At 41.7% G+C, this 48,225-nt stretch carries 45 protein-coding genes and 1 tRNA gene; 20 read left to right on the plus strand and 26 right to left on the minus strand.

The window, feature by feature from the left end; translation table 11 throughout:
- Positions 1-275: 275 nt before the first annotated feature.
- The 11 genes from PseudUWO311_RS21340 to PseudUWO311_RS21390 form a co-directional block, all read right to left on the minus strand.
- Positions 276-629 (minus strand): hypothetical protein, encoded by a 354-nt coding sequence (locus tag PseudUWO311_RS21340; protein ID WP_142657252.1) that lies wholly within the window; start codon positions 627-629, stop codon positions 276-278.
- Positions 630-1,037: 408 nt separating this feature from the next.
- Positions 1,038-2,585: a GMC oxidoreductase gene (locus tag PseudUWO311_RS21345; RefSeq protein WP_142657253.1), complete on the minus strand. Its 1,548-nt coding sequence runs from the start codon at positions 2,583-2,585 to the stop codon at positions 1,038-1,040.
- A gap of 30 nt (positions 2,586-2,615) precedes the next feature.
- On the minus strand, positions 2,616-3,605 hold the full coding sequence (locus tag PseudUWO311_RS21350; protein ID WP_142657254.1) for an adenylate/guanylate cyclase domain-containing protein: 990 nt from the start codon (positions 3,603-3,605) through the stop codon (positions 2,616-2,618).
- Positions 3,606-3,624: 19 nt separating this feature from the next.
- Entirely contained in the window at positions 3,625-4,455 is an 831-nt protein-coding gene (locus tag PseudUWO311_RS21355) for a hypothetical protein (RefSeq protein WP_142657255.1), read from the minus strand.
- A 35-nt stretch (positions 4,456-4,490) separates the two neighbouring features.
- Positions 4,491-5,573: a VOC family protein gene (locus PseudUWO311_RS21360; protein WP_142657256.1), complete on the minus strand. Its 1,083-nt coding sequence runs from the start codon at positions 5,571-5,573 to the stop codon at positions 4,491-4,493.
- Between the two features lies 1 nt (position 5,574).
- Positions 5,575-7,170, minus strand: a complete 1,596-nt coding sequence (locus PseudUWO311_RS21365; protein ID WP_142657257.1) for a GMC family oxidoreductase — start codon at positions 7,168-7,170, stop codon at positions 5,575-5,577.
- A 10-nt stretch (positions 7,171-7,180) separates the two neighbouring features.
- Complete coding sequence (locus tag PseudUWO311_RS21370) at positions 7,181-7,987, minus strand: glucose 1-dehydrogenase (protein ID WP_142657258.1); 807 nt, start codon at positions 7,985-7,987, stop codon at positions 7,181-7,183.
- Between the two features lie 185 nt (positions 7,988-8,172).
- A complete protein-coding gene (locus tag PseudUWO311_RS21375; RefSeq protein ID WP_223807679.1) occupies positions 8,173-8,586 on the minus strand; it encodes a putative toxin-antitoxin system toxin component, PIN family in 414 nt (137 codons plus the stop codon).
- Between the two features lies 1 nt (position 8,587).
- A complete protein-coding gene (locus tag PseudUWO311_RS21380) occupies positions 8,588-8,812 on the minus strand; it encodes a hypothetical protein (RefSeq protein ID WP_142657260.1) in 225 nt (74 codons plus the stop codon).
- Between the two features lie 393 nt (positions 8,813-9,205).
- Positions 9,206-9,748, minus strand: coding sequence for a hypothetical protein (locus PseudUWO311_RS21385; RefSeq protein ID WP_142657261.1), 543 nt, complete (start codon positions 9,746-9,748; stop codon positions 9,206-9,208).
- A 195-nt stretch (positions 9,749-9,943) separates the two neighbouring features.
- Entirely contained in the window at positions 9,944-10,666 is a 723-nt protein-coding gene (locus tag PseudUWO311_RS21390) for a hypothetical protein (protein ID WP_142657262.1), read from the minus strand.
- Between the two features lie 306 nt (positions 10,667-10,972).
- Between PseudUWO311_RS21390 and PseudUWO311_RS21395 the strand changes: the two genes are divergently transcribed.
- Positions 10,973-12,001 carry a DMT family transporter gene (locus tag PseudUWO311_RS21395; protein ID WP_142657263.1) on the plus strand — a complete coding sequence of 343 codons (1,029 nt, stop codon included), beginning with the start codon at positions 10,973-10,975 and terminating at the stop codon, positions 11,999-12,001.
- A 10-nt stretch (positions 12,002-12,011) separates the two neighbouring features.
- Here PseudUWO311_RS21395 and PseudUWO311_RS21400 read toward each other — a convergent pair whose 3' ends face one another.
- The 6 genes from PseudUWO311_RS21400 to PseudUWO311_RS21425 all read right to left on the minus strand — a co-directional run bounded on the left by PseudUWO311_RS21400 (position 12,012) and on the right by PseudUWO311_RS21425 (position 17,469).
- Positions 12,012-12,794, minus strand: a complete 783-nt coding sequence (locus PseudUWO311_RS21400) for an MIP/aquaporin family protein (protein ID WP_142657264.1) — start codon at positions 12,792-12,794, stop codon at positions 12,012-12,014.
- A gap of 103 nt (positions 12,795-12,897) precedes the next feature.
- Positions 12,898-14,241 carry a 2Fe-2S iron-sulfur cluster-binding protein gene (locus PseudUWO311_RS21405; RefSeq protein ID WP_142657293.1) on the minus strand — a complete coding sequence of 448 codons (1,344 nt, stop codon included), beginning with the start codon at positions 14,239-14,241 and terminating at the stop codon, positions 12,898-12,900.
- An 87-nt stretch (positions 14,242-14,328) separates the two neighbouring features.
- The gene (locus tag PseudUWO311_RS21410; RefSeq protein WP_142657265.1) at positions 14,329-15,042 is read right to left on the minus strand and encodes a DUF4079 domain-containing protein; all 714 of its coding nucleotides are present in this window, start codon (positions 15,040-15,042) and stop codon (positions 14,329-14,331) included.
- A 109-nt stretch (positions 15,043-15,151) separates the two neighbouring features.
- Positions 15,152-15,553 (minus strand): hypothetical protein, encoded by a 402-nt coding sequence (locus PseudUWO311_RS21415; protein ID WP_142657266.1) that lies wholly within the window; start codon positions 15,551-15,553, stop codon positions 15,152-15,154.
- A 327-nt stretch (positions 15,554-15,880) separates the two neighbouring features.
- Positions 15,881-16,561, minus strand: a complete 681-nt coding sequence (locus tag PseudUWO311_RS21420; protein ID WP_142657267.1) for a response regulator transcription factor — start codon at positions 16,559-16,561, stop codon at positions 15,881-15,883.
- Positions 16,562-16,716: 155 nt separating this feature from the next.
- Positions 16,717-17,469: a sensor histidine kinase gene (locus PseudUWO311_RS21425; RefSeq protein WP_142657268.1), complete on the minus strand. Its 753-nt coding sequence runs from the start codon at positions 17,467-17,469 to the stop codon at positions 16,717-16,719.
- A gap of 344 nt (positions 17,470-17,813) precedes the next feature.
- Between PseudUWO311_RS21425 and PseudUWO311_RS21430 the strand changes: the two genes are divergently transcribed.
- The 6 genes from PseudUWO311_RS21430 (at position 17,814) to PseudUWO311_RS21455 (ending at position 25,786) form a co-directional block, all read left to right on the plus strand.
- Positions 17,814-19,526: an ATP-binding protein gene (locus PseudUWO311_RS21430; protein ID WP_142657269.1), complete on the plus strand. Its 1,713-nt coding sequence runs from the start codon at positions 17,814-17,816 to the stop codon at positions 19,524-19,526.
- A 131-nt stretch (positions 19,527-19,657) separates the two neighbouring features.
- Entirely contained in the window at positions 19,658-20,350 is a 693-nt protein-coding gene (gene msrA / locus PseudUWO311_RS21435) for a peptide-methionine (S)-S-oxide reductase MsrA (RefSeq protein WP_142657270.1), read from the plus strand.
- A gap of 302 nt (positions 20,351-20,652) precedes the next feature.
- A complete protein-coding gene (locus PseudUWO311_RS21440) occupies positions 20,653-22,011 on the plus strand; it encodes an 8-oxoguanine deaminase (RefSeq protein ID WP_142657271.1) in 1,359 nt (452 codons plus the stop codon).
- A gap of 124 nt (positions 22,012-22,135) precedes the next feature.
- Positions 22,136-22,208, plus strand: a tRNA-Val gene (locus PseudUWO311_RS21445).
- A 340-nt stretch (positions 22,209-22,548) separates the two neighbouring features.
- Positions 22,549-22,776 carry a hypothetical protein gene (locus PseudUWO311_RS21450; RefSeq protein ID WP_142657272.1) on the plus strand — a complete coding sequence of 76 codons (228 nt, stop codon included), beginning with the start codon at positions 22,549-22,551 and terminating at the stop codon, positions 22,774-22,776.
- A 403-nt stretch (positions 22,777-23,179) separates the two neighbouring features.
- Positions 23,180-25,786: an EAL domain-containing protein gene (locus PseudUWO311_RS21455; RefSeq protein ID WP_142657273.1), complete on the plus strand. Its 2,607-nt coding sequence runs from the start codon at positions 23,180-23,182 to the stop codon at positions 25,784-25,786.
- A 51-nt stretch (positions 25,787-25,837) separates the two neighbouring features.
- On the opposite strand, the gene PseudUWO311_RS21460 is transcribed toward PseudUWO311_RS21455, so the two are convergent.
- Positions 25,838-26,794, minus strand: coding sequence for an ABC transporter ATP-binding protein (locus tag PseudUWO311_RS21460; protein WP_142657274.1), 957 nt, complete (start codon positions 26,792-26,794; stop codon positions 25,838-25,840).
- A 172-nt stretch (positions 26,795-26,966) separates the two neighbouring features.
- On the opposite strand from PseudUWO311_RS21460, the gene PseudUWO311_RS21465 reads away from it, so the two are divergent.
- The 4 genes from PseudUWO311_RS21465 (at position 26,967) to PseudUWO311_RS24210 (ending at position 30,515) form a co-directional block, all read left to right on the plus strand.
- Entirely contained in the window at positions 26,967-27,794 is an 828-nt protein-coding gene (locus tag PseudUWO311_RS21465; RefSeq protein WP_142657275.1) for a pentapeptide repeat-containing protein, read from the plus strand.
- A gap of 83 nt (positions 27,795-27,877) precedes the next feature.
- Positions 27,878-28,276 (plus strand): low molecular weight phosphatase family protein, encoded by a 399-nt coding sequence (locus PseudUWO311_RS21470; protein ID WP_142657276.1) that lies wholly within the window; start codon positions 27,878-27,880, stop codon positions 28,274-28,276.
- A gap of 197 nt (positions 28,277-28,473) precedes the next feature.
- Positions 28,474-30,267, plus strand: a complete 1,794-nt coding sequence (aspS, locus tag PseudUWO311_RS21475; RefSeq protein WP_142657294.1) for an aspartate--tRNA ligase — start codon at positions 28,474-28,476, stop codon at positions 30,265-30,267.
- 8 nt (positions 30,268-30,275) lie between these two features.
- Positions 30,276-30,515: a hypothetical protein gene (locus tag PseudUWO311_RS24210; RefSeq protein ID WP_190303604.1), complete on the plus strand. Its 240-nt coding sequence runs from the start codon at positions 30,276-30,278 to the stop codon at positions 30,513-30,515.
- Here the strand turns inward: PseudUWO311_RS24210 and PseudUWO311_RS21485 are convergent.
- Positions 30,496-31,248 carry a GvpL/GvpF family gas vesicle protein gene (locus tag PseudUWO311_RS21485; RefSeq protein ID WP_142657277.1) on the minus strand — a complete coding sequence of 251 codons (753 nt, stop codon included), beginning with the start codon at positions 31,246-31,248 and terminating at the stop codon, positions 30,496-30,498. The genes PseudUWO311_RS24210 and PseudUWO311_RS21485 overlap by 20 nt on opposite strands.
- Positions 31,249-31,303: 55 nt before the next feature.
- Positions 31,304-32,254, minus strand: a complete 951-nt coding sequence (locus PseudUWO311_RS21490) for a metallophosphoesterase (RefSeq protein WP_142657278.1) — start codon at positions 32,252-32,254, stop codon at positions 31,304-31,306.
- A 358-nt stretch (positions 32,255-32,612) separates the two neighbouring features.
- On the opposite strand from PseudUWO311_RS21490, the gene rlmN reads away from it, so the two are divergent.
- Positions 32,613-33,683, plus strand: a complete 1,071-nt coding sequence (rlmN, locus tag PseudUWO311_RS21495; RefSeq protein WP_142657279.1) for a 23S rRNA (adenine(2503)-C(2))-methyltransferase RlmN — start codon at positions 32,613-32,615, stop codon at positions 33,681-33,683.
- A 124-nt stretch (positions 33,684-33,807) separates the two neighbouring features.
- Here rlmN and thiL read toward each other — a convergent pair whose 3' ends face one another.
- Both thiL and argC read right to left on the minus strand, forming a co-directional pair.
- A complete protein-coding gene (gene thiL, locus PseudUWO311_RS21500; protein WP_142657280.1) occupies positions 33,808-34,821 on the minus strand; it encodes a thiamine-phosphate kinase in 1,014 nt (337 codons plus the stop codon).
- Positions 34,822-34,868: 47 nt separating this feature from the next.
- Entirely contained in the window at positions 34,869-35,927 is a 1,059-nt protein-coding gene (gene argC / locus PseudUWO311_RS21505; RefSeq protein WP_142657281.1) for an N-acetyl-gamma-glutamyl-phosphate reductase, read from the minus strand.
- Positions 35,928-36,699: 772 nt separating this feature from the next.
- Between argC and PseudUWO311_RS21510 the strand changes: the two genes are divergently transcribed.
- From PseudUWO311_RS21510 to PseudUWO311_RS21520, 3 genes are all read left to right on the plus strand, one after another.
- On the plus strand, positions 36,700-37,092 hold the full coding sequence (locus PseudUWO311_RS21510) for an AbrB family transcriptional regulator (RefSeq protein WP_142657282.1): 393 nt from the start codon (positions 36,700-36,702) through the stop codon (positions 37,090-37,092).
- Positions 37,093-37,316: 224 nt separating this feature from the next.
- The gene (locus PseudUWO311_RS21515) at positions 37,317-38,111 is read left to right on the plus strand and encodes a TatD family hydrolase (protein WP_142657283.1); all 795 of its coding nucleotides are present in this window, start codon (positions 37,317-37,319) and stop codon (positions 38,109-38,111) included.
- An 84-nt stretch (positions 38,112-38,195) separates the two neighbouring features.
- A complete protein-coding gene (locus PseudUWO311_RS21520; RefSeq protein WP_142657284.1) occupies positions 38,196-39,341 on the plus strand; it encodes a cysteine desulfurase family protein in 1,146 nt (381 codons plus the stop codon).
- A gap of 101 nt (positions 39,342-39,442) precedes the next feature.
- On the opposite strand, the gene PseudUWO311_RS21525 is transcribed toward PseudUWO311_RS21520, so the two are convergent.
- Positions 39,443-39,832, minus strand: a complete 390-nt coding sequence (locus PseudUWO311_RS21525) for a universal stress protein (protein ID WP_142657285.1) — start codon at positions 39,830-39,832, stop codon at positions 39,443-39,445.
- A 275-nt stretch (positions 39,833-40,107) separates the two neighbouring features.
- Here PseudUWO311_RS21525 and pnp point away from each other — a divergent pair, with 275 nt between their 5' ends.
- The 4 genes from pnp (at position 40,108) to ppsA (ending at position 46,564) form a co-directional block, all read left to right on the plus strand.
- Positions 40,108-42,255 (plus strand): polyribonucleotide nucleotidyltransferase, encoded by a 2,148-nt coding sequence (pnp, locus tag PseudUWO311_RS21530; protein WP_142657286.1) that lies wholly within the window; start codon positions 40,108-40,110, stop codon positions 42,253-42,255.
- An 85-nt stretch (positions 42,256-42,340) separates the two neighbouring features.
- A complete protein-coding gene (locus tag PseudUWO311_RS21535) occupies positions 42,341-43,414 on the plus strand; it encodes a nuclease-related domain-containing protein (RefSeq protein ID WP_142657287.1) in 1,074 nt (357 codons plus the stop codon).
- A 61-nt stretch (positions 43,415-43,475) separates the two neighbouring features.
- The gene (locus PseudUWO311_RS21540) at positions 43,476-43,838 is read left to right on the plus strand and encodes a putative quinol monooxygenase (RefSeq protein ID WP_142657288.1); all 363 of its coding nucleotides are present in this window, start codon (positions 43,476-43,478) and stop codon (positions 43,836-43,838) included.
- Positions 43,839-44,131: 293 nt separating this feature from the next.
- Positions 44,132-46,564 (plus strand): phosphoenolpyruvate synthase, encoded by a 2,433-nt coding sequence (ppsA, locus tag PseudUWO311_RS21545; RefSeq protein ID WP_142657289.1) that lies wholly within the window; start codon positions 44,132-44,134, stop codon positions 46,562-46,564.
- Positions 46,565-46,707: 143 nt separating this feature from the next.
- Here ppsA and rpsN read toward each other — a convergent pair whose 3' ends face one another.
- The 3 genes from rpsN to PseudUWO311_RS21560 all read right to left on the minus strand — a co-directional run bounded on the left by rpsN (position 46,708) and on the right by PseudUWO311_RS21560 (position 47,632).
- Positions 46,708-47,013, minus strand: a complete 306-nt coding sequence (gene rpsN / locus PseudUWO311_RS21550) for a 30S ribosomal protein S14 (protein WP_103666575.1) — start codon at positions 47,011-47,013, stop codon at positions 46,708-46,710.
- 170 nt (positions 47,014-47,183) lie between these two features.
- Complete coding sequence (locus PseudUWO311_RS21555) at positions 47,184-47,414, minus strand: type II toxin-antitoxin system HicB family antitoxin (RefSeq protein ID WP_142657290.1); 231 nt, start codon at positions 47,412-47,414, stop codon at positions 47,184-47,186.
- 5 nt (positions 47,415-47,419) lie between these two features.
- Positions 47,420-47,632 (minus strand): type II toxin-antitoxin system HicA family toxin, encoded by a 213-nt coding sequence (locus PseudUWO311_RS21560; protein ID WP_142657291.1) that lies wholly within the window; start codon positions 47,630-47,632, stop codon positions 47,420-47,422.
- A 145-nt stretch (positions 47,633-47,777) separates the two neighbouring features.
- Between PseudUWO311_RS21560 and PseudUWO311_RS21565 the strand changes: the two genes are divergently transcribed.
- The gene (locus tag PseudUWO311_RS21565; RefSeq protein WP_142657292.1) at positions 47,778-48,128 is read left to right on the plus strand and encodes a 5-methylcytosine restriction system specificity protein McrC; all 351 of its coding nucleotides are present in this window, start codon (positions 47,778-47,780) and stop codon (positions 48,126-48,128) included.
- Positions 48,129-48,225 lie beyond the last annotated feature (97 nt).

Here is a 48,225-nt window from a genome sequence, read left to right on the forward strand (position 1 = left end):
TGGTTTCTACTAATCTAGCTTGCTCTGGATTCATCATATTTCTTTATAGGAGTATTTCTACTTTTACTAATCAACAGGACTTGCGTAAAATCGCGTGGGCTTCCTATTCTACCAAAGCACAAAATGGAGTAGCCATTTTGTGCTTTTAAAACCCTTGCTGGGTTTGTTTTTAATCCACAAAAGTGTCGTCACACTTTTGTGGATTGGGATTCTACAATAGAGGCAATTCATGAATTGCCTCTACATCTAATTCGATTTGTAAATCTTAATTAAGCTTAACGAGCTGAGAGAGTAAGTGTATATAGCTGGTTCTTAACTGCGGCGATATAGGAATCATTCGTCAAGAACGCAGCAGGTAAGCGCTTATCGTTGACTGCAGCTTTTACAAGTTGAGAAGCGGTGATCGTACCATCATTAAAACCTTTCATCAGACCTTCGGAATCAGGAATACCTTGGCTTGTAAAATAACCTTGATGCGCTAGGTAAGCGAGATTGAAGGGTGTCAAGGTGATTCTCATTTTTACTTCTACGGAAGGCATTTGCATAGCATCTTGAGCCTTGGCAGCAGGAACTGTAGCAGTTGCAGAGACTAAGAGAGCAGGCAAGAAAGCTAGAAGTAATTTTTTCATGGGTTTATCTCTCGATATAGAATTTATTGTTTTAGAGAACTAATTAATGAACTAGTTCTTTTTGACTTGATCTAAGTATTAACCCTTAGCCTGAAGTCACCCTGATGTGAAAATGAGAGAATGATTAATTATGCCTGAGAAGATATAATTGTTTAATAAAGAACCAGTTTTTTGGATAGTCCTGCAAAGGAAAGGATTTATAAAGGTAATACCAATTCACGAAAGTGTGGCTACACTTCTGTGAATTAAAGACCAAACCCTGTGAGGGTTTTAAAAGCACAAAATGGCATAGCTATTTTGTGCTTTGGCATAAGGATGTGCGGCGCGAAGCGATGAAAATCCTTATGACTACAGTTTTTTGTGGCGTGGCTTCGCCACGCCACAAAAAACTGGTTCTTTATTTTGCTGCTAGTCCCTAATACGCTCAAGCAGATGATCGCCAACTCGTAAAGCATTGGCAATAATCGTTAATGTGGGATTGACAGCGGCACTAGAAGGGAAAAAAGAACTATCAACAACATAGAGATTATCAACATCATGGGCGCGGCAATTAACATCTAAAACCGAATCTTGTGGGTCTTCACCAAAACGGCAAGTTCCATTTTGATGTGCTACCGCCGCGATCGCTAATTTTTTCCGAAAATATAGAGAGAGAGGCAAAATGCGATCGCCACAGTTAATTGATTTCAATACTTGCGTCCAGCGATCCATTAAGCGATCAAAAGCAATCGTGTTATTTTCGGTGTAACTGATATGTACCGTGCCATTTTTGACGGTGACGCGATTGTTGCGATCGGGTAAGTCCTCGGCAGTGACAAACCAATCAACTGAGTGCTGAGCCACCTGATCTAGAGCTATCCCTGGAGCAAAAGCTGGAGCATCAAGGGCAATCATGTCTTTATTCACTTTGCCTAATAATTGGATCAGTCCCATCGGGTAGTTAAAGCCCTCTTCACCCCAATAGTAGTCGAGGACAGCGAGAGTCTTTTGGAACTCGCTATGATTCGGTTTAGGCGTAATTCCAACGATCGCACCATGTTGATGTTTCATAAAGTTTCGCCCCACTTGGTCAGAGCTATTAGCCAAGCCATTGGGATGCTTATCATTAGCAGATTTCAACAACAAGACAGCAGAATTAATCGCTCCACAGGCTACCACCACAATATCGCCAGAGAAATTAAGAATTTGATCATCCAATTTCACTTCAACGCTGGTAATTTCTCTGCCAGATGGACTTGTATGCAGGCGCAGTACCTCCGCCTCGGTGAGCAAGGTGATGTTATCTTTAGCGATCGCAGGACGTACACAATTTATATCAGAGTCTCCTTTGCCATTGACTAAGCATGGGAATCCATCACAGGTGTTACAGCGAATGCAAGCTCCTAAGCGACGATTGACTTCATTGAGCTTGATTGCCAAAGGCAGGTTAATCGGATTTAAGCCTTGTTTTACTAAATCATCATGAATTTCTTGGATGCGCGGCTCATGGGAAACAGGGGGGAATGGGAATGGCGAGTGAGTTGGCGGTTCGGTGGGGTCTTGACCGCGTTGTCCATGTACATCATAGAGTTTTTCTGCTTCGGTGTAGTAGGGTTCAAAGTCTTGGTATTTCAACATCCATGCTGGTGAAATACCGCCATGATGTTCTACGAGATCGAAGTCCCTTTCCCGCAAACGGAATAAGGCTCCTCCATAGACTTTAGTGTTACCACCGACCCAGTAGCCAGTACCTGGATGAATCTTACTGCCATCGCGATCGTCAATCCATGTCTCAGCAGTGTGATAGCGGTCTTTTTTATAGACTTCTACCGTATCCCAATTCTGTTTCTCTTGAGGCAAAAATGCACCTCTTTCTAAGATCAAGATCTTCTTTCCACTAGAAGCAAGGCGATAAGCTAAGGTTCCACCACCTGCACCAGTTCCGATAATAATGACATCATAATGTTCAGTAGGCATAGATTTTCCTATAGATTTGAGAAAGAAGGTTTACTTAGACAAGAATTTTTGGAGAAAAGACATGAACCTTTTAGGTACAGGGGCAGTCGAGTCCTCTACCTTGGCGACCTTAGGTGGACTTCCCTGCATCCCAGTAATTTCATAGACCTTAAACTCGATTTTGCCTAGGTTGAGATTACCGTTGCGATTGATAATCGCTTTGTCTTTGATTTGGTTGTAGACTGATTCTGAAACCAACAAATCACTCCCAACCTCTTTATTCGCTGCTTCAATTCGACCGACAGAATTCACAATATCGCCCAAAGGGGTAAGAACATTGGGCTTGCTAGGATCTATCGGAATTAGGACGGCAGCACCATAGTGAATGCCGATGCTCACATTTAGTGGGTTATAAGATAATTTTTTTAAGAAAACATTCAATTCAGCTATAGTCTTAAGCAATTCCAATCCTGCCCACACTGCTCTTTCTGCGGCTAAACTACTGTTTTTCTCAAACCCAAATACTGCCATAACTCTTACGCCCATAACGTTGGGGATCGTGCCGCCATATTGACCCACCACCTTCTGGACTCGATGGAAATAGCGACTCATTATATAGACAATATCGTAGTGGAAGTTTACCTCATCAAAGTTATTTGCTCCGCGAATTGTGGCAACTAGCAAAGCGACATTGCGATCGCTATTCACAGTACCAGTGGCAAGCTGACCTTCAAGAATGTCAATATCCTCATTGTCAATTACCATGCGGCGGATCGAAACATCGCCTGTAACCTTAGTTTGGCAAGCAAGACGGACATGTACCGGGAAATCCAGCTTTTTTGCTAAAGCTCTTTCAGCGCTAGTTGGAGGACTACAATTTTGCACTCCATCTAAAATCATGATTCGACAAGTAGAACAATAGGCATTCCCACCGCATACATGGGTATGCTCGATTCCATTTGCTAACAAAGCCTCTAAAACCGTATCGGATTTGTTGATTTCTATGGAACGCTTATCAGGGAGACAACTAATTTTTGACATAAGTTTAACCTCATTCAATCTAATTCAATAGTTCTTTGCAAAAAGCGATCGCAGATTTTAAAAAGGCGTTAACTTGATCAACACTTGCCTTAGGATCACCAAATTGAGAAGCAGTAAGCACTGCCCCAACCCAATGTTCTGTATGCCAAAACCCATCGCCATATAGCGTAGGTAAATTACTACGATCTTCGGGGTAAGGATAGGGAGTTACATACCAGTAAGGCTCGTTATAGCCGTCATCACCTGGAGATAGTCCGACACCTACGGATTTCTCTTGTCCATTTATTTCATCTGGGATGGAAATTAACATTGCAATATCGAAATGATGTGGCCAGATGCGAACATTAGATGCCATAGATTCTTGCTGGACTATATCTTGGAGAAGTTGATCTGAGATCGCATAATATTCTGCTAAATCTGAAGTTAAATGCTTGAGTTGGAAAGTTTTCCCACGGGCAAGTTCACTTTCAGGGAAGTCGTTAGGTGGATAGGAAATTGGGGTGATTAGATCTCCCTCACCGCCCAATCCATTAACGATCGCCTTCATCCAGACAAATGCTTCAGCTAATGTACGATCGCCTAAGGAAAACGAAGAAATAATTTGATCGCGATCGGTTAAAAAATTTAGAGTTAATGTGATCGGTTCGAGAGCAAGTCGATACGACTTAATAGAATTAATTTCGCGGGTTATGAATCCTAGCTGATCGTCCCAGAATAATCCTTTATTACCCGAATCTGCTAGAGCATTTGAGATAGCTGCTAAAGGCTGGATGGCATAATGAAGCTGGATTCTCACTTCAGCAAGTTGCTGTAGATCTAATGTAAACGATGGCTTGTCAGGAATATTCATGATTATAGGGCTAAAGATTTTGATTTGACGTTCGCTTATTTTTCGATAATCCGCAGGGCATGACCGTCGGGATCTCTGACTAAAAATCCACTCTTAAACCCAAAAGAACGGGAAGGGATTTCAATTACATCGGGCGAGATGAAAATTGTACGGGAACTTCGCAGTTTTTGCGCGATCGCTTTAGCATCATTGACAACCAAAGTAGTCTGCCAATACAGCAAATCATTGGTTCGTGCGTCAGAGGGGTAAGGCTTGCCATCGCTTGGAGACAAGTAATCGAGAAACTCAATCCCTAAACCTGATGGTGCTTTTAATCCACTAATGCGTAACTTGGCTCCAAACACATTATTGAGATGCTCCTGTTCGGTGCCGAAGTTTTCACTTTCGCCCGCCAGTTTGAGTCCTAGAACATCGCGATAAAACTTCAAGCTAGCATCAGTATTGCTAACAACGATCGCCGTATGGTCAATTCCTAAAAAGACTGACTGAGAATTCTCCTGCCATTTCGGATCGCCTTTACCTTTAGGGAAATAAATGATTTCTAAATTATGTCCGTCAGGATCTTTGAAGTAGAAAGCGCGAATTCCTGCGGCGGCTTTATTCGTATCAGGAATCCTTTGCGGTGCTGTCGAAGCATGTTGCACCTTAAATTTGCGAAGAGTTTCATAGGCTTTATCCATGTCGCTGACTGCGATCGCAATATGTTGAAACCAACGATCGTTACTGCGCGAATCGACAGGAATCGGTCTGCCCTTCGGCGTGAGAAATTCCGTTAATTCGAGAATCTCTCCGCCTAGTCGCATTTTTACTACTCTCAAATGCACACCAAATAAACCTTGGAGGCGTTCATATTCAGAGCCTAAGACCTCGACATCAGATATTTTTTGAAAGGATAAAACCTCAGAGTAAAACTGAATGGCTTTGTCCATATCTGAAACTGTAATACCCACAGAGTCAACCGCAGTTAAAGTAACTGGCTGAGCTTGCGCGATCGCCCAAGTGTTCGCATAGGGCGATCGCGCTGATAAAGGCTTTAAGATTGCCGCCTCTTGGGCAAAGACTCCTAATACTAAAGAGAAGGCAATCAGAAAGACTCTTTTTTGGAATTTAATAGCCATACTATGCCTCAAGTCTTTTGATGAGATGTTCGGCAACCCGCAAAGCATTAGCAATGATAGTCAAAGTCGGATTGACGGCTCCACTCGAGCAGAAAAAACTGCCATCAACAACATAGAGATTGTCAATATCGTGGGTTTGGCAATTAAGGTTCAATACAGAGGTTTGGGGATCTTCGCCAAAGCGACAAGTCCCAACTTGATGTCCGACTCCTTGCAAAGGAAGTTTCCCAGTGAAATAGTTAGTGGAACCTTTGACAAAATAACTATCATGAGACAGAATGCTCTCGCCACAATCAATTGATTTAAGAATCTCAATCCACTTCTGTTCCAATCGGGCATATGGTTCGGTATTATTTTCGGTATAGTCCAAAATAATGCGATCGCCATCAACACGAACACGATTGTTGGATTCGGGTAAATCTTCTACAGTCAGCCACCAATCTACAGAGTGACTTGCCACTTCTTCAGGAGTGCGAGGAGCGTAGGCAGCAGTATTGCCTTCGATCATTTCCTTATTGACTTTACCAAGGGTTTGAATTTGTCCCATCGGGTAGTCGTAACCATCTTCGCCCCAATAGAAATCGTTGATCGATAGAGTCTTTTGGAATTTGGTGGAATTTGGCTCCTTAGTTACCCCAATAATGGAACCGAGCACATGTTTCATAAAATTGCGCCCTACCAAATCAGAGCTATTTGCCAAACCATTCGGGTGTTGGTCATTATGCGATCGCAGCATGATCGTAGATGAGTTCACCGCTCCACAGGAAAGAACGACTATTCCACCCGAAAAGTACTTAATCTCATTATTGATGCTTACTTCAACCGTAGTAATCTCCTTGCCAGAATCACTGGTATGGAGTTTCAACACCTTAGCCTCTGTCAATAGCGTCAAATTAGGATGCTGTATTGCTGGCAAAATCCCAGTCACCTCAGCATCAGATTTAGCATGAACTAGGCAGGGAAATCCATCACAAGTATTACAGCGAATGCATTCACTTAGATGTTGCTGGACTTCATTTAGCCTAATACCCAGAGGCGTATGATATGGATGTAGTCCCTTCTGTTGGAGTGAGTTGCTAACAGATTCCATTCGCGGCTCATGGCTGACCGCAGGATAAAAATAATCATGACTACGAGGCGGTTCAGTCGGATCGATGCCCTGATTGCCATGAACTTGATATAGCTTTTCAGCTTCAGTGTAGTAGGGTTCAAAGTCTCGATATTTTAGGGGCCAAGCTGGAGAGAGCCCATCCTTATGCTGATAGGCTTCAAAATCTTGCTCGCGCAGCCGAAATAAAGCGGCTCCATAAATCTTGGTATTCCCGCCAACAGAGTAGCTCATGCCAGGATGTAATTCGTTGCCATCGCGATCGTACCAAACCTCATCATTATGATAGCGGTTGCTCTTGAACGCTACTTTAGTATCCCAGTTTTCCTTCTCTCTAGGCATAAAAGAGCCGCGCTCTAGCACCAAGATGCTTTTACCAGTAGGAGCTAGCTTGTAAGCGAGAGTTCCTCCTGCTGCACCAGTACCGATAATAATGATGTCATAGTGTTCAGTAGCCAAAAGTTCCGTAGACAAGTTATCTATTGACATTGCTTTTTTCCTACTGCTCTTGATAGTTCCAAAGCAAACCACCATCTACAACAATGGTGGAACCTGTAATGTATCGAGACTCGTCTGAAGCTAAAAAAGTCACCACAGAAGCGACATCTTCAGGTTGTCCCAAACGACCGAGAGGAATATTTTTTAGCAAAGGCTCCAATTTAGAAGGATCGTTGAGAAGTGCCTTGTTAATTGGAGTTTCGATCGCACCAGGAGCGACATTATTGATAGTGATGCCAAGTGCGCCAAGTTCAACTGAGAGATTGCGTGTCATCATCTTCAAAGCGCCTTTGCTGGCACAGTAAGCCGTGAAATGGGGAAATGGCAATTCTTCGTGAACGGAGCTAATGTTAATAATGCGTCCATTGCGCTTGCCTTCGCTAATTTGATGTTTAACGAAAGATTGGGTGGCAAAGAAAACGCCCTTAAAATTGATATTCATTACCGCTTCAAAGTCTTTTTCGGTAACATCCCAGAAATCTGCATGTTTTTCAATCCCTGCATTGTTGACTAGAATGTCTAGAGTACCAAAATGCTTGATGCTCTCATCGATTAATTTGCGAACGTCATCAACCATTCCCAAATCAGCACCAATACTATAGCCGCGATCGTTGTCACAGAAGCCCTCAGCCATCATGCAATCTCCACCAGTTGCTTTGATCGCATTTAAAGTTTCTTCAGCACCTTGAGGATTAGAGCGATAGTTGACCACAACCTTAGCGCCTTCCTTTGCCAATCGAATCGCAATACCTTGACCGATGCCGCCACTGCTTCCAGTAACTAGGGCAACTTTTCCATCTAGTTTCATAAATTTTCACCGCAGTAAAATTTGCAATTATTTTGGAGAGAAATCCTCGACGGGCTAAGACCATTGAGAAAACATTGCTTTATTCTGCTTGAGTAGTTACTAAATAGAGTTAGCGAGATATAAAAAGTATATTGAAATTAGCTGATACTTCGGGAATATTTTTTAAGTGATCGCTCAGCAAATCCTCATTTTAGGATTCTATTGCTTAAAGTAAACTGCTCAACAGATTGTATTTGTATTGAGCGAAATGGATTAAGAACCAATAGATCTTTATCTCCACTGATGATCAAATCAGCTTTACCGCTAAGAGATAACTCTAAAATCTTGTCATCTTTCGGATCACGGCACTCCTTGACAACATCTACTACTTTAATCAATATTCCCCTATCTATGAAGCCATCTAAAAATTCTTCTCTCTCTTCATCTGTGATATATTTTCTGAATTTTGCACGACTGAGAACTTCGTCAAGCTCTTCTAGTAGTTCTAATGAGAACAAGATGTTGCCGTTTTGGAGTGCATACCTAATTGCTAAGTCAGGCTTACTACCCTCAAATAGCACTGAGCTAATAATCACGTTGGTATCAAAAACGTATCGCACTTTATTCACTTAACAAATTATTCAAAATTTCTGGAGTTAAGCCTCTAGCTTGTGCTTTACGACTGATATCACTCATTACAGCCTCTAGTGGTCGGCGTTTTCTGGCAAACTCTCTCAGTCTCAAGCTGAGCAGAGCATCAAGCTTTTGTCGATCAGCAAATATAGCCGACTCATAAATTTTTGCTGATTCTGCATCAACACAGATTTTAATTTCTTTAACGTCCATAGCTTTTACATACCCAAGAATGTTTCCAAACTATCTAAAATCCCATTATCGCTGAAATCACCATCGATCGCACTTAATAATTATTTGTCTTTGCGATCGCCGACAACTTTCTGGAACTCCACTAACGAAGTAAACCATTTTTGCTTACCTAATCTCGGCTAGAAACAGACAACCTTAAGGAGCATATCGGTTTTGGTATAACGTCATCTGCATCAGTGGACAGCGTTGCAAAATAAGCATCGTCTTATCGGTTTGAGCCGTTCTGTTGCATGCATTAGTTAGACATATGCAGTGGAGCAATCTAAATCATTGAAGCTATTTTAGGGTTAACTTCAATATCGACTTTAAACCTAGTATTAATTGGATATTTTACCAAATCTAGACTGATTCTGACTAATGTATACGAAAAGGAACAACAAAACTACCTCCACCGTTTCCGTAAGCATAAAGATTAAGTTCAACAAGTTGCAAGCCTGTACCTTGTTTTGGCGCACCATTAAAAATTATGTCTAACCTAACTATAGTGTCAGGATAAAGATACGCTTCGGCACTACGCAAAGATGTAGAACTTCCAAGTGTTGCAGATGATGCAGTAACTTGTTGACCATCTTTATCAAGAAATATCGTATTACCCCTATATGAGTCATAAGTGCGAATAGCCAGCTTTCTTCGTGAGCTTTGCAAGTTTTTCACATAGAAACTGCATCGAAGTTTTCTTGAAAACTCTTGAAGAACGTTACATCCAAGCATCTCAAATGCAAATCCCTTTTCAACTACTGGGGGAATTTGATCTTTTGGCACGATATTTTGTGCCAAAAGACTAGGCCTATTCAAAGATTCACCAAGACCAACTGAAATACTTGGACTAAATAAGCTGCTGAGTGACTGGGTATTAGTGCCAAAACTTAAGATGAGTAACAAAGCACTTTCAAACATAATAGAGGTTCCAATGACTACTTATGGGGAAAATATTCGAATTGAGTAAGACTAAACGAACTACTGTGAGGTGTCAACTTAAGGCGAGACAGCTTGCACAGAAAGGATTTAGGCATTTAGTTTGTAAAACCGATTTTACAGTCATATCAGTTAGACGTTCGTTGCCCAAAAGTGTTCCGCCTTAAGCTGCATCCTCTACTGCACAGTCTTCAAATCACCAGACAATCGAGGATGCTGTTTCGGTTCTAGGTCAATATTATTCGGGATAGGATTGAAGCTTTCAAAAGTTTCAATCGATCTAAGTTTTGGCTTGGAAGCAGTCTTAGGTTGTGGATGAATGTTAATACTTTCACTATCTGTTGTATCAGACCGTGAAATAGAATGATTTTCTGCTTGGCTATTATCATTTTGAGCTAATGAGGGAGAAGGGAGTGGCTCAGGCATTGTTGAAGGTTTTGGAGAAGAGACGGAAGCTTGTGGTGAGCTTGAAGTTAATTTCTTTAGCTGATAAGTTCTTGTTCTATTAAAATCATTCTCTAAATTTATAACCAAACGTAAAGTCTCAAAATCCTTTCTAGACAAAATAACCTCTATATCGCCTCTACTAGGGATTCGCAGTCTTGTATATCCATTACTATCAGTGAGCCTAACTTCGGGAGCGCCTTTAGTTATAAAACGAACCTCAACTTTTTCTAAAGGTGCAAACTGTTCAGTTTGTACGATTAATTCAAATTCAGTACTTGGGGCAATTGAGGGATTTGGAGTTACTGAAATTGAGGGTGATGGTGCCACACTAGAATTTTGGGTAGGAGCATAAGTCGCATGGATAGTGTATCCCAATGCAGCTATTGTAGCTAAACCTGCAAAAGCACTTAAAATAACGATAGCAGGGTGATCTCCCCAGTTTTTCCACGACATATAGTTAGGAGGTTAATAAATAAGGCTGATCGATCTATAGGTTACCTAATTATATATTATCTTGAAGATTACAGGATAAATACTTGTATGAAATAAATATCACACAACTAGTCAGATAAAGCAACCAATAAGAGTAAGAACAAACTTTTTGCAGCGGAACATACCTGAATAGAGTTTTACCGATCGCTATGCAGCATAACATTCCTAAACCAGTGCTAAAAAATCATGCACCTATACCAGTCTTCAACTAGAAAGCTACGCGATCGCATTTAATTTTATTGCTCCATCACAAAATATATTCAAGTAATGGCTCAAGAATTTTCTGGAATTCCTAACTCTCAAGATCGGGTTATCGGTAGGTGGTTACTCGCGATCGCTACTATCATATTTGGTGCTTCTAATGCGATCGCTAGCAAGTTGCATGATCTTGGTGATACGCATTTGATTGATGGCAGAAATCCCATCTCTTTTTGCAATAGCCTATTTGTTGGAGATATATGCGAACTGGGCATCTTAATATTCATATATTATCGAGAGTGGAATATCAAAGAAATTAAAAAGATCAAGTTTAAAAGTTGGATTTTTCTAACAATTGTTGCTGTTTTGAGTGGTGCATTAGCTCCCGCTTTGATATTTACAGCTCTAGATAGAACTCCGATCAACAACGTGATTTTAATTGGTAGAATTGAGCCAGTAATGGTTTTAGCTTTATCAATTTTAATAGTCAAATCTAAAACAAGCTTTTGGAATATTACTGGAGCGATCTCGACTTGTATCGGTGTAGCTTTGGTGATTTTTCTTCAGCAGACAGTTAGTTTAAACTTTAGTAGCGGCGAAGTTCTAACTATCATTGGATCAATTGCTTTAGCGATCGCCTCCACAATCAGTGATGTTCAATTGTTCAATATTCCCATAGGCTTTTTTAGGGTTTTTAGGACATTAATTGGCACTTTTGTCTTTGGTACGATAGTGATCGTGCTGTTCGGCTTTGAACATTTTATCGATGTTTTTTCACCTTTCTTATGGCAATGGATTTTGATTTATAGTGTGGTAATTGTAGGATTTGGGCAGTTATGTTGGATCAATGCTTTAAAAAAATCTACTTCTATCGATATTACTTTAGCCAGTGCTTTTAATACAATTGCTGGAATTTTATGTTCCTATTTTATCGTGCAGCAAGCTCCAAATACTGCTCAGTATATTGGTGGTATTTTTATTCTGATTGGGATCGTACTTGGGGATGTAGGAGATTGGATGCAGAACAAAAAAATGAAAGGGAAACAAGCTCATTCGGCGATCGCTATCGATATGGAGTCTGGATTTAAGGGCGTATAGTTCAAGATTACTATAATTTACACATCTGACAGCAGACTGGACTAATGCATCGAGTCGTACTATTGGGACAAAGCTTGCAGCATAACTCGGCGCGGCTTTTCTTTTTGCCTATCATTCGCAGATAAATTTCTGAGGCGATGATCATTCCTAGGGGAGGCGCAACACAATATATCCAAAAGCCATGCCATGCTTGGGCGGGAATTGCCGAACCTAGAGAACGTGCAGGATTCATGCTCATTCCCGAAATTGGTGCTGCGATCGTAATGTAAACCACCAGCAACATGCCACAAAACACTCCTGTCAATTGAGATAGCTTCGGATGATTTGATATCTGTAGTATCAAAGTCATCATTCCTAATGAGAGTAAAAACTCAACTAAAAAAGCTCCCAACTCACCAGCAGAACTGGGAACTGTAGCGATGTAATTTACCGATGGATCAGCGATCGCCATACCGAGTAAAATTCCAGCAAACCAAATGCCTGAAATTGCGCCCAGAGCCTGTGCCAAGATATAAAAGCAAGCATCTATTGAGCGAATTTTCTTAAGTCGCCAGAAGGTCAAGGTCACAGAAGGATTCAGATGAGCGCCCGATCGCATTCCAAATGGGGAATAAACTATCGACATTGCAGTTAATGCAATTACTACAGCAATAAAAAAACGCCGTAACAGAGGATCTGCGATCGCTTGATGAATAGGAGAGCTAGGAAGCTGAAAAATGGCTGTAACTATGGTTGCTACAACCATAAATGTCCCTAAACAAATAGCCTCGATCGCATATTCGATTATATTCATTATCCAAATTTATGACTATGCTCTAATGGCATAACTAAGTAGTTTATAAAACTAGAGATTGAGTCGCCCGCGTAGTGGGCGACTCAATCTCTAGTTTTGGGTTTTAGATATCTAGAACTACCCTTGCAGTTTTAGGCTTAGAGATGCAAATGAGAACCGAATCACCATCAACAGAAGCAGTTGGTGCTTCCGCATACTCAACTTCTCCTTCAGAAATTTTGCACATACAAGTACCACAAACACCAATACGGCAACTATGATCGGGATAGATATCATTTGCTTCCGCAAACTCTAAAATCGTGCCATCGTTAGGACTCCAGCTCAGAGTTTTACCAGACTTCCCGAAAACTATTTCGATAGAATCATGTTTTTGGGATAGATCTTGGGCTGGTTCTGACTTTTTGGGCTTAGCTTTAGCAAATGATTCAAATAGAACCTTGTTGTCAGCTACACCCCACTCTCTCAATCCATCTCGGAGTGAATCCATAAATGATGGAGAGCCACAGAGAAAATATTCTGCATCCGTCGAACCGCACAAGTTCTGCATCTCAGGTGCAACTACATTCTTGATCAAAGCAGCATCCACATAGCCTTTATGTTGATAATTGCCTTCATCAGTTAAGCTAGGGCGGCTATAGCAATAAACGATATGTAAATTAGGATTGCTAACTGCGATCGCATTTACTTCATCGCGAAAGGCATGGAGACTACTATCTCTCGCCCCATGGAGAAACCAAATATGTCGTTGTGGATTAAGCAAGCTAACAGCTTTTGCCATGCTAATCATGGGCGTAATACCAACACCATTACTGATTAAGACAGCAGGTTGCGAACTATTCACATCTAACACGAACTTTCCAGCAGGAGGCTTTACCAAAATTACAGAGCCTTCATGAACATGATCATGCATGAAGTTTGAGGCAATTCCCGCAGGTGCGATCGCGTCAGGAGGCGCAGGTTCGCGCTTAATCGAGAGCCGATAGTAAGAACCTGATTGTATATAATCAGAAAGAGAATAGGTACGGATTACAGATTTCGACTGCTCAGGAATATCTAACTGAATCGTGAGAAATTGTCCAGGAATAAAATCAGGAATGTTCCCTTCATCTAATGGGCGCAAATAAAAAGATGTGATGCTTTCGCTCTCTTTAACTTTGCGATCGATCACAAATTTACGCCAATCTTTCCAATTGATATCGTTACTCATCTCAACTGATAGGTTTGATGATGTTGCGGATTTACTTTTGCCAGCCGCAAGCCCTCCCACTGCGCCAACTGTAGCACTAGCTATTGAGGCGTATAAGATGAATTTATAAGCAGATTCATTCTTGAGGTTTACTAAATAAATTGCCGCTGCCGCAGGGATGGTTACCAAAGAGCTGAGAAACAATCCAGAAGTTATTGCCCTTACAAAGGGATTTGAGATTTGTCTAATATCTTCTAACATTGATTTTACTTTTTCAATAATAGGGAAATCATTATCACTTTCGATCCATTGAAAGTATGGGCGGCGCAAAGCGCCACCCATACTTTCCTATTTAACAGTACCGATTTGTGGACAAGTTTTATTCGTAAAGTCACATTTAGATAGGTAGGAAGCTTGCCAGCTATAGGGGATGGATAACAAATCTCTTGCACCAGTCATGCTCTGCCCTAGAAACAGGATAGTCGCAAAAATATTCAGTAAAATATGCACAGTTCGCCAGCGATTTTTGCGGTCTTGGTAAATATCCTGCACGATCGCCATTGAAAAAATCATCAATAAAGCTGCGGCTATTCCATAGTAGTAGTGAGAGAAAAACCATTCTTTATCGCGACGAAAGACCTCTGGTTGAGCACCTAAGATAATTAATCCCACTCCAGATAGAGTCGCAAAAATACCACGCCATAACTTGCTTGTAGCCCGATAGAGAAATACCATCGAAGCCGTAGAAGCAATAAACAAGATCACCACAAAGGCAACCCTTGATGGCTCTTTGGTTAAAATATCTCGTTCGATCATCTTAGAAAAAATTGGGAAAGCCATGCCCAAAAGTGCTACTCCCACAACCGAGCCGCTTAGCCAGTAACCGATCGCTAAATGCTCGGAGCCAACACTTGGAGGAATCTTACTCTTCTCTCCATTTGTGGCTTGCAGACGACGTTGACGAGTTAGCCAAGAACGATTGATGACGATACCAATCAATGGGAATACAAATGCAATCGCGATCGCAGGATGTAGTAAAGCTAGAGTATCTTTTAGATCCATATGATTGGTCGGTGCAAATAATTTTAGTAAAAAACAACCAATTTGCCCCCTCTCAATGTCAGAGCGGGGGCTGAGAGTGAGTGTAAATATTCGCTCTACGAAATATCAATTATTTGACTTCTTTAGCAGGGAATGTAACCACCCGACCTTTTTTCACAGCGACTACTACATCATAGGTAGCACAGTAAGAGAATGTAACATCGTTAGCTTTATTGTAGAGACTAACTACCATGCCAGCTCCACCTGGCTGCACTCCCAAAGGCATAAGATCGCCGAAGAACCAGCGACGTAACTGATCGCCTCCACCAATCTGTCCTTTGTTTTTGGTAATGATTTCAATATGCTTCTCTGCCTCTGTCTTTTCCGCTTGGGCTGTTTTAGAAGGCATTGACTCAGCGATCGCTACGGATTGAAATTGAGGAGAGAATGAGCGCACTGCTACATCACCAACGCCGATAAAACCTGCTAACGCGACACTTGTAAGTAGAGGGCTGAGGGACTTGATATTCATCTTAATATGCTCCTAAATTTGCTAGCTCAAACTACGATAATCAGAGATATCTGCTAAATCAGCTAATCTCTACTTCTCAATAATCGCCGAGCGCAATGATACGAAGCTGAAATCAAGTTATGGGTTGTATAAGTTTAAAATTAAAAATAATTAGGTCAAAACTCATCGTTTACTCAGTTAGAGCGCAAAGTGCTCAAATCTGAACCAATAAAACTTTTGAGAGGGCTGCAAAGCAGCACTCTCAAAAGTTTTATTGGTTCGGGTGCTCGAAAATTGCTGTAATTATACCAATCCATAAAAGTGTGAAGATACTTTTGTGTCTTGGTATTACTTACTAAGACGCAGAACGTAGCCAATACCGCGAACAGTTTGGATTAGTCGGCAAGTATTATCAATTTCCAACTTTTGCCTGAGAGTACGAACATAAACCTCAATCACATTAGAATCACCGCCAAAATCATAACCCCAAACATTTTCTAAGATCTGATCGCGAGTCATAACCTGCTGGGGATGAATCATGAGATATTCCAACAACTCAAACTCTCGCACCGTCAACTCGATCGCTTTTCCAGCTCGCAAAATTTCGCGCGTGCGGAGATTTAGACTTAAGTCTTCAAATTGGAGCGTGTCACTATCTTCTGCTTTAGTTCGACGTAAATTAGAACGGATTCTGGCAAGCATCTCTTCAATACTAAAAGGCTTGATTACATAATCATCAGCCCCAGCATCCAAACCCGCCACGCGATCGCTAATATCATCCTTTGCCGTAACTAAAATGATCGGAACTTTACTCCCAGTCGCTCGCAACCTTCGACAAATCTCTACCCCCGATAATCCTGGCATCATCCAATCCAAAACTACTAAATCAGGTTGTTCCTGTCTAGCTTGAGTTAGCCCATCTAACCCATTGTGAGCCATGCTCACCTGATAGCCCTCGCAAGTTAATTCCATTTCAATAAACTGGGCTAGTCTGACATCATCTTCTATTAAAAGGATTTTAGTTGACATAAATTTCTAAGTATATTAAACATAATGAGTAATACCAAAACACAAAATGGCTACGCTATTTTATATTTTTAAAATCCTTACAGGGTTTGGTTTTTAATCCAAAAAAGTGTGACAAAACTTTTTTGGATTGGTATTCGATGCGAGTGGCTTAGACATCAAGCAATACTCACGAGAGATTTGAGAATAATCTTAAAGATACTACCTTCACCTAGTTGAGAATACACATTGAGAGTTCCTCCCATACCTTCTACCAAAACTTTAGCGATCGCTAAACCCAAGCCTGCTCCGCCCGTGTCACGATTTCGAGAGCGATCAACTCGATAAAAAGGGCTAAAAATATTGAGTTGATCTTGAAAGTCAATACCACAGCCACGATCACAGATACTAATCGCTACACAATCTCCTGACTTTCCTAATTTAATCGTAATTGCAGTATCCGAATACTTCACAGCATTATCAATCAACCTTAATAAAACTTGTTTGAGTCGATCAGCATCAGCTAGCACTAAAATGTTTAACTCCTCAGATTCAACGATGATTTCACGCGGTTTGACCTGCTGAAAAACAGCGATCGCTTCAGATATTAATCCATGCAATGGTACTGGTTCGCGGCGCAAGCAAATAGCGTGACATTCTAACCTCGCTAGATCAAGAGATTCTTGTAATAATTGAATAGTATGCTTCATTTCAAACATGGCGATCTCCAAGGCATTCTTTTGGAGATCGGTAAGGTTTTCATTTCGGCGGTGTATGCTTTGCATATAACCATAAACCAGCGTTAAGGGCGTTCGCAACTCATGGGAGAAGTTTCTAATTAGTTGTATTTGCTGAGCTTGCACTTCATCAAGACTGACCATCTGATGGTTTGCAGATGCCTCATGCGCAGTGGTCAAAGTAAAGTCACTCATTTCAAATCACGGTATTACAAAAAAATTAGCGATCGCGATTGCTCGCTATCTCTCCTCAATCATTAATCCCAATCCACAAAAGTGTCATCACACTTTTGTGGATTAAAAGCCGAACCTAGCAAGGGTTTAAAAAGCACAAAATGGTGTGACTATTTTGTGCTTTGGTATAGGCTGAAGCATATAAAGCATGGAAAAGTTCCTGATCCTGAACATAAAATAGAAATTGCTAATATCAAAAAAAATTATATTTATATAAATAATTATTACTCCTCTAAATCGTTTCAATATGATTTACCTTTAAGTAATTAATTAGTTGACGCTGAGTTTTAGCTGAGTATATTTTTATGAAATACCTGAACCGCCTTTACATCTCCATACTGAAGGTCGTTAAAGTATTTCTAAATGGGATTAAACACAATATTTCAGCTTTGATGCCTCAGTATCGAGCTAACATCAAAAGACAACAGCGAACCTTAGAAGTATTATCATCACTCAGTTATCGTACAGGCGAGTTGAAAGGATATCTCCGACTTGTAGCAAGTAGCGTTAGTGAATTACTTGACTTGGACTGGGCAATTGTCACCTTAAGTCGCGAGGGATTTGGTGGAGTCGCAGCCAGTTCTATTGACTTAGGTGATGCAGCAGAACAGCAATTTGAGCTTCATGGCACGCTCTCAGAAAGTGTTATGAATTCTGGTCGATGCCTCTTTGTAGAAAATACATCTATTTTTAAAGATTTAGGTGAAACACCAGAAGGATATTTAGCTTATTTAGGTGCACCATTGAGACTACCCAATGGAGAAATTATTGGTACAGTCTGTTCGTTTAACCGACGACCACGCAAATTCACGCGCGAAGAGATGAGCTTGGTGGAGATTTTTGCTGAACGCGCTGCGACAGCTATTGACAACTATAATCTCTACCAAAAGCAACAAGAAATTAATCTAGCGTTACAATCTGAGATCAATGACCGACAAGAAGCAGAACAAGCATTAAGGAAAAGTGAAGAGCAATTACGCTTGATAGCCGAAAATTTGGAGCCGCTAGTATGGCTATATTCTCATGATGGCAAGCCAATTTACATGAGTCCCATGTTTGAGAAAGTATGGGGAATTCCCGTCGAACAATGGTATGAGGATGGCTCAGTTTGCTTAAATGCAGTTATTTCTGAAGATCGAGAAATGGTATCAATAGCATTCAAGAACTTGTTTTTAGATAGTAGTAGTTACGATCTTGAATATCGGATTATTCGACCAGATGGAGGTATCAGGATTATTCGAGATCAAGCCTTTCCGATTATTGATAAAAATGGGCAAATCTATCGAGTCGCGGGAATCGCAGAAGACATTACCCATCGACAACAAGAGCAACAGCGCACAATTAAAGCGATGGAAAGACTCTCCGAGATTGGCGAACTAGCAACCACAATCATCCATGAAGTCCGTAATCCCTTAACCACAGTGTTAATGGGGTTAAACTACTTTTATCGAATGGAATTGCCTGAAAGCGCGAGGAAGAGATTGACACTAGCCTTAGATGAAGCAGAACGTCTTAAGCGACTTTTAAATGAGATTCTGCTCTATGCAAAACATGAGGTTATTCAGCCCGTTCCAGTTGATATGAACAAACTAGCTATGGAGTATATAGAAAATATTTCTAGTGCGCCAGTTGCCATTGGCAAGCAAATAGTTTTTGAGCCAATGCCTGAATCCCTGATAGTCTTCGGAGATAAAGATAAATTAACTCAGGTCTTGATCAATCTATTGCAAAATGCCTGTGAAGCAGTACCAGCAGGAGAAAAAATTTCTGTAAGTTTTTCCTCTTTGACCAGTTCTCGCCAAATTTGTTTACAAATTCAGAATAGAGGCACACCTATTCCATCTGACATTTTACCCAATTTAACCAAACCTTTTATGACGACTAAACCCGATGGCAACGGATTAGGTTTAGCGATCGTCAAAAAAATTGTAGAAGCTCATGGCGGCAAGTTAGAAATTGAATCTTCAGCGATCGCAGGCACGATCGTTAGTGTTTTATTACCGATGGATACAAATTAAAAATTGAGGGAGTACCCTTACATTGAGTACCTGTCTCTCGCAAGTTGCATATTAATTCATCCAATAGCGATCGCACTTCGTACTACTTATAAAGATCCCTAATGTTAAAATTCCTAAAAGAGTCTATGAATATGTTTCAGCGAAGTTTATATGTTTGTGGCGCTATTGTCGGTAGCCTCGCGATCGCTTCTTTGTTTCTAAACTCTCTTGTTTCGGGAAAGTCGATTAATACTGAGCCTAGAACTACTCAAACCTCTACTGCTGCTATGCCTACTATTAATCAGAAAGGAATGAAGACTGCTGTATTCGCTGGAGGTTGTTTTTGGGGGACAGAGGCAGTATTTGAGCATCTAAAAGGAGTTTCCAATGTTGTTTCTGGCTATTCTGGCGGAAGCGCTGCAACAGCTAATTATGAAGCTGTCGGTTCTGGACGAACGGGACATGCTGAATCCATCCGAATTACCTATGACCCTTCCCAAATATCCTATGAAAAGCTGCTTGAAATCTACTTTTATGTAGCCCATGACCCAACCCAACTAAATCGACAAGGTCCTGATATTGGTACTCAATATCGTTCGGCTATATTTTTCACCAATAGTGAGCAACAGCAGATCGCAGCAGCCTATATTGAACGGCTCAACCAAACTAAAAGTTTTTCTAAGCCTGTTGTGACTCAGTTAGTACCTTTAGAGAATTTTTACGCAGCAGAAGATTACCATCAAGATTTTATTGTTCATAATCCTAACTATCCCTATGTAGTTGCTCATGATCTTCCAAAACTTGCCCAGTTAAGAAAACAATTTCCTGAAATATATAAGGAGTAAAGTTTAACCTATTAATCAAAGAACCAATTTTTGGTGGCGGGGCTTCGCCCCGCCACCAAAAATTGGTTCTTTATTTTACCGTTATACCAATTCACGAAAGTGTGGCTACACTTTTGTGAATTAAAAACCAAACCCTACAAGGGTTTTAAAACACAAAATGGCTATGCCATTTTGTGTTTTGGTATTAGTCCATAGGTTACAACGATGACAATTAATTACTAAACTCTAGGGTAGAAATCAAAGGTCAGTTCCCAGCACTTTGCTCTGACAAAAAACTCCCATTCTGAATTTTAGCTAAATCCATGCCCACACTGCTAGTCAAAAATATCCATACCTTAGTCACCATGGATCGCGATCGCCGCGAACTCCATAATGCAGCTATATTTGTCAGAGATAATGTGATTGAGCAGGTGGGACTCACCAACGAACTACCTCAAACTGCCGATGAGGTGCTGGACTTACAGGGCAAACATATTGTTCTCCCAGGATTAGTTAATACTCATCATCATTTTTATCAAGTTCTCACCAAGGTTATCCCCGCCGCCCAAGATTGCACTTTGTTTAATTGGTTGCAGGCTCTTTATCCTATTTGGGGAAGGCTCACGTCTGAGAGTATTTATATCAGCGCTCAGATGGCAGCCGCCGAACTAATTCTCTCTGGTTGTACAACAGCAAGTGATCATCTTTATATCTATCCCAATGATTGCAAACTGGATGATGAGATTGCCGCAATCCAAGAGATTGGAATGCGATTTCATGCTAGTCGAGGTAGTATGAGCGTCGGCGAAAGCCAAGGTGGACTTCCCCCTGATGCTTTAGTTGAGAAGGAAGTTGATATTCTCAAAGACTCGCAAAGACTGATCGAGGAATATCATGATCCTTCGCGCTTTGCCATGTTACGGATGACTTTAGCTCCATGCTCTCCATTCTCTGTATCCCCAGACTTGATGATCGAGTCAGCAAAAATGGCGCGATCGTATACCAGTGTGAGATTGCATACGCATCTAGCCGAGAATAAATCAGATGTAGACTATAGCCTCGCCAAATTCGGCAAAATACCTGGAGACTATGCTGAGTCTGTTGGCTGGCTAGGTGATGATGTCTGGCACGCCCATTGTGTAAAGCTGAGTGATGACTCGATCGCACAATTTGCCCGCACGGGGACAGGTGTAGCACATTGTCCTTGTAGTAATACTCGTCTTGGTAGTGGCATTGCCCCAATCAGGAAAATGCTGAATCAGGGAGTGCCTGTGGGCTTGGGTGTAGATGGTTCGGCTTCAAATGATACTGGCAATCTTTTACAAGAAGCTCGCACTGCTTTTTTATTGGCGCGGGTGAATGAGTGTGATCCCACAACCATGAGTGCTAGAGAGATTTTGGATGTTGCTACATTGGGTGGCGCTAAGGTTTTGGGTAGAGACGATATTGGCGCGATCGCACCAAATATGGCAGCGGATTTTATCGCGATCGATATTGAGCGATCGCAATTTGCAGGCGCACATCATGATCTAGTTGCAGCTTTAATATTTTGTCCAGTGCCATCAGTGGACTACAGCTTTATCAATGGTCGGAAGGTCGTTGATCGCGGACAGTTAACAACACTTGATTTACCAACTCTGATCGAGCGCACAAATAAAATTGCACGTAAGCTAGTTGATTAGAGCTAAGAAGTGGGGTGCAATGCACCCCACTTCTTAGCTCTGCGAGTGTTTTTTCGCAAAATAGTTGACTAAATGCGATCGCTATCTGCTATATTTAATGAGGTCAAAAAAACAGACCAAGAGAGGGCGCTTAGCTCAGTTGGTAGAGCGTCTCGTTTACACCGAGAATGTCGGGGGTTCGAGTCCCTCAGCGCCCATTAAACAAAAAAGAACCCAGCTTTGAGTGATGGGTTCTTTTTTGTTTTACACAATTAGAAATTATTCAGATATATTTTTAAAGTATTATAAATGATTCCAAATCAGTTACATCAAAAAAAAGATGATTATTATGTAGATAAAATCCTTGTTAGGTTTGAAGCCCCTCGCCGTCAAGAGCTTCTCCAAGATTTTAAATATGAATATTAGCTTATTATTTGAATGCGTAAACGAGCCAAAAAAATTTTTGAGCCCAAAAAAGTTATCAAAAGGTTATATAAAGTAATCTTTTTCCCATAAATCAGGTACTATCTGATATGTAGCTCAAGAGCAAGAATTTATATGTTGTTGAAGTCATACAAAGATATTCTGCCAGCTTCGGTTGCCTTCATCGGGGGAGTAGCACTTATTGTCGGCCAACCAGAATTCGCTTTGGCAAATGGTCAAGCTGGATTTACCCCAACTGATCGTCCTAAACCACAACGTACACAGGGTGGAGGCTCTCGCCTACACACAAATGTCGTGTTTACATCGTCTCTATCACTGCTTTTACAAAATTCCATTTTGTAAATATTTTTTTGCCCCGATTTAGACTAAGCCTTCTACCTCTTTAAGCAAAAAGCTGTAGGGTCAACTACAAAGCAGTAAATATACTCATCAATACTGTAATTCCAATAGTAGATTAGTTCATTAATAAACAAAGAGATACCGCCATAATGCTTAATTTCAAAAAAAAGAAGGACATGCTCAGCATGTCCTTCTTTTTTTTGTTTTATCAGTTGAAAATTAGCCCCAACTCATGTTCATATACGACAAAGAGCTTGCATACATCAAAGCATTAATTTGTTAGGATTAGAGCGATTTGATCAGTATTAAAACTTAGCGACTCCGACCTGCTCTTAGCTTGTAACTTCTTTAAGAATTACAGCAATAAATTAGGTTGAACGAAGCAAGTTCAAATAAACTTCTTTAAATGATCGCCATTAAAACTTTAAAGTCAAGTTGGGAAAAATTACCACTTAGATTCCAGCAGTGGGGAGGGTTTTTCCTGTCTAGTGGAAGTATCTACTTGTTAATATTTGGATTGCGCTGGTTAGGGTGGTTACAGCCTAGTGAATGGGCTGCCTTTGATCTATTTATCCAACTGCGACCAGCGGAGCCAGTGGACGAAAGAATTATTATCGTCGGGGTACAAGAGTCTGATATTCGTTATTTAGGCAAATGGCCCGCATCTGACAATATACTTGCCAAAATTTTGCGTAAAATCCGCGATCAAAAGCCCAAAGTTATTGGCTTAGACCTATATCGAGATATTCCTGTAGGTGATGGCTACGCAGAATTAGAGCAGGTATTCAAAACCACTCCCAACTTGATTGGCATCGAAAAAAGTATTGGCGATCGCTTTAGTCCAGTCATTAACCCACCACCCGCTTTAAAAGCATTAGGTCAAGTGTCGGCAAATGACATAATTATCGATCCTGATGGAAGATTGCGCCGTGCTTTACTGTATCCAATGCCTGAAGGTAATGAAGGATTGCCAAGCCTCGGTTTAGCGATCGCGCTTAGATATTTAAAAGATCAAGGTATAGAACCACCGCCTTCAGAATCCAGATATTTACAACTTGGTAAAACGATTTTCCAACCTTTAGAACAAACTGATGGTGGATATATTCATGTTGATGCTGGTGGGTATCAAATTCTGATGAACTACCATGGCTCCTCTCAAAAGTTTCGCCATGTTTCCCTTGAAGATATTTTAGAAAATCGCATTGATCCACAACTAATGCGCGATCGCATTGTTCTGATAGGCCCTCAAGCATCTAGTCTCAATGATGTTTTTTATACTCCCTATAGCAGTAATTTTATAACCTCACCTGCTCAAATTTCGGGTGTAGAATTTCAAGCAAATATTGTCAAATTGATTTTGGGAGCAGTACTTGATAATCGACCTCTATTTAGAGTCTGGACAGATATTTGGGAAGAGCTATGGATTGCAGCTTGGGCGATCGCTGGAGCAGCAATTATTTGGATATTCTCGACTAGACGTTTGATTTTTCTCACTGGTGTTGTGCTCTCCTGTACAGGTTTTCTAATTGGTGGGAGCTATTTACTATTTCTATCAGGTTGGTGGATACCAGTAGCGCCTGCTTTGTTTACTTATATCGGCTCCATGCTTGTGATGCAGAGCTATATGTATATTTCACGACTGCGGGAGCTGAATTCTGCACTTTCTGATTCAATCGAACTACTTGCCCATGATGCTTCCCATGATGCCTTAACAGGTTTACCAAATCGTAATCTATTTATGGATCGTGTAGAACATGCGATCAAATATAGTAAACGCCATTCTAATTATCTGTTTGCAATCTTTTTTATTGACTTAGATCGATTCAAAATGATTAACGATAGTCTTGGTCATAGTGTCGGTGACCTGTTTTTACAGGCGATCGCTGAACTTTTGCAAAGTTGCTTACGTTCAATCGATACAGTTGCTAGGCTTGGCGGTGATGAATTTACAATTCTCGTTGATGATATTCAAGATGTGGGAGAAGCATTAGTAGTAGCTGAACGCATTCTCAATAAGTTTCTCTCTCCCGTAATTATCAAAGGTGAGGCAATTTTTCCCAGTGCTAGTATTGGCATTGTGATTAGCACGCCCGATTATGATAATTGTGCTGATTTGCTGAGGGATGCTGATATTGCCATGTATCGGGCCAAATCTCTAGGCAAAGGACGTTATACGCTTTTTGATCAAGAGATGTATGAACAGACTCTTAGATTAACTCAGTTAGAGAGTGAACTGCATTACGCCCTTGAGCATCAAGAGTTTGAGCTTTACTATCAGCCAATAGTTTCTCTAATCACTGACGAGTTATCAGGATTTGAAGCGCTCATCCGCTGGAAGAACCCCAAACGCGGTTTAATTTCGCCTATAGAGTTTATCCCTCTCGCAGAAGATACTGGATTAATTATTGCAGTCGGCGATTGGGTGTTAAAAGAAGCATGTCAACAACTAAAAACTTGGCTACAAAAATTTCCTGAAGCATCAAATTTGAAGATGAGCATTAATTTAGCTAGCCATCAGATTCGCGAGCCCAATTTGTTAGATAAACTCGATATTATTCTTTCGGAAACTGGTATTGATGGTGGTTCTATCCGTTTAGAAATCACGGAAAGTACGTTAATGGATCAAGGTGAGCAGACGATTAATAAATTGGCTCAATTGAGGGCGCGAAACATTCAACTAAGTATTGATGATTTTGGTCAAGGATATTCTTCCCTAAGCTATTTACATCGTTTTCCAATTAATATTCTCAAAATTGATCGAGCCTTTGTGAATCAAATGACTGACGGCGGTGAGAACATCGAAATTGTTCGCACGATTACGATGTTGGCGCACACCTTGAATATGAGTGTTGTTGCTGAAGGAGTAGAGACCGAACAGCAGATGGAAATTTTAAAAAAATTAGGTTGCGAGTTTGGGCAAGGATATTTATTCTCTCGTCCTCTGCCTGCACCTGCCGCAGAGCAAGTAATCGCTAAAAGCTCGAAAGCGATCGCGCTCTCTCAATCAGACTAGGAGTCTCTTTTGTTAAGGTGTGGCTCCACCACACCTTAACAAAATGCTTCTTTAGCTGGTTTGCTTATAGCCTAATTTCAAGAAAATATTTTCTAGAGTTTCTTGAGTACGATGGAAATTGGAAATAGGAATACCCGCTTCTATCAAAGACTTTAACAGCGCAGCACAGTCTTCAATACTGCCAACAAACTGAACTCGCACACTCGGAACACCTGATAGAGATTCTACCTCCTGTACCTGCTCCGATTTTCTTAAAGCGGTTTGTAAATCCTCAAGATTGCCTAAGGTCGAGATTAGTAATTGTTGCTGGTCTTGATTACTGCGATCGTAGAGTGCTTGCAGTTTTGAGCTTTCTACTAAATGCCCTAGCTCCATAATCCCAATCGAAGTACAAATTTCAGCTAGATCGCTCAAAATATGCGATGAAATCAGAATCGTCATCCCTTGCTGTTGCAGAGACTTGATAATATTGCGAACCTGAACCCTAGCAAGAGGATCGAGTCCCGATACAGGCTCATCCAATAACAACAAAGTTGGATTGTGAATAATACTTCGTGCAAGGCTAAGGCGTTGCTTCATACCTCGCGAGAGCGTCGCAATTAGTTCATTCTTTTTTTGTTCTAGCTCCACCAGTTCAATTACTTCATACAATCTTTGCGATCGCTGTGGATCTTTTAGAAAATATAAACGCGCAAAATAATCGAGATAATCCCAAACTGTTAGGTCATCATAAAGAGGAAAATCATCAGGTAAATAGCCTAATTGCCGCTTCAGTTCAGGGTTATTTTGACCACGCAAAAACCGCGCCCCATTGATATAAATTTCGCCAGCGGTGGGCTCCTCAGCAGCAGCGAGCATCCGAATCAATGTTGTTTTACCTGCACCATTTGGTCCGATCAGTCCATAAACTTCACCGCGATCGATCTGCAAATCGAGATGATTCACCGCGACGTGATTGTCAAACTGTTTTGTCAATCGGTGGGTGCGAACGGTCGGTACTGCTGTCATGAGATTGCCACAAAAGTTATAGCCATGTTAACCTTCACATTGCAAATTGTGAATATATACTGCACAACTTTAAATATTAGGGAATATTATATCAATCCTCAAAATAGCGTTGCTATTTTGAGGATTGATATTAGAGTGATACATTGCTCCACTTATCCTCAGGATTATCAATATGAGCAGTCAGAACTACGACTACAAAGACCAAAATTTGCAGGATCAATCTTTTGTTGGACAAGATCTGTCAGGGATAGATTTTAGTGGTACTGACTTACGGGGATGTGATTTTACGAGAGCAATTTTGGTTGGAGCGAATTTTGAGCGGGTTGTTACGGGACAAACTCAACAACAAATTAATACTGCCATTCTCTCTATAATTATGGGCGCGATCGCGATGATCGGCATCATCGCCATACTCAGCTATGTAGTAATAATGATTGACAATCAGTTGTTTCTTTTGTTTGGAGAAACTTATAGAAAGATTAGCGGTATTTTCTCCAGTATTCTTCTTTTTATGTTGTATTTCTTTCAGGGCAATATTTTTAAGTTGTTTCCCAAAACTTCTAGCTTTTTCGGTAACTCCAGCCTCAGTATTCTCTTCGCTCTAATGCTTTTTCTCACATTAGGGCTTGCTGTCATCAGTTTTACTGGGGGTGGGGAATCATTTCTTTTGTTGATTCCGATGGTTATTTCTGCGATCGTGACCTTTAAAGTCTTCACATGGTTAATTGAATCTATTAAAAGTAGAATTGGAACTTCGTTTAAAAAAGCAAACTTAACCAATGCTAATTTTACTCATACTCTGATTGAGAACACGGATTTTTCCTTTGCTTTATTAACGGGAATCTGCATTGATGGGTGGATGCTGGATTCACATACTTTATTTGCAAACTCTCAATGTGACTATTTATATTGGAACCCACAGCGAGAAAGATATCCGCATGACAATAATTTTCAAGCGGATGAATTGAAAAAGTTTTTGAGCAAATTTATAAAAAACTAAAGGTCTTGTGAAGCAGTAAACCAACACTCAAGTGCTGGGTTTATTTATTTGCGTAAGTGCTAAAATTTCAAAATCAAGAAAAAATGTGTTCGATGAAAAATGTGATGTTTGTCTGTCAAGACAATACCTATGCTCAGATAGCTAAAGCTTGGATGTGCGATATTGTCGGGGAGCAAATTTTTGTTGAGAGTGCAGGATTAGCATTCGGTCAATGTAGTCCATACATCGCGCGGGTGATGAATGAAGTTGGTATCGACATTAGTGATAATAATCCTCAACTTCTCAGCGATTACGATCCATACAACTTTGATACTGTGATCTCATTATGCACGATGAGCATGAGGCTGCCAGAACAATGGATGATGTGTAGAAGCTTTGATGAATGGATTGTGCCTCAACCAAAAGAAGAATCATCGGAAGCATATCGATATATCAGAGACGACATTAGAGATAAAGTTGAAGTTCTTTTAAGCTATGCCTAAACCCAAAGTAGAGTTAAAGCACGAGTCGCTGTGACTCTACTTTGGGTTTACAGGTTCGTTAATTAGTCAAGATTTTTATAAAAATTTTATGATCGCATAGGCAAATCACGAATAATGCCAGTCACTAACGCATTAGCGGTTATCATAGAAAATGTTCAAAATCACGATTTTATAATCAAGTCTTCTCGAAAAACATGATGCGTAGTCACTATTGCGGTCACCTCAATGCCGAACAGATCGGACAAACAGTAAGCTTGTGCGGTTGGATCGATCGCAGACGGGATCATGGTGGCGTGATCTTTTTAGATTTGCGCGATCGCACAGGAATCTTGCAAATCGTCAGCGATCCCCAGCGCACTCCTGTCTCCTATGAACTCGCAGGGGAAATGCGAAATGAGTATGTAGTCCGAATTATCGGTAAAGTTTCTAAACGCCCAGATGAGTCACTCAATCCCAAACTTGCCACAGGTGAAGTCGAGATTTATGCTGAGTCGATTGAATTACTCAATGCTGTCAGTAAACCCCTACCATTCCTGATTTCTGAAGCAGACACGATTAAAGAAGAATTGCGTCTTAAATATCGCTACCTCGATATGCGTGGTGAGCGTCTATCCAGCAATCTCAAGCTCAGATTTGAGGTTGTTAAATCGATTCGGCGATTCCTTGAAGATGAATATGGCTTTATGGAAGTGGAAACACCGATTCTTTGTCGTTCTACACCTGAAGGTGCAAGAGATTACCTAGTGCCAAGCCGTGTGAATGCAGGACAATGGTACGCGCTGCCGCAGTCACCACAGTTATTTAAGCAATTGCTAATGGTGGGTGGTTGCGATCGCTATTATCAAATTGCGCGATGTTTCCGTGATGAAGACCTTCGCGCCGACCGTCAGCCCGAATTTACACAACTGGACATGGAAATGAGTTTCATGTCTCAAGAAGAAATCATCGAGCTAAATGAGAACCTGATTCGCTATATTTTCAAAACCGTTAAAGGTGTGGAACTTGGCGATTTCCCTCGTCTCACCTACGCCGAGTCAATGGATCGCTATGGCTGCGATCGCCCTGATACTCGCTTCGGTATGGAATTAGTCAATGTCACTGATTTGTTTGCTAATTCAGGATTCAAAGTGTTTGCCAACACTGTCGCCAATGGCGGCATGATTAAAGTCCTGCCTGTAATTGGTGGAGATGCGGCGATTTCTAATACACGTATTAAACCAGGTGGTGACCTTGCCAATCTTGTTGCTCAATATGGTGCAAAAGGGCTAGCCTTTATCCGCGTCCGCGAAGATGGTGTCATTGATACGATTGGCGCTCTCAAAGATAGCCTTACCGAAGAAGTTAAGAAGGAATTGCTAGAACGCACAGGCGCAACCGCAGGCACAATCCTGCTATTTGGTGCTGGCGAAAAGGCGATCGTGAACGAATCTCTCTACCGTTTACGCCTAGCTCTTGGTCATGAGTTGGGACTGATTGATCACGATAAGTTGAACTTTGTCTGGATTACTGACTTTCCAATGTTTGAGTGGAATGCCGACGAGAAAAGATTAGAAGCCTTGCACCATCCGTTCACCTCGCCTCGCCCTGAAGATATCGCCGATGGTCAACCCATTGATGTCAATACGATCGCACTAGCTTATGACCTCGTACTCAATGGTACAGAGATCGGCGGTGGTAGTATCCGTATTCATAAGCGCGAAGTTCAAGAGAAGGTGTTTGCTGCGATCGGGTTAACCGATGAACAGGCAAAAGAAAAGTTTGGATTCCTAATGGAAGCCTTTGAATATGGAACTCCTCCTCACGGTGGCTTAGCTTTTGGTCTTGATCGGTTAGTGATGTTGATTGCTGGAGCCGACTCGATCCGCGATGTGATCGCCTTCCCGAAAACTCAGCAAGCACGCGATCTGTTGACCGATGCGCCATCCAGTGTGGATGACTCGCAGTTAAAAGAGCTACATGTTAAGCTGTCACTACCTCCAGCTAAAAACTAAAAGAAAAGGTGAGCAATGCTCACCTTTTTTATTGCGATCGCTATCTTGAGATATTAGCGATCGCCCAAATCTATCATTACGAATTGATTCTTGCTGATCAGATTAAGAGTTTAGATTGGCAAGCGAGAAAGATAGATTTTAATGAGAAGGCTTCTGAGAATATTATTGGTTTTAACAACTTTGTACTGCACCTTGCAAGTCCCTTACGAAGGGATATATATCCTTTCTCTAATCTCGATCAACATTAACAAAGTTATAGGGAGCAGTGAAATCGTTGTAGCGGATTCTGAGGCGATTCTCAAATTGGAGATCTAAAGCTTCAACAGCTGCGGCAAATTCAGGCTCTTTATCCCAATCGATTAGGAACGAACCATTATAAATCATGCTTTCAGTGAGTAATTCACCCTCAGCATAATCATGGGATAGCGGCTTGAGGGTATCCACAAAAGCATCAATGATGATTTGTTGACGTTGCTCGATCGCAGCTTCTAGTTCTTGCCCGATCGCGATCGCTTCATCCATACTCAGCACCTTCCCAACTAAAGCTTCGCGCCTTTGTTGCAAGCCTTTATTTTCAGCTACAGCCAAATTTAACTCTTCCGTTTGATTCCAAAACAGTTTGACACTAACTTCTCGTTTTCCGATTAAGTTATCGATCAGTTCTGTAAGTTTTGCCTCGAAAGGAATTAGCAAATCTTTTTCTACCTCTTCCCATTCTTCAACCACTAGCCCGAACTGCAAAGGCAAAGGCACTGCTTTATGCGGATCGATCGCTTTCATCAATGTTTCTAAAACTGTTTCGTGGGTAATCAGGTTGGCGCGGCTGGCGAGATATCTCTCCTGCTGAGATTCACTATAGACGATCGCAAAAGGAGGGAGCGGATAAAACTGCACGGGCTGAGCATTCATGCCTTTAAGATCGAGATCTTTAACTAGATCGAGATGATCGGCTTGCAAAATTGCGTACAGGTATAAGCTCATAGTAATTAATGGTTTAGCTAATTTAATGTGAAGTGACGTGAAGAGTCACCTTACATTAAATGGTTTTAGTGATTATGGCGCGATCAAAAACTTTGCCATCAGTGGCGATCGCTTTAGTGATGATTTTATCTTGATAGACATCAAAAGTCATAAAGCTAAACTGCGAACTTACAAAAGCAGTTTGAGGTGATTTGCCAAAGCTATATAGTGGAGCACCTCCGCCGCCATTGACAATATAAGTTGTGCCATTAATCGGGACAAATCTTTCATAGCCATGATCATGTCCACAAAGATAAAGTGAAACTTTGTACTTCGCAAATATCGGCGCAAGTTTGGCAGCTAATTTAGGATTACTGCCATGTCGTCCTGATGAATATAAAGGATGATGTCCAAATACGATTTTCCAAGGAGCTGTACTATTAGCTAACTGACGATCGAGCCATGCAAGCTGCTCTAGCCAAGGAGCATTTTCATTAGTATCGATCGCAAAAAATTCAACAGTTGCCTCAGCAGTATTACCTTTTGTAAACGAATAATAGCGATCGCTCATATTAAAAAGTGGATAATTAATCTGATCGAGTCCGTTATTGGTTTTGATAATGTCATGATTACCCAATACTGCATAAAATTTCACATTCTCTTTGAGCAATGGGGCATAGGGTTCTTCAAAATATGCTTTTGCTAAACTAATTTCACCGTAGGAATAAATATTATCGCCAGCCATCAGTACGAAGGGATAGGGCTTTTGCTGATAGGTTTCCCACATGGACTTAGCGACAGCCATCTGGTCTGGACTTCCAAATCCGTTATCTGCGATCGCCGCAAATCTCACTAATGGTTCTTCAGTGGGAGCAGTAAAAGTAGGATTATTTTCGGGAGGATTACTGGCTGGAGACTTGGCTAAAACTGGCTCATATTGGTTTTTCGATTTGGCGATCGCCCCATAAATCAATGAGCCAACTACAGGTACTCCCAATAATGTCAGTAAAAGTTGACGGCGTTTCATAAATTACCAGCAAATATAATGCGAATTTACTATATCAATAAACTTAAGAAAGATCGGCAATAAGATCGGCAATAAAATTCAAATTAATTTGCAGTAACCTTTGCGAAGAGAGGACTAGAGCCGTCAAAAAGATCGGCAATGTCATTGAGGTATAGAGACAAAATCATTGATTTAATGGAGCTGCTTCTCAATACTTTGTGTAAAGAAGGATTTTTGATTTCTGACACACCCAAAAGCGCTGTAAGAATTGGATTTCCATTAAAGGCTATAGATCGGATTTTTCCATCCTTATATCCTTCTCAGGCATGTTTGTAAGAAATTTGATAAAATCAATATTAGCCCCATTTGCCAATTTGTCATGATAGCCAATACGTTAACCTCAGCATCTACTAAAGTCCTACCACTATTGGGGCGATCGCAATCTGAACTCACCGAATGGGTGGTAGCGCAAGGACAACCAAGCTATCGAGGGAAACAGCTCCATGACTGGCTATATAACAAGGGAGCGCGAAGTTTAGAAGATATTACGGTGTTCCCGAAGGCATGGCGCGAAGAATTTGCACAGAATCCGACTGTGGAAATCGGGCGATCGCAGATTCATCTCCACAAAACAACTCGCGATGGTACTGAGAAATTCCTGCTGAAGTTAGCCGATGGAGAAATTGTCGAAACCGTTGGCATTCCTACGAGTAAGCGCCTGACAGTGTGTGTTTCCACGCAAGTGGGCTGTCCGATGGCTTGCGATTTTTGTGCCACAGGTAAAGGCGGCTTTCGGCGCAACTTGGCAAAGCATGAAATTATCGATCAAGTGCTGACTGTGCAGGAAGTAATGCAGCAGCGCGTCAGCCATATTGTCTTTATGGGCATGGGCGAGCCATTGCTCAATTATGAAAACCTAGTTGGTGCGATCGCAGTCATCAACAAAGACATCGGTATTGGTCAACGTAATATCACCGTCTCCACCGTCGGCATTCCCAATCAAATCCCTCGCTTTGCAGAAGAGCATTTGCAAGTCACTCTCGCTGTCAGCCTCCATGCTCCGACTCAAGAAGTTCGCGCCCAAGTAATTCCTTCCGCCGATCGCTATCCATTGATTGCTTTGATGGATGACTGTCGTGAATATGTGGAAATTACTGGTAGAAGAATTAGTTTTGAATATACATTGCTTGCTGGTGTCAATGACTCTCCTGAACAAGCTGAGGAACTCGCATATCTAATTCGCGGCTTCCAAAGTCACGTTAATTTGATTCCCTACAATACTGTCAGTGATGCTGACTACAAGCGTCCAACCGAAAGAGCAATTCAAGCTTTTGTGCAAGTTTTGGAACATTATAAAGTTGCGGTGAGTGTACGACGCACAAGAGGACTTGAAGCAGATGCTGCTTGCGGTCAATTAAGAGGACAACATGAAAAGGCGTTAGCCAAATAAGATTATTTTTGAGAATGGTGCAAAGCACCATTCTCAAAAATAATCGATCCCAAAAAATAGGGGCGTGCTTAGCACGCCCCTATTTTTTGGGTTTTATACAAATCATTTTTTCTTTGGTGTTCCCTTATGGTTGGAAATGTTGAAAAGCCGATCGCATTTCTAGCCCGTCAATTCGATCTCCATCGATAATCTCACCGATAATCACTGCGCCAGATAATTGATTTACAAACTTCTCGGCTAAAGACAAAGGCATACATAAAACAAGTTCAAAATCTTCACCGCCATACAATACCCAATCTAAGGCATGATCGCCTGCCAAAGCCCTTACTGCTCGGTGAATTGGTAACGATCGCCAATGGATCTTTGCGCCAACTTTACTAGCACGACATATTTGGGCGATCGCATCGGCTAATCCATCACTACTATCCATTCCTGAAACAGGAAAATCAGTTGGATGATTTTGTTGGTTGAGAATCTTATGCAAAATCGCGATCGCATCAAAACGAGGAATTGGTCGCTGATGGTAATGACAAATTGCTTGAACTAAATCCTCTCCCGCTAGAATCCGATTACCAATCCGCATCGGCGCTAATAACTCCTCTTTTAACTCTTCTTTAAGTAGAAGTTCTAAACCAGCCTTTGAGAGTCCATGTAAACCCGTCATCACAATCACATCACCAACTCGCGCCTTATGTCTCTGAATGACTTGAGTTTTTGGTACTTGACCAAAGGCAGTTACCGATAAAGTTCGCACAGGCGATCGCACTGTATCGCCGCCAACCAATTCAGTGCCATAGGTTTGTAAACATTCACTAAAGCCACGATATACGCCTTCAATCCAAGCAATCTCAGTATCAGGTGGTAATCCCACAGACATGACCAAACCCCAAGGCTTAGCACCCATCGCAGCAAGATCGGATAAGTTCACAGCAGCAGCACGCCAACCAACATCTTCAGGGCTAGTGGTGCGATCGCTAAAATGTACGCCATCGATCAACATATCTGTCGTCACCACCATTTGGCGATCGGGCAAAGTTGCCCCCATGGGCGCTGCGTCATCCCCCACCACCGCACTACAATATTGCCGAAATATCTTCAGCAATCCTTGCTCACCCAAACTTTTAACTGTTGATGTCATACATTAACAAAAAATACAAGGGGCTTAAGCCCCTTGTTCAGCTTAGCTTATGGATAGAATGTTAGCTTTGGTAAAGCCATCGACTCTTCCCAGCCCATCATGATATTCATACATTGCACAGCTTGAGCAGCTTGACCTTTCATCAAATTATCGATCGCAGACACCACAATTACTCGCCCTGTGCGTTCATCGACTTCGACACCGAGATAGCAAAGATTAGTGCCTAAAGCCCATTTGGTTTGCGGGAAGATATTTTTGGGTAAAACTTGAACCCATTCGGAATTGCGGTAAAAAGACTTATAGATAGTCAGAATATCGTCTTTCACAAGTCCAGGGTCGCGCAGTTTGGCATAGACCGTCGAAAGAATGCCGCGAATCATCGGAATTAAATGCGGGGTGAATTGCACCAGCACATCTTGACCAGCCATATCGCTACAGATTTGCTCAATCTCAGGAGTATGCCTATGACTAGCAATGCCATAGGCAGCAAGAGAGCCATCTGCCTCAGCTAACAATAAATTGGTTTTAGGCTGACGACCACCACCCGATGTACCAGACTTAGCATCAATAATGATCGTACTAGGATCGACCAAACCTTGCTTTAGCAAAGGCTGTAAAGCTAATAAACTAGCAGTAGGATAGCAACCAGCACAGCCAACCAAGTCAGCCGTAGCAATGCGATCACGATAAATTTCTGGTAATCCATACACTGCCTTGGAATTAACTTCTGCGTCAGTCCGCGCCTCTTTGTACCAAGATTCATAAACTTGCAGATCGGTGAAGCGATAATCTGCGGATAAATCAAGGACTTTGCAACCCTTAGCTAGAAGCCGTGGCGCAATTTTGCTGGCTAAACCATTTGGTAATGACAAGAAGACAATCTTGCAACGATCAGCGATCGCTTCAGGTTCAAGGTTTTCGATGGGTAGGTTAACTGCATGGGCAATATGCGGATATAGATCGGCAAAATTTTGTCCTACAGAGCCACTCCCACCCATGTACGTAATGTTCACCAATGGATGCTCTAGGAGCAGTCTGACCAATTGAATGCCACCATAACCCGAAGCGCCAATAATACCTACGGGGACTCGATCCTGTGCGCTCATACCCTTACTCCATCAAAAAATATTGCAAATGCTTTTAGCGTTTGGGGTAACAACTTAGCATAAGCCAAGCCCTATCCCAAACTAATGACCAAATTAATGCTGAAAACCAGAATATTATGACGATACTTTAGTTGGTTAATACTGACTAACCACAATAAACGCAAAGTTTATTTTATTTAGAAACATTAGAAACATTTGATACACATTTTTTACTATTGAACCCTTTGACAATGCTGTCTCTCTTCACAACTCGAAAAGCTCAAAACTAGCCTAGGAATGTTAAGGCATTTCATAGATCTTAAAATCGATAAATCACCTATATGGGTGAAGAAATATGGCTTTAATTAGTATGAAATTTTGATAAATAGTAATTAAGACTATTTTTTTATTGGTTATTTGCAAATATGACACTGACTGAGATTAGATAAAATAATGTTTAGTCAGAGTTGAGTGGCAATTAACTTAAAAATATCAATCTAAACCTTGTTAAAACTTTTGGACTAGTTAATCAGTTAAATCTTGTAGGCATTTATTTCGTATTTCCATGTATTTACCTAAACGCTCTGACATTGTTGAGTATATTTTTTTGAATTCCCTAGAAAAATTAAAAAATATTTGAAAATCTAAGCGAATATTTTGTTCAATATGTTAAAAAATGTACGAGAATAGAAATGCAATTCTACGTGGGTTAAAATCCAAAGGTTTGCAAATTTTTCTTCTATTTTTAGAGAGAAATTTTCGATTTTGAAATCTTGAAATTTCTGATAATCCTATGACAGACACTGTAACTTCTCCATTAACAGGAAAAGCGCTTCTTCAAAAAGCTAAAGAGCTAAATAACTTACCCAAGCGCGAGCAAGCTAAAAAATGTGGGTATTTCACTCGAGGAAAAGACGGAGTAGATCGCGTTAATTTGACAGAGTTCTATGAAGCAGTACTGGCTGCGAGAGGATTTGCAATTAATCCTGAACAGAATAAAGATGGTCGCGGTCGTGAACCCACGTTTCGAGTTAGCGTTCATAAAAATGGTCAAATTGTGATCGGTTCTACCTATACAAGGTCAATGGGGTTGAATGAAGGTGATGAGTTTGAAATTAAGCTTGGATACAAGCATATTCATCTTATCCAGTTGAGCAACGAGCTATCGGAAGATAAAGCTGAGTAAGTAAATATACATATCAAATCTCTGTTAAATTGGATCAAGAGTAAAAGTTAATAGTCAAAAATAAATTTTTAGGCGATAAGTTTTAGGGCTTGGCTATACAAATGATTTGATCAACCAATTTGAGCGAGAAAATTAATACGGCTTTGTGGGGGAGCGTTTAATTTTCTCGCTGTTTTTATGCGTTGTACATTTCGACATGATTCTGATTTCTAAGGTTTCTTTTTATGCAACTAGTAGACACACATGTACATATTAACTTCAAGGATTTTCAATCTGATCTTGAGGCAGTTCGCGATCGCTGGCTAAGTAATGGTGTAACGCGGTTAGTACATTCTTGTGTCAGCCCCGATGAATTTATGCAAATTCAAGCTATCGCCGATCAATTTCCTGAAGTGAGTTTTGCGGTTGGTCTACATCCTCTTGACAAAACCTTGAACACGACAGGTTGGAATCCCGAAATTGGCGATCGCATCAAGTCTTTAGCGACTAGCGATCACCGTGTTGTAGCGATCGGGGAAACGGGTTTAGATTTTTTTAAATCTGACAGTAAAACTGCTCAAATTGAAGCTTTTAAGTCTCAACTCCGAACCGCGCGATCGCTAAATTTGCCTGTAATTATTCATTCTCGTGAAGCCTCAGCTGCTACTCGTCAAGTCTTGCAAGAAATCAATGCAGAGTCACCGCAAGAGCCAGTTCGCGGCGTGATGCATTGCTGGGCTGGTAATCCTGAGGAGACGCAATGGTTTGTAGATTTGGGGATGTATATCAGCTTTAGTGGTGTGGTCACTTTTAAGAATGCTCATGATTTACATGAGTCCGCCAAAATTGTACCAAGCGATCGCATTTTAGTTGAGACAGACTGTCCATTTCTTGCTCCAGTCCCGAAACGTGGCAAGCGCAACGAACCAGCCTATGTGCTCCATGTAGCTGAGAGCGTAGCGAAGTTGCGCGATGTAGATTTGGAAACATTGGCAACACAAACCACAAAAAATGCGTGTGCGCTGTTTGCCCTTTCTTAATTTTTGTTCACATAAACCCAAAGAACAAAGGAGCGCAAAGCGCTCCTTTGTTCTTTGGGTTTGCGATTGTTATAAAATTGTTTTATGCAAATATACCTAGATCATGGTGCTACAACTCCTACACGACCAGAAGTCATCGACTTGATGGTGGCGGTGATGCGATCGCAATGGGGCAATCCTTCTAGCCTGCATTGGTGGGGTGAACGTGCAACCATGACGATCGAGCGTTCGCGCCTGCAAGTAGCAAGTTTGATTAATGCAGATCCTGAAGGAATTATTTTTACGTCTGGCGGCACAGAGTCAGACAATATGGTGATCATGGGAATTGCAAGGCAATATCGCACGCCACAACACATGATCATTTCCTCCGTTGAGCATTCGGCAGTGCGCTTACCAGCCAATTATCTAGAACAACATGGCTGGGAAATCACACGATTACCTGTCAATCGTCAAGGACTTGTTGAACCAAATGATCTCGCCCGATCGCTACGCCCTAATACCGTACTTGTATCGATTATCACTGCTCAAAATGAAGTGGGGACGATGCAACCAATTGAGAAACTAGGACAAATTTGTCGTAATGCTGATGTGCTATTTCACACGGATGCGGTGCAAGCGATCGGTAAGATGTCTATTGATGTACAAACTCTACCAATTGATTTGCTGTCCCTTTCGGCGCATAAGTTTTATGGAACTCAAGGAATCGGGGTGCTGTATATTAACCCTCTGATGACTAAGAAGCGTTCGCTAATTCCGTTAATTCAAGGCGGTGGACAAGAACGTGGCTACCGTTCAGGGACTCAGGCTGTCGCCGCGATCGCAGGTTTAGGTTTAGCCGCCGAGCTAGCCGAAAAGGAGCTACCGCTAGAATCTCTACGTTTAGCCAAGTTGCGCGATCGTCTATACGCATTGCTTGCAGATATACCCGAACTTGTTCCCACAGGGCTGATGGGATGTGGCAGGTTACCGCACCACCTTAGTTTTTATCACCAACATATTGATGGTCGCCATCTTGTGCGCGAAATGAATTTCGCTGGTATCGCCATTAGCTCTGGTTCGGCATGTAGTAGCGGTGCGATCGAGCCGAGTTCAATCCTGTTAGAAATGGGATATTCGCAATCAGAAGCTCGAAATAGTATCCGCCTCACTCTAGGCAAATCCAACAATGAAGCTGATATTGAGTGGACATCTTTAGCCATGCACCAAATTCTGAGCCGCGAAAAATCGTAGAGGCAATTCATGAATTGCCTCTACAATTTTTCACGACATCCAAAAATCAAGGGTGATGCTAAGCATCACCCTTGATTTTTGGATGTCGCAAAGCGACTTTCTTACGGCACGACTAAGACAGGACAGGGCGAAAGATTAATCACTTTTTGGCTAACACTGCTGCCGTCAGGATGTTCTTCTGTCAGGCTCATTCCCCGCGAACCCATCACAATCAAGTCTGCATTAATTTCATCAGCAAAATCACAAATCACAAAAGCAGTTTTACCTTCAGCTATTTTGGCCTTAACCACAATGCCCACTTCCGCAAAGTAAGCCTCAATTTCTTTAATTAGCTCTTGTGATGAAGCGCGATCGCTATCACTAGCCTCAGGATCATCAACTGACAATAAATATAGCTGCGCATGATATTTTTGAATCAGATCAATCGCTACGGCTCCAGCTTGGCGGGTTTCTTGACTTCTGTTTAAAGGAAATAAAACAGTATTAAACATAATTCCTACCTAGCACTGCAATTCGGATATTTGATTACGAATTCAAATTTTTTTGTTTTCTTGACTCTATTTTAATAATCAAAACAGCCTAACAATCTTTAAATTTCTTAATTTTTAACATGTGATCACCTATAAGGGTAACCAGAGGTACGTAAAAAGCACTTATCTTCATTTTTTGCAGCGATCGCGCTTAACAAACGTCAGACCTTACTACATCAGTGCTAACATTGCGAGATATATAACGAAAAAAAAGTCAAAACGGAAGAAGATTATAGATGGAAGCCGTAACAAAAATCATCCCTTTTTATGGCAGGGAAATTAAATTAAGAATTGGCACGTTTGCGCCCCAAGCTGGCGGCTCAGTATTAGTCCAGTGTGGAGAGACAGCAATATTAGTGACAGCGACCAGAGGTCCTGCTCGTGACGGTGTTGATTTTGTGCCACTGCTTGTTGATTATGAAGAACGCCTATACGCAGCAGGTCGTATTCCTGGAGGTTTCTTACGTCGTGAAGGTCGCCCCCCCGAAAAAGCAACTCTTACTTGCCGCCTGATCGATCGCCCCATGCGTCCTCTTTTCCCCAATTGGTTGCGTGATGATGTGCAAATCGTCGCCACAACCATGGCGATCGATGAAAAAGTACCACCTGACGTTTTAGCCGTGACAGGCGCATCGATCGCCGCGCTAATTGCAGGACTACCATTCATGGGGCCCATGGCTGGCGTTCGTGTGGGTCTAGTTGGTGATGAATTTATCATCAATCCTACCTATGCCGAAGTTGAAGCAGGTGACCTCGACCTAGTGGTTGCAGGTACAGCCGAAGGCATCATCATGGTCGAAGCTGGCGCAAATCAATTGCCAGAAGCCGACATGATCGAAGCGATCGACTTTGGTTATGAAGCGGTGCTTGAACTAATCAAAGCTCAAATTGATTTACTGCAAGAGTTAGGGATCGCACTACCAGAAATTGTCAACCCCGAAACCGATTCCACTCTGGAAAACTTTATTGCCGATACGGTCAAAGATAAAGTTGCTCAAGTAGTGGCAAGTTGCGAAAAAGATCGCAATGTGCGCGATGCCCACCTTGATGCGATTAAGGCTGAACTCTTAGCTGCGATCGCGGCTTTACCCGATGAAGATCCTGTAAAACTAGTCGCTGACAAAAAAGTGATTAGTGCTACTTACAAGGAACTCACCAAAAAGCTGATGCGCTTGCAAGTAATTGAGCAAAGCGTTCGGATTGACGGACGCAAACTTGACGAAGTGCGCCCCATCTGGACAGAAGTAAGTGTCATTCCTCGCGTCCATGGTAGCGGTCTATTCAATCGTGGTTTGACCCAAGTATTGACGATCGCCACCCTTGGCACACCTGGGGATGCTCAGGAAATGGACGATTTGCATCCTGACGCGAAGAAGCGTTATATGCATCACTACAACTTCCCGCCCTACTCGGTTGGAGAAGCCAGACCAATGCGATCGGCTGGTCGTCGCGAAATTGGTCACGGCGCATTAGCCGAACGCGCTCTTTTGCCCGTATTGCCATCTAAAGCGGAATTCCCTTATGTTCTGCGTCTAGTATCGGAAGTTTTGTCTTCCAATGGCTCGACCTCGATGGGATCTGTCTGCGGCTCGACCCTTGCGCTGATGGATGCGGGTGTACCGATTTCCAAACCAGTCAGTGGTGTGGCAATGGGCTTGATTAAAGAAGGCGATGAAGTTCGCATTCTTACTGATATTCAAGGTATTGAAGATTTCCTTGGCGACATGGACTTCAAGGTGGCTGGTACAGACACAGGCATCACCGCTCTGCAAATGGACATGAAGATCACTAGCATCTCCATGGATACAGTCCGCTCGGCAGTAATGCAAGCTAAGACTGGTCGTGCTCACATAATGGGCAAGATGTTGGAATTGATCTCTGCGCCTAGACCTCAGCTTTCTCCCTATGCACCACGATTGCTCACGATTCGGATCGATCCTGAACAAATCGGCATGATTATTGGACCTGGAGGTAAGAACATCAAGGGAATTACTGAGGAGACTGGAGCCAAGATCGATATTGAAGATGATGGTACTGTCATGATTTCCTCGATGAGTGGGGAAGGCGCACTCAAAGCCAAGCGCATCATCGAAAATATGACCCGTCGTGTTGGTTCTGGTGATGTTTATCTTGGTAAGGTCACTCGAATTATTCCAATTGGTGCATTTGTGGAGTTCCTACCTGGTAAGGAAGGAATGGTTCATATTTCCCAATTGGCGGAAGGTCGTGTGGGTAAAGTGGAAGATGAAGTTGCTGTTGGCGATGAAGTCTTGATCAAGATTCGCGAAGTTGATAATCGTGGACGCTTTAACCTAACTCGTTTGGGTATTCACCCCGACGAAGCCGCCGCCGCACGTACTGCTGCTGCTACATCTGCTGAATAAATATCAAAAAAGGGTGGATGCGCTTCGCGCATCCACCCTTTTTTGTGTTAAAAGCTAAAAAGTATTTTGGGGGTTCAAGAAAGTAATGATTATTAAAGAACTTGATCGTATTGAAACAACTGATAAATTTGAACAAGCGGGATACCGTGCAGAATCTCAGCTAGCTTTTTATCTGAGCCGAGAATTTAAAGATGATCCATGGTTTCTAGTTTTTAATAATCTGCGTTTTGAAAAAGTAGGGGATGCTTGTCAGATCGATCATTTAGTACTTCATCGCTTTGGAATTATAATCATTGAGAGCAAAAGCGTCACAACTCGCGTTGAGGTAAATGAACTCGGTGAGTGGAAACGTTGGTTTAATAATGATTGGCAAGGAATGCCTTCACCAATTTTACAAGCTCAGCGCCAAGGGAAATTTCTCAAGGACTATTTAGAAGATCATGTTGAGACGCTTCTGAATAAAATGCTTTTTGGCAAGCAATCCCATTTTACGAAAATGCCAATTGATGTGCTAGTTGCAATTTCTGATGCAGGAATTATCAACCGCCCAAAAAATGACAAGCTCGATATTGTTTGTAAAGCTGATCAAATTCCTGACAAAATTAAGGCAATCGCTACAGAATATCGAAAAAAAGATAGCTTGTTAAGCCTGAGTTTGGAGATTCCTTATGAGATTGCAAAAGACGAATTGCCGAGGATTAGTCAATTTTTATTAACGCACCACAAACCTGCAAAAATTAAGGGAGCTTCAATCAATACGAATATTAAACCAACAAATAATCCACCTCAAGCCATTTCAGAGAGTGAACTTCCTCCAGCCACAAATCAGATCGCATCTGTCAAACCAATATCACCTCAGAAAAAGATTATTTCCGTCGTTCCTAACGATACGCAGAAACCAGACATTAAACTTAAGCCCGTCGTCAAAACCATAAATTCAGCTTCAACAAGCACCTGCTCCCATTGCCAAAGCCCAAATCTGACATTGCTTTATGTTCACAGTTATTTCTTTAAATGTAGCGATTGCGGTAAAAATACGGCGATTAAAAATATTTGTTCATCTTGTGGCGATCGCAAAAAAATTAGAAAAAGTGGCTTACAGTTTTTTTGTGAATGCGAAAAATGCGTTACTTCACAGTTGTTTCATACTAATCCTTAGATAAATAGATGCTAATTCACAAAGACAAGAATCTTTTTGGCGAGAACTGAAGATGCCCATCATGTCTACTCAAGATACAGGCTGCTCAATCGTTCCCTATTTCAAAATTGCTGAAGGCAAAACAGAAGAATTTAAGGCTATATGCGATCGCTTTGTAGAAAAGACTAAAACTGAACCGAAATGTCTCTACTATAGATTCAGCTTTTGGGAAGATGTTGCGCATTGTCGCGAAGCCTATGCAGACGCTGAGGGACTATTATTCCATTTAGAAAATGTGGGCAATATCTTGAATGAAGCCCTCCAAATAGCAGAATTAATTCAGTTGGAGATTCATGGCTGCGAAGCAGAACTAGCGAAATTGCGAGAGCCTTTAGCAGCACTGAACCCTAAATTTTTTGTCCTCGAATATGGATTTCGCAATTGAGAAAGATGACTCTTCACGACGCTTTTGCCTATTGCAAACGAGATTGCTAAGGAGAATGTCAATCTTTGCAAAGCTTAGTAAATAAATGTAATGGGTAGTAAATTTAGTGCTTATAAGGTAGATATACTTAAGAAGTATCAAGGTTTTCAAGTTATTTACTAAGTTGTAAAAAACTTTGATATTGGAGCTTACTAATGCGTAAGTTATCGCATTTTTCTTGGTTAGACATTAAGGCTTCAAATCTTATCTTTGCATGGATCTAATCACTAATGTGGTTAGGGAGTTAAATCATTATGACTAGCTCAACTTTTGCCTCAGAACTATCCAGAACTGTTCCCAAAGAACAAGCATTAATACTTTGGTTTGAAGAAGTGGGAATTGCTGACATTCCCTTTGTGGGTGGGAAAAATGCTTCGCTGGGGGAAATGATTCGCCAGCTTCAACCCAAGGGAGTGAATGTTCCTAATGGATTTGCCACAACTGCTTATGCTTTCCGTCATTTCATTGAGAAGGCTGGCTTGGAAACAAAATTACGCGAACTATTTGCCGATCTTGATATTGAGGATATGAATAACCTGCGCGATCGCGGTCGTATGGCTCGTGCTTTGGTTCTTAGTACACCATTTCCTGAAGATCTGCAAATGGCGATCGCTATGTCCTACCAGAAACTATGCGACTGCGAATTGTCCTGTGGTAAAGAAGCTGATGTTGCCGTGCGTTCTAGCGCCACAGCCGAAGATTTGCCCGATGCCAGTTTTGCTGGACAGCAGGAAACCTATCTCAATGTCTATGGTGCTAACGAAGTCGTGGATGCTTGTCATCGCTGCTTCGCCTCGCTATTCACTGATCGCGCGATTTCCTATCGCACCATCAATGGCTTTGACCATTTCGATATTGCCCTCTCTGTCGGCGTGCAAAAAATGGTGCGTTCCGATCTCGCCTCCTCTGGCGTGATGTTCTCCATTGACACCGAAACAGGCTTTAAAAATGCAGCACTGATTACTGCCGCCTATGGTTTAGGTGAAAACGTGGTGCAGGGCGCTGTCAATCCCGATGAGTATTTTGTATTCAAACCGACACTCAAACAAGGCTTCCGTCCGATTCTCGAAAAGCGCCTTGGCACAAAGGAAATCAAGATGGTCTATGACATTGGCGGCGGTAAGCTGACCAAGAATATTCCTGTCCCAGTTTCCGAGCGCGTCAAGTTTGCCATTACCGACGATGAGATTCTCAAGCTCGCAGAATGGGCTTGCATCATCGAAGATCACTATTCGGAAGTGCGTGGTAAGTTGTCGCCAATGGATATTGAATGGGCGAAGGATGGCAGAACTGGCGAATTGTTCATCGTCCAAGCACGTCCTGAAACCGTTCAATCGCAAAAATCAGGCAACATTCTCAAGAATTACAAACTGAATGGTTCCAGTGATGTCCTGATTACGGGGCGTGCTGTTGGTGAGATGATTGGTCAAGGCAAGGCAAATGTAATTCTGGAAGTGCATAATATTGAGGATTTCCAAGCTGGACAAGTGCTAGTCACTAACAAGACCGACCCTGACTGGGAGCCAATCATGAAAAAGGCTAGTGCGATCGTCACCAATCAAGGTGGACGTACCTGCCATGCGGCGATTATTGCGCGAGAAATGGGTATTCCTGCGATCGTTGGTTGCGGCAATGCCACAGGTGTGATCAAGACAGGGCAAGAAGTGACGATTTCCTGCGCTGGCGGCGAAGAAGGCAAGGTTTACGATGGTCTAGTTCCCTTTGAAATTGTCGAGACTTCTCTCGATAATTTGCCCAAGCTTTCCACCAAGATTTTGATGAATGTTGGCAATCCTGAAGAGGCTTTTGGCTTATCTTCGATTCCCTGCGATGGCGTGGGCTTGGCGAGAATGGAATTTATCATTGCCAATCACATCAAGGCTCATCCTCTGGCATTGATGAATTTTGATACCCTTGAAGACAAGGCTGCGAAATGGGAAATTTCGCAATTGACTGCAAGGTATGAGAACAAAGCTGATTTCTTTGTTGATAAGCTTGCCCACGGCATTGGCACGATCGCAGCCGCTTTTTATCCTAAACCTGTCGTAGTGCGGATGTCTGACTTCAAGAGCAATGAATATGCCAATCTGCTCGGCGGTCGAGCCTTTGAGCCTGTGGAAGAGAATCCGATGATCGGCTGGCGTGGAGCATCGCGCTACTACGATCCGAAATATCGCGAAGCCTATGGCTTAGAATGCCAAGCCCTGAAGCGTGTCCGTGATGATATGGGCTTAACCAATGTGATTCCGATGATTCCTTTCTGTCGCACGCCTGAGGAAGGTCGCAAGGTGCTTGCCGAGATGGCAAAGCATGGCTTGAAGCGTGGAGAGAATGGGCTCGAAGTCTATGTGATGTGCGAAATCCCCAGTAATGTGATCTTGGCGGATGAGTTCTCGCAGGTATTCGATGGCTTCTCAATTGGCTCTAATGATCTCACGCAGTTGACTCTCGGCTTAGATCGGGATTCATCTCTAGTCGCGCATATCTTCGATGAGCGTAACGAAGCCGTGAAATCGATGATTCGCACGATCATTCAACGAGCCAAGGCAAACCATCGCAAGATCGGGATCTGTGGTCAAGCACCCAGTGATTATCCAGAATTTGCGAAGTTCCTTGTCGAGCAAGGCATTGACTCAATCAGTCTTAATCCTGATTCTGTGCTGAAGACGATGCTGGCGATCGCATAATTACAGCGCAAAGCGCTCAAACCCGAACCAATAAATTTTTTAAAAGTGTTGCAAAGCAACACTTTTAAAAAATTTATTGTGGTTCGTTTGAGCGCAACAAAAAAGCCGTCACCAGTTGGTGACGGCTTTTTTGTTCCCAAAAATTACCAGCTAGATTTAACTACGCCTGGCAATAAGCCTTGGTGAGCCATCTCACGCAAAACGTTGCGGCATAAGCCGAAATCTTTGTAATAGCCACGAGGTCTACCAGTTGCCCAGCAGCGATTGCGGTGGCGAGTAGGGTTGGCATTACGAGGAATTTGTTGGATTTCACGGTGGACAGCAACTTTTTGTTGTTGTGTCAGTTCAGGACTGGCAAACTTTTCTTTAAGTGCTTCGAGTTTAGCTGCATACTTTTCAGCTAATTTGGTGCGCTTTTTCTCGCGCTCGATCATGCTTTTCTTAGCCATTGCTGTTCTATCAGGTGATGTAGAGGTAAAAGTCTAAAAATTTAATACAATTCGCGACAGTTACCGATCATAACCTAAATAGCCAATTTATTGAGCATAATTTTTAATTTCATAATTTTTAGCCGATCACCCAGCCATTAGAATGATCGAGATCGCGCGATCATTCTAATTTATGCAGCTTGTAAAACTGGAATTGCTTGAAACTTTTGGCGTTTGGGTAATGGTTCGCCTTTTTCTATGGCAGTTTCTACTAGCAGTTCAATCACTTCTTGAGCATTTTGAACTGCCTCTAAGTAAGTATTCCCATGTGTGCAAGGTTGCATCACATTCGTAAATTCGGGTAAAAAGACAACAAAGCAATTATCTTCATCAGACCATTGAATGAGAATTGTGTATTGCATAGTTTTTATTCCTCAGTATTTAGTTCTCTGATTTCTTCTAGGGCTTCATTGATCTGCTTTTCTAAGTAGGTTTTGGCATCACTCCCATCTTTACCTGAAATAACAATTTTTCTTAACAATTTAGGGTGTGACCATTTGGAATGACTACCTTTTGCCGATTCGCTGGTAAATCCTGCCTTCAGCAACATACTTTTTAGTTCTCGAATCTTTTTTGGCATAAATGCTTATTTTTTAATCTAGGGATATTTTAGGCGATCGCACTGACATGAGCCAGATCTCGATCGCGAAGTTTTTAGATCAGTTACAGATATTTCAACTATTTACTACTAGGCTGTATTACAGAAACACTCAGTCAGAAAATTTGTGAAATTAGCATTGTTGGAGTATGAGTTAAGCTGTGGCTTTGATTGGACTGATCAAGAGCAAGAGGCGATCGCCTATTTAGAGACAGTAATCGGAGATTGTCCGCTGGAAACTTTGATCCACGATGGCAAACGAGAGCTAAAAGCGAGGCAATATGTGGGCGTATTTCGTTTAGGCGATCGCACAGTACAAGTTTTACCAAAAATGTATCGTTCCACTGATCGGGAAAACCAAAATCAGGAAGCAGTGCGAAATTTGCTATATATGCTGGAATATACCAACCAGTTAAGTGTCAAGCAATATTCATTGGCTTCTCTATCAGGCACTGGTCAGTTAAGACGTGAGAAGTAAAATAAAGAGGCAGAGACAAGGAGAAAGGCATGGAATGTCCACACTGCCAAAGCGAAAAGATAGTCAAGAACGGCAAAGATTATCACCAAGACGGAAA

Source organism: Pseudanabaena sp. UWO311 (assembly GCF_006937785.1).
Taxonomy (GTDB): Bacteria; Cyanobacteriota; Cyanobacteriia; order Pseudanabaenales; family Pseudanabaenaceae; genus Pseudanabaena.

What these genes read in the sequence shown, in the direction of transcription:
- PseudUWO311_RS21340 (WP_142657252.1), bottom strand. Translation starts at nt 629, where the DNA reads ATGAAAAAATTACTTCTAGCTTTCTTGCCTGCTCTCTTAGTCTCTGCA.
- PseudUWO311_RS21345 (WP_142657253.1), bottom strand. Translation starts at nt 2,585, where the DNA reads ATGCCTACTGAACATTATGATGTCATTATTATCGGAACTGGTGCAGGT.
- PseudUWO311_RS21350 (WP_142657254.1), bottom strand. Translation starts at nt 3,605, where the DNA reads ATGTCAAAAATTAGTTGTCTCCCTGATAAGCGTTCCATAGAAATCAAC.
- PseudUWO311_RS21355 (WP_142657255.1), bottom strand. Translation starts at nt 4,455, where the DNA reads ATGAATATTCCTGACAAGCCATCGTTTACATTAGATCTACAGCAACTT.
- PseudUWO311_RS21360 (WP_142657256.1), bottom strand. Translation starts at nt 5,573, where the DNA reads ATGGCTATTAAATTCCAAAAAAGAGTCTTTCTGATTGCCTTCTCTTTA.
- PseudUWO311_RS21365 (WP_142657257.1), bottom strand. Translation starts at nt 7,170, where the DNA reads ATGTCAATAGATAACTTGTCTACGGAACTTTTGGCTACTGAACACTAT.
- PseudUWO311_RS21370 (WP_142657258.1), bottom strand. Translation starts at nt 7,987, where the DNA reads ATGAAACTAGATGGAAAAGTTGCCCTAGTTACTGGAAGCAGTGGCGGC.
- PseudUWO311_RS21380 (WP_142657260.1), bottom strand. Translation starts at nt 8,812, where the DNA reads ATGGACGTTAAAGAAATTAAAATCTGTGTTGATGCAGAATCAGCAAAA.
- PseudUWO311_RS21385 (WP_142657261.1), bottom strand. Translation starts at nt 9,748, where the DNA reads ATGTTTGAAAGTGCTTTGTTACTCATCTTAAGTTTTGGCACTAATACC.
- PseudUWO311_RS21390 (WP_142657262.1), bottom strand. Translation starts at nt 10,666, where the DNA reads ATGTCGTGGAAAAACTGGGGAGATCACCCTGCTATCGTTATTTTAAGT.
- PseudUWO311_RS21395 (WP_142657263.1), top strand. Translation starts at nt 10,973, where the DNA reads ATGGCTCAAGAATTTTCTGGAATTCCTAACTCTCAAGATCGGGTTATC.
- PseudUWO311_RS21400 (WP_142657264.1), bottom strand. Translation starts at nt 12,794, where the DNA reads ATGAATATAATCGAATATGCGATCGAGGCTATTTGTTTAGGGACATTT.
- PseudUWO311_RS21405 (WP_142657293.1), bottom strand. Translation starts at nt 14,241, where the DNA reads ATGTTAGAAGATATTAGACAAATCTCAAATCCCTTTGTAAGGGCAATA.
- PseudUWO311_RS21410 (WP_142657265.1), bottom strand. Translation starts at nt 15,042, where the DNA reads ATGGATCTAAAAGATACTCTAGCTTTACTACATCCTGCGATCGCGATT.
- PseudUWO311_RS21415 (WP_142657266.1), bottom strand. Translation starts at nt 15,553, where the DNA reads ATGAATATCAAGTCCCTCAGCCCTCTACTTACAAGTGTCGCGTTAGCA.
- PseudUWO311_RS21420 (WP_142657267.1), bottom strand. Translation starts at nt 16,561, where the DNA reads ATGTCAACTAAAATCCTTTTAATAGAAGATGATGTCAGACTAGCCCAG.
- PseudUWO311_RS21425 (WP_142657268.1), bottom strand. Translation starts at nt 17,469, where the DNA reads ATGAGTGACTTTACTTTGACCACTGCGCATGAGGCATCTGCAAACCAT.
- PseudUWO311_RS21430 (WP_142657269.1), top strand. Translation starts at nt 17,814, where the DNA reads ATGAAATACCTGAACCGCCTTTACATCTCCATACTGAAGGTCGTTAAA.
- msrA (WP_142657270.1), top strand. Translation starts at nt 19,658, where the DNA reads ATGTTTCAGCGAAGTTTATATGTTTGTGGCGCTATTGTCGGTAGCCTC.
- PseudUWO311_RS21440 (WP_142657271.1), top strand. Translation starts at nt 20,653, where the DNA reads ATGCCCACACTGCTAGTCAAAAATATCCATACCTTAGTCACCATGGAT.
- PseudUWO311_RS21450 (WP_142657272.1), top strand. Translation starts at nt 22,549, where the DNA reads ATGTTGTTGAAGTCATACAAAGATATTCTGCCAGCTTCGGTTGCCTTC.
- PseudUWO311_RS21455 (WP_142657273.1), top strand. Translation starts at nt 23,180, where the DNA reads ATGATCGCCATTAAAACTTTAAAGTCAAGTTGGGAAAAATTACCACTT.
- PseudUWO311_RS21460 (WP_142657274.1), bottom strand. Translation starts at nt 26,794, where the DNA reads ATGACAGCAGTACCGACCGTTCGCACCCACCGATTGACAAAACAGTTT.
- PseudUWO311_RS21465 (WP_142657275.1), top strand. Translation starts at nt 26,967, where the DNA reads ATGAGCAGTCAGAACTACGACTACAAAGACCAAAATTTGCAGGATCAA.
- PseudUWO311_RS21470 (WP_142657276.1), top strand. Translation starts at nt 27,878, where the DNA reads ATGTGTTCGATGAAAAATGTGATGTTTGTCTGTCAAGACAATACCTAT.
- aspS (WP_142657294.1), top strand. Translation starts at nt 28,474, where the DNA reads ATGCGTAGTCACTATTGCGGTCACCTCAATGCCGAACAGATCGGACAA.
- PseudUWO311_RS21485 (WP_142657277.1), bottom strand. Translation starts at nt 31,248, where the DNA reads ATGAGCTTATACCTGTACGCAATTTTGCAAGCCGATCATCTCGATCTA.
- PseudUWO311_RS21490 (WP_142657278.1), bottom strand. Translation starts at nt 32,254, where the DNA reads ATGAAACGCCGTCAACTTTTACTGACATTATTGGGAGTACCTGTAGTT.
- rlmN (WP_142657279.1), top strand. Translation starts at nt 32,613, where the DNA reads ATGATAGCCAATACGTTAACCTCAGCATCTACTAAAGTCCTACCACTA.
- thiL (WP_142657280.1), bottom strand. Translation starts at nt 34,821, where the DNA reads ATGACATCAACAGTTAAAAGTTTGGGTGAGCAAGGATTGCTGAAGATA.
- argC (WP_142657281.1), bottom strand. Translation starts at nt 35,927, where the DNA reads ATGAGCGCACAGGATCGAGTCCCCGTAGGTATTATTGGCGCTTCGGGT.
- PseudUWO311_RS21510 (WP_142657282.1), top strand. Translation starts at nt 36,700, where the DNA reads ATGACAGACACTGTAACTTCTCCATTAACAGGAAAAGCGCTTCTTCAA.
- PseudUWO311_RS21515 (WP_142657283.1), top strand. Translation starts at nt 37,317, where the DNA reads ATGCAACTAGTAGACACACATGTACATATTAACTTCAAGGATTTTCAA.
- PseudUWO311_RS21520 (WP_142657284.1), top strand. Translation starts at nt 38,196, where the DNA reads ATGCAAATATACCTAGATCATGGTGCTACAACTCCTACACGACCAGAA.
- PseudUWO311_RS21525 (WP_142657285.1), bottom strand. Translation starts at nt 39,832, where the DNA reads ATGTTTAATACTGTTTTATTTCCTTTAAACAGAAGTCAAGAAACCCGC.
- pnp (WP_142657286.1), top strand. Translation starts at nt 40,108, where the DNA reads ATGGAAGCCGTAACAAAAATCATCCCTTTTTATGGCAGGGAAATTAAA.
- PseudUWO311_RS21535 (WP_142657287.1), top strand. Translation starts at nt 42,341, where the DNA reads ATGATTATTAAAGAACTTGATCGTATTGAAACAACTGATAAATTTGAA.
- PseudUWO311_RS21540 (WP_142657288.1), top strand. Translation starts at nt 43,476, where the DNA reads ATGTCTACTCAAGATACAGGCTGCTCAATCGTTCCCTATTTCAAAATT.
- ppsA (WP_142657289.1), top strand. Translation starts at nt 44,132, where the DNA reads ATGACTAGCTCAACTTTTGCCTCAGAACTATCCAGAACTGTTCCCAAA.
- rpsN (WP_103666575.1), bottom strand. Translation starts at nt 47,013, where the DNA reads ATGGCTAAGAAAAGCATGATCGAGCGCGAGAAAAAGCGCACCAAATTA.
- PseudUWO311_RS21555 (WP_142657290.1), bottom strand. Translation starts at nt 47,414, where the DNA reads ATGCAATACACAATTCTCATTCAATGGTCTGATGAAGATAATTGCTTT.
- PseudUWO311_RS21560 (WP_142657291.1), bottom strand. Translation starts at nt 47,632, where the DNA reads ATGCCAAAAAAGATTCGAGAACTAAAAAGTATGTTGCTGAAGGCAGGA.